Origin of the sequence: Vibrio sp. V31_P5A7T61 (assembly GCF_009904895.1) — a bacterium.
GTDB lineage: Bacteria > Pseudomonadota > Gammaproteobacteria > Enterobacterales > Vibrionaceae > Vibrio > Vibrio metschnikovii.
Window position 1 is genome coordinate 1 of sequence record NZ_WXWI01000065.1, and the last position, 57,671, is coordinate 57,671.

Annotated in this window: 50 protein-coding genes and 4 tRNA genes (1 of these 54 running past the window's edge); 31 read left to right on the plus strand and 23 right to left on the minus strand. The window is 43.8% G+C overall.

Features of this window, described 5'->3' with window-relative positions; genetic code table 11:
• Window positions 1-174: 174 nt before the first annotated feature.
• Window positions 175-2,562, minus strand: a complete 2,388-nt coding sequence (gene pheT, locus CAG58_RS14540) for a phenylalanine--tRNA ligase subunit beta (RefSeq protein WP_161426525.1) — start codon at window positions 2,560-2,562, stop codon at window positions 175-177.
• A 17-nt stretch (window positions 2,563-2,579) separates the two neighbouring features.
• Complete coding sequence (pheS, locus tag CAG58_RS14545) at window positions 2,580-3,563, minus strand: phenylalanine--tRNA ligase subunit alpha (RefSeq protein ID WP_154168385.1); 984 nt, start codon at window positions 3,561-3,563, stop codon at window positions 2,580-2,582.
• A 283-nt stretch (window positions 3,564-3,846) separates the two neighbouring features.
• On the opposite strand from pheS, the gene CAG58_RS14550 reads away from it, so the two are divergent.
• Both CAG58_RS14550 and CAG58_RS14555 read left to right on the plus strand, forming a co-directional pair.
• Entirely contained in the window at window positions 3,847-4,329 is a 483-nt protein-coding gene (locus CAG58_RS14550; RefSeq protein ID WP_154168387.1) for a GNAT family N-acetyltransferase, read from the plus strand.
• Window positions 4,330-4,339: 10 nt separating this feature from the next.
• Window positions 4,340-5,269 (plus strand): LysR family transcriptional regulator, encoded by a 930-nt coding sequence (locus CAG58_RS14555; protein WP_154168389.1) that lies wholly within the window; start codon window positions 4,340-4,342, stop codon window positions 5,267-5,269.
• 168 nt (window positions 5,270-5,437) lie between these two features.
• Here CAG58_RS14555 and CAG58_RS14560 read toward each other — a convergent pair.
• The 7 genes from CAG58_RS14560 to uvrY all read right to left on the minus strand — a co-directional run bounded on the left by CAG58_RS14560 (window position 5,438) and on the right by uvrY (window position 9,266).
• Window positions 5,438-5,513 (minus strand) — tRNA-Gly (locus CAG58_RS14560).
• Between the two features lie 37 nt (window positions 5,514-5,550).
• Window positions 5,551-5,637 (minus strand) — tRNA-Leu (locus CAG58_RS14565).
• Window positions 5,638-5,685: 48 nt separating this feature from the next.
• A tRNA-Gly gene (locus tag CAG58_RS14570) sits at window positions 5,686-5,761 on the minus strand.
• Window positions 5,762-5,763: 2 nt separating this feature from the next.
• Window positions 5,764-5,837: transfer RNA gene (locus tag CAG58_RS14575), tRNA-Cys, on the minus strand.
• A gap of 351 nt (window positions 5,838-6,188) precedes the next feature.
• Window positions 6,189-6,746, minus strand: coding sequence for a CDP-diacylglycerol--glycerol-3-phosphate 3-phosphatidyltransferase (gene pgsA / locus CAG58_RS14580; protein ID WP_072669232.1), 558 nt, complete (start codon window positions 6,744-6,746; stop codon window positions 6,189-6,191).
• A gap of 46 nt (window positions 6,747-6,792) precedes the next feature.
• Window positions 6,793-8,622 (minus strand): excinuclease ABC subunit UvrC, encoded by a 1,830-nt coding sequence (uvrC, locus tag CAG58_RS14585; RefSeq protein ID WP_161425074.1) that lies wholly within the window; start codon window positions 8,620-8,622, stop codon window positions 6,793-6,795.
• Window positions 8,622-9,266 (minus strand): UvrY/SirA/GacA family response regulator transcription factor, encoded by a 645-nt coding sequence (uvrY, locus tag CAG58_RS14590; RefSeq protein ID WP_154168391.1) that lies wholly within the window; start codon window positions 9,264-9,266, stop codon window positions 8,622-8,624. Before uvrY ends, uvrC begins: the two co-directional genes overlap by 1 nt.
• A gap of 582 nt (window positions 9,267-9,848) precedes the next feature.
• Between uvrY and CAG58_RS14595 the strand changes: the two genes are divergently transcribed.
• From CAG58_RS14595 to CAG58_RS14610, 4 genes are all read left to right on the plus strand, one after another.
• Window positions 9,849-10,331, plus strand: a complete 483-nt coding sequence (locus tag CAG58_RS14595; RefSeq protein WP_004395424.1) for a DUF3015 family protein — start codon at window positions 9,849-9,851, stop codon at window positions 10,329-10,331.
• Window positions 10,332-10,456: 125 nt separating this feature from the next.
• Complete coding sequence (locus CAG58_RS14600) at window positions 10,457-12,322, plus strand: Lnb N-terminal periplasmic domain-containing protein (RefSeq protein WP_161425364.1); 1,866 nt, start codon at window positions 10,457-10,459, stop codon at window positions 12,320-12,322.
• A 255-nt stretch (window positions 12,323-12,577) separates the two neighbouring features.
• Window positions 12,578-14,941, plus strand: coding sequence for a DNA polymerase II (locus tag CAG58_RS14605; protein ID WP_161425365.1), 2,364 nt, complete (start codon window positions 12,578-12,580; stop codon window positions 14,939-14,941).
• A gap of 245 nt (window positions 14,942-15,186) precedes the next feature.
• On the plus strand, window positions 15,187-16,473 hold the full coding sequence (locus tag CAG58_RS14610; RefSeq protein WP_161425366.1) for an aromatic amino acid transport family protein: 1,287 nt from the start codon (window positions 15,187-15,189) through the stop codon (window positions 16,471-16,473).
• Window positions 16,474-16,562: 89 nt separating this feature from the next.
• On the opposite strand, the gene CAG58_RS14615 is transcribed toward CAG58_RS14610, so the two are convergent.
• Entirely contained in the window at window positions 16,563-17,330 is a 768-nt protein-coding gene (locus CAG58_RS14615; protein WP_158138354.1) for a nucleotidyltransferase domain-containing protein, read from the minus strand.
• Between the two features lie 206 nt (window positions 17,331-17,536).
• On the opposite strand from CAG58_RS14615, the gene yeiP reads away from it, so the two are divergent.
• A complete protein-coding gene (yeiP, locus tag CAG58_RS14620) occupies window positions 17,537-18,103 on the plus strand; it encodes an elongation factor P-like protein YeiP (protein ID WP_161425367.1) in 567 nt (188 codons plus the stop codon).
• A 2-nt stretch (window positions 18,104-18,105) separates the two neighbouring features.
• Entirely contained in the window at window positions 18,106-18,426 is a 321-nt protein-coding gene (locus CAG58_RS14625; protein ID WP_004395430.1) for an HI1450 family dsDNA-mimic protein, read from the plus strand.
• Between the two features lie 142 nt (window positions 18,427-18,568).
• On the opposite strand, the gene yqfB is transcribed toward CAG58_RS14625, so the two are convergent.
• Complete coding sequence (yqfB, locus tag CAG58_RS14630) at window positions 18,569-18,868, minus strand: N(4)-acetylcytidine aminohydrolase (RefSeq protein WP_217517909.1); 300 nt, start codon at window positions 18,866-18,868, stop codon at window positions 18,569-18,571.
• 207 nt (window positions 18,869-19,075) lie between these two features.
• Here yqfB and hutC point away from each other — a divergent pair, with 207 nt between their 5' ends.
• The 5 genes from hutC (at window position 19,076) to hutH (ending at window position 25,675) form a co-directional block, all read left to right on the plus strand.
• On the plus strand, window positions 19,076-19,795 hold the full coding sequence (hutC, locus tag CAG58_RS14635) for a histidine utilization repressor (RefSeq protein ID WP_158143971.1): 720 nt from the start codon (window positions 19,076-19,078) through the stop codon (window positions 19,793-19,795).
• Window positions 19,796-20,031: 236 nt separating this feature from the next.
• A complete protein-coding gene (gene hutI / locus CAG58_RS14640; RefSeq protein WP_161425369.1) occupies window positions 20,032-21,234 on the plus strand; it encodes an imidazolonepropionase in 1,203 nt (400 codons plus the stop codon).
• Complete coding sequence (gene hutG, locus CAG58_RS14645; RefSeq protein WP_161425370.1) at window positions 21,227-22,294, plus strand: formimidoylglutamase; 1,068 nt, start codon at window positions 21,227-21,229, stop codon at window positions 22,292-22,294. Before hutI ends, hutG begins: the two co-directional genes overlap by 8 nt.
• 120 nt (window positions 22,295-22,414) lie before the next feature.
• Complete coding sequence (gene hutU, locus CAG58_RS14650; RefSeq protein ID WP_161425371.1) at window positions 22,415-24,112, plus strand: urocanate hydratase; 1,698 nt, start codon at window positions 22,415-22,417, stop codon at window positions 24,110-24,112.
• Between the two features lie 12 nt (window positions 24,113-24,124).
• Entirely contained in the window at window positions 24,125-25,675 is a 1,551-nt protein-coding gene (gene hutH, locus CAG58_RS14655) for a histidine ammonia-lyase (protein ID WP_161425372.1), read from the plus strand.
• 111 nt (window positions 25,676-25,786) lie between these two features.
• On the opposite strand, the gene CAG58_RS14660 is transcribed toward hutH, so the two are convergent.
• The 6 genes from CAG58_RS14660 to CAG58_RS14685 all read right to left on the minus strand — a co-directional run bounded on the left by CAG58_RS14660 (window position 25,787) and on the right by CAG58_RS14685 (window position 31,226).
• Window positions 25,787-26,365, minus strand: a complete 579-nt coding sequence (locus CAG58_RS14660) for a YagU family protein (protein ID WP_233268471.1) — start codon at window positions 26,363-26,365, stop codon at window positions 25,787-25,789.
• A gap of 433 nt (window positions 26,366-26,798) precedes the next feature.
• Entirely contained in the window at window positions 26,799-27,773 is a 975-nt protein-coding gene (locus tag CAG58_RS14665; RefSeq protein ID WP_161429665.1) for a transposase, read from the minus strand.
• Between the two features lie 158 nt (window positions 27,774-27,931).
• Complete coding sequence (locus CAG58_RS14670; protein WP_161429664.1) at window positions 27,932-29,410, minus strand: FAD-binding domain-containing protein; 1,479 nt, start codon at window positions 29,408-29,410, stop codon at window positions 27,932-27,934.
• The gene (locus tag CAG58_RS14675; protein ID WP_161429666.1) at window positions 29,407-29,553 is read right to left on the minus strand and encodes a DUF2256 domain-containing protein; all 147 of its coding nucleotides are present in this window, start codon (window positions 29,551-29,553) and stop codon (window positions 29,407-29,409) included. Before CAG58_RS14675 ends, CAG58_RS14670 begins: the two co-directional genes overlap by 4 nt.
• Window positions 29,554-29,821: 268 nt before the next feature.
• The gene (locus CAG58_RS14680; protein WP_161429663.1) at window positions 29,822-30,445 is read right to left on the minus strand and encodes a LysE family translocator; all 624 of its coding nucleotides are present in this window, start codon (window positions 30,443-30,445) and stop codon (window positions 29,822-29,824) included.
• Between the two features lie 13 nt (window positions 30,446-30,458).
• A complete protein-coding gene (locus CAG58_RS14685) occupies window positions 30,459-31,226 on the minus strand; it encodes a 2OG-Fe dioxygenase family protein (protein WP_161439750.1) in 768 nt (255 codons plus the stop codon).
• Between the two features lie 233 nt (window positions 31,227-31,459).
• Here CAG58_RS14685 and CAG58_RS14690 point away from each other — a divergent pair, with 233 nt between their 5' ends.
• Window positions 31,460-32,185, plus strand: a complete 726-nt coding sequence (locus tag CAG58_RS14690) for a DUF3581 domain-containing protein (protein ID WP_161426160.1) — start codon at window positions 31,460-31,462, stop codon at window positions 32,183-32,185.
• Window positions 32,186-32,344: 159 nt separating this feature from the next.
• Here CAG58_RS14690 and CAG58_RS14695 read toward each other — a convergent pair whose 3' ends face one another.
• Window positions 32,345-32,806 (minus strand): methyltransferase family protein, encoded by a 462-nt coding sequence (locus tag CAG58_RS14695; protein WP_161426161.1) that lies wholly within the window; start codon window positions 32,804-32,806, stop codon window positions 32,345-32,347.
• 50 nt (window positions 32,807-32,856) lie between these two features.
• Complete coding sequence (gene ydiJ, locus CAG58_RS14700) at window positions 32,857-35,925, minus strand: D-2-hydroxyglutarate dehydrogenase YdiJ (RefSeq protein WP_161426162.1); 3,069 nt, start codon at window positions 35,923-35,925, stop codon at window positions 32,857-32,859.
• Between the two features lie 275 nt (window positions 35,926-36,200).
• Here ydiJ and CAG58_RS14705 point away from each other — a divergent pair, with 275 nt between their 5' ends.
• The 7 genes from CAG58_RS14705 to CAG58_RS14735 all read left to right on the plus strand — a co-directional run bounded on the left by CAG58_RS14705 (window position 36,201) and on the right by CAG58_RS14735 (window position 42,105).
• Window positions 36,201-36,890 (plus strand): DUF3334 family protein, encoded by a 690-nt coding sequence (locus tag CAG58_RS14705; RefSeq protein ID WP_004395442.1) that lies wholly within the window; start codon window positions 36,201-36,203, stop codon window positions 36,888-36,890.
• Window positions 36,891-37,089: 199 nt separating this feature from the next.
• The gene (locus tag CAG58_RS14710) at window positions 37,090-37,773 is read left to right on the plus strand and encodes a DUF2786 domain-containing protein (protein ID WP_004395443.1); all 684 of its coding nucleotides are present in this window, start codon (window positions 37,090-37,092) and stop codon (window positions 37,771-37,773) included.
• A 246-nt stretch (window positions 37,774-38,019) separates the two neighbouring features.
• On the plus strand, window positions 38,020-38,688 hold the full coding sequence (locus CAG58_RS14715; RefSeq protein ID WP_004395444.1) for an OmpA family protein: 669 nt from the start codon (window positions 38,020-38,022) through the stop codon (window positions 38,686-38,688).
• Between the two features lie 120 nt (window positions 38,689-38,808).
• The gene (locus CAG58_RS14720; RefSeq protein ID WP_161426163.1) at window positions 38,809-39,819 is read left to right on the plus strand and encodes a J domain-containing protein; all 1,011 of its coding nucleotides are present in this window, start codon (window positions 38,809-38,811) and stop codon (window positions 39,817-39,819) included.
• A 154-nt stretch (window positions 39,820-39,973) separates the two neighbouring features.
• Entirely contained in the window at window positions 39,974-40,159 is a 186-nt protein-coding gene (locus CAG58_RS14725) for a hypothetical protein (protein WP_083797756.1), read from the plus strand.
• A 266-nt stretch (window positions 40,160-40,425) separates the two neighbouring features.
• Window positions 40,426-40,821, plus strand: coding sequence for a SulA-like leucine-rich domain-containing protein (locus CAG58_RS14730; protein ID WP_161426642.1), 396 nt, complete (start codon window positions 40,426-40,428; stop codon window positions 40,819-40,821).
• 180 nt (window positions 40,822-41,001) lie between these two features.
• The gene (locus CAG58_RS14735) at window positions 41,002-42,105 is read left to right on the plus strand and encodes a phosphoribosylaminoimidazolesuccinocarboxamide synthase (protein ID WP_161426643.1); all 1,104 of its coding nucleotides are present in this window, start codon (window positions 41,002-41,004) and stop codon (window positions 42,103-42,105) included.
• Window positions 42,106-42,163: 58 nt separating this feature from the next.
• Here the strand turns inward: CAG58_RS14735 and CAG58_RS14740 are convergent, their stop codons facing one another.
• Entirely contained in the window at window positions 42,164-42,562 is a 399-nt protein-coding gene (locus CAG58_RS14740) for a transporter (protein ID WP_154168420.1), read from the minus strand.
• Window positions 42,563-42,910: 348 nt separating this feature from the next.
• Between CAG58_RS14740 and CAG58_RS14745 the strand changes: the two genes are divergently transcribed.
• The 4 genes from CAG58_RS14745 (at window position 42,911) to CAG58_RS14760 (ending at window position 46,735) form a co-directional block, all read left to right on the plus strand.
• Entirely contained in the window at window positions 42,911-44,599 is a 1,689-nt protein-coding gene (locus CAG58_RS14745) for an NAD-dependent malic enzyme (RefSeq protein ID WP_004395448.1), read from the plus strand.
• 101 nt (window positions 44,600-44,700) lie between these two features.
• Window positions 44,701-45,024, plus strand: a complete 324-nt coding sequence (locus tag CAG58_RS14750; RefSeq protein WP_161425622.1) for a DUF3392 domain-containing protein — start codon at window positions 44,701-44,703, stop codon at window positions 45,022-45,024.
• Complete coding sequence (locus CAG58_RS14755) at window positions 44,997-45,755, plus strand: SanA/YdcF family protein (protein WP_161425621.1); 759 nt, start codon at window positions 44,997-44,999, stop codon at window positions 45,753-45,755. Before CAG58_RS14750 ends, CAG58_RS14755 begins: the two co-directional genes overlap by 28 nt.
• Before the next feature lie 149 nt (window positions 45,756-45,904).
• Window positions 45,905-46,735, plus strand: coding sequence for a DUF2797 domain-containing protein (locus tag CAG58_RS14760; RefSeq protein ID WP_158138328.1), 831 nt, complete (start codon window positions 45,905-45,907; stop codon window positions 46,733-46,735).
• Window positions 46,736-46,796: 61 nt separating this feature from the next.
• Here the strand turns inward: CAG58_RS14760 and CAG58_RS14765 are convergent, their stop codons facing one another.
• Together CAG58_RS14765 and CAG58_RS14770 are read right to left on the minus strand one after the other, a co-directional pair.
• On the minus strand, window positions 46,797-48,056 hold the full coding sequence (locus tag CAG58_RS14765) for a cysteine desulfurase-like protein (RefSeq protein ID WP_395188400.1): 1,260 nt from the start codon (window positions 48,054-48,056) through the stop codon (window positions 46,797-46,799).
• Window positions 48,031-48,687, minus strand: coding sequence for a 2OG-Fe dioxygenase family protein (locus tag CAG58_RS14770; protein WP_154168426.1), 657 nt, complete (start codon window positions 48,685-48,687; stop codon window positions 48,031-48,033). Before CAG58_RS14770 ends, CAG58_RS14765 begins: the two co-directional genes overlap by 26 nt.
• A 399-nt stretch (window positions 48,688-49,086) precedes the next feature.
• On the opposite strand from CAG58_RS14770, the gene CAG58_RS14775 reads away from it, so the two are divergent.
• The 6 genes from CAG58_RS14775 (at window position 49,087) to CAG58_RS14800 (ending at window position 57,516) form a co-directional block, all read left to right on the plus strand.
• Window positions 49,087-49,551 carry a MarR family winged helix-turn-helix transcriptional regulator gene (locus CAG58_RS14775; RefSeq protein ID WP_161429769.1) on the plus strand — a complete coding sequence of 155 codons (465 nt, stop codon included), beginning with the start codon at window positions 49,087-49,089 and terminating at the stop codon, window positions 49,549-49,551.
• A gap of 12 nt (window positions 49,552-49,563) precedes the next feature.
• The gene (locus tag CAG58_RS14780) at window positions 49,564-50,916 is read left to right on the plus strand and encodes an MATE family efflux transporter (protein ID WP_161425413.1); all 1,353 of its coding nucleotides are present in this window, start codon (window positions 49,564-49,566) and stop codon (window positions 50,914-50,916) included.
• 141 nt (window positions 50,917-51,057) lie between these two features.
• Window positions 51,058-52,017: a thioredoxin-disulfide reductase gene (trxB, locus tag CAG58_RS14785; RefSeq protein WP_161425412.1), complete on the plus strand. Its 960-nt coding sequence runs from the start codon at window positions 51,058-51,060 to the stop codon at window positions 52,015-52,017.
• 118 nt (window positions 52,018-52,135) lie between these two features.
• Window positions 52,136-53,923, plus strand: a complete 1,788-nt coding sequence (gene cydD / locus CAG58_RS14790; protein ID WP_161429770.1) for a heme ABC transporter permease/ATP-binding protein CydD — start codon at window positions 52,136-52,138, stop codon at window positions 53,921-53,923.
• Window positions 53,916-55,637 carry a heme ABC transporter ATP-binding protein/permease CydC gene (gene cydC / locus CAG58_RS14795; RefSeq protein ID WP_158138322.1) on the plus strand — a complete coding sequence of 574 codons (1,722 nt, stop codon included), beginning with the start codon at window positions 53,916-53,918 and terminating at the stop codon, window positions 55,635-55,637. The genes cydD and cydC overlap by 8 nt, the downstream gene beginning before the upstream one ends.
• A 160-nt stretch (window positions 55,638-55,797) precedes the next feature.
• Complete coding sequence (locus CAG58_RS14800) at window positions 55,798-57,516, plus strand: hypothetical protein (protein ID WP_161426713.1); 1,719 nt, start codon at window positions 55,798-55,800, stop codon at window positions 57,514-57,516.
• Window positions 57,517-57,631: 115 nt separating this feature from the next.
• On the opposite strand, the gene rluB is transcribed toward CAG58_RS14800, so the two are convergent.
• Window positions 57,632-57,671, minus strand: the 3' end of a protein-coding gene (gene rluB / locus CAG58_RS14805) for a 23S rRNA pseudouridine(2605) synthase RluB (RefSeq protein ID WP_004395460.1). The gene runs 1,001 nt beyond the window's last position; 40 of the gene's 1,041 nt are visible here — the last part of the coding sequence; its start codon lies beyond the right edge, outside the window; it ends in the stop codon at window positions 57,632-57,634.

Sequence of the window (57,671 nt, forward strand, 5' to 3'; positions counted from 1 at the left end):
CTATTAGAGACTATAACACTAAAAAAACAAACCTTATCTTTATTGATCTCGATCTGAAATTTTTGTAAATAATCTTAAAAATCATACTGTTGTTTTTATAATTCTAAAAATTAGACCTAAAAAAAGCAGATCGACTTGATCTGCTTTTTGGTTTACTGAATGTATCTTATCTATTTAGTCTCGCAGTGTTGCAGAGTACTGTTCAGCCACCGCTTGAACAATATTGTTCACTGCAGCAGTGATATCCACATCTTCTAGCGTTCGCTCTGCCGATTGTAAGATAAGCGCAATAGCTAAGCTCTTCTTACCCTCCTCAACACCTTTACCAACGTAAACATCGAACAGTTTAGCATCGCGTAATAACGAGCCACCCGCCGATTGACAAGTAGCAACGATGTCACCAGAAGCAACATTTTGATCGACAACCAGAGCAATATCACGGCGATTTGCAGGGAACTTAGATAGAGCGACGGCTTCAGGGATCACTTTGGTATTAATCGCTGACCATTCGATTTCAAATACGATTGTACGACCATTTAAACCAAATTTACGCTCAAGTTCTGGATGAACGGTACCAATCACGCCGATCTCTTTACCATCCAGCACAATCGCAGCCGCCTGACCAGGATGCAATGCCGGATGCTGCGTTGCCGTAAACTGATAAGCTCGGCCATTCGCAGTTAAATCGAGGATTGCTTCTACATCGCCTTTTAAATCAAAGAAATCAACGCTAGCCGTTTCCATGTTCCAATGTTCATCACCACGAGTACCAGCGATCACACCAGCCAGCATAGGCTCTTGACGCATACCATTTTCAGCAGCTTGATCGGGAATAAAACGCAAACCTTGCTCAAACAAGCGTACGCGCGGCTGTTGACGTTTCTGGTTGTGCACCACCGTATTCAGCAAGCCTTGGATTAAGCTAAGGCGCATCGCTGACATATCGGCAGAAATTGGGTTTGGTAAAATGAGGGGTTCTATATTCGGAACCACTAGTTTTTGCTGTTCCGGTTCAACAAAGCTATAAGTAATAGCTTCGTGATAACCACGATCCACTAACAAATCACGCACACGCTTGAGCGGTAAACGCGCTTCTTTGTGGGCATTCATATTCAATGCCGCTTGAGGAGCTTGATTAGGAATATTGTCATAGCCATAAATACGGCCGATTTCTTCAACTAAATCTTGCTCGATAGAGATATCAAAACGCCAAGTTGGTGCAGTCGCTTGCCAACCTTGTGACGTGGTTTCTACTTGCATGCCAAGACGTTGTAGAATTTCGACCACATCGGCATCGGCAATAGTATGGCCAAGTAAATTATCCAATGTCGTCCGACGTAGAGTCACTTGATTCGCACTTGGGAGATGCTGATCAGATTGTGCAGCAACAATAGGAGCCGCTTGACCACCACAAATATCAATCAATAGTTGGGTAGCACGCTCAAGAGCCGCTTGCTGTAACTCGTAGTCTACACCACGTTCAAAGCGCATCGACGAATCAGTATGTAATCCATAACGACGAGCACGACCGCGGATATGATCTGGCGCGAAGAAAGCCGACTCTAATAACACATCTTGCGTGCTTGAACTTACCCCAGAATGCTCACCACCAAATACACCGGCAATCGCCAGTGGTTTGTTATGGTCAGCAATCAATAAGGTATCAGGATTGAGCGTCGCTTCTGTGCCATCGAGAAGAGTTAGCTTTTCATCTTGCTCAGCAAGACGTACCACAATACCGCCCTCAATCTTTGCCAAATCAAACGCATGCATTGGCTGGCCTTGCTCTAGCATCACATAGTTAGTGATGTCGACAATCGGATCGATCGAACGAATACCGCAACGGCGTAACTTTTCCTGCATCCATAATGGAGTGGCGGCGTTCACATTAACGTTTTTGACAATTCGCCCAAGATAACGCGGACAAGCCGCAGGTGCTTGGATATCAATCGTTAGGCTATCGTTAATTGACGCCGCTACAGGAGCAACCGATGGCTCAATAATATCCAGACGGTTAAGTACGCCAACTTCACGCGCTAATCCACGCAAGCTGAAACAATCAGCACGGTTAGCCGTAAGGTCGACATCGATAGTGACATCATTAAGACCTAAAAACTCACGAAAATCACAGCCAATCGGCGCATCTTGCGCTAATTCCATAATCCCGTCTGATTCAATGTCAATCCCTAACTCTGAGAATGAACACAACATGCCGTGAGAAGGCTGGCCACGTAATTTGGCTTTCTTAATTTTGAAATCGCCAGGCAGTACAGCACCAACGGTAGCAACCGCGACTTTCAAGCCTTGACGGCAGTTGGCTGCGCCACAAACGATATCGAGTAATTCGTCTTCACCGACATCGACTTTAGTGATACGCAGTTTATCAGCGTCAGGATGTTGACCACATTCAATCACTTGGCCAACTTTAACGCCGTTAAACACGCCAGCAACAGGGAGAACGTCATCGACTTCTAACCCTGCCATAGTAATTTGATGAGTCAATTCGTCAGTGCTAACCGCAGGGTTTACCCACTCACGAAGCCAAGATTCGCTAAATTTCATAGTGATAAGCCTCTGGATTACTTGAATTGTTTAAGGAAACGCAGGTCGTTTTCGAAAAACGAACGTAGATCGTTCACGCCATAACGCAACATCGTTAAACGCTCTACTCCCATACCAAAGGCAAAACCTGAGTACTGCTCAGGGTCAATACCGACACTGCGCAATACATTAGGATGAACCATACCGCAACCCAGGACTTCTAACCATTTACCGTTCTTACCTTTCACATCCACTTCAGCGGAGGGCTCGGTAAAAGGAAAATAAGATGGACGGAAACGCACCTCAACTTCTTCTTCAAAGAAGTTGCATAGAAAATCGTGTAAAATGCCTTTAAGTTGAGCAAAGTTAACCTTTTCATCGACCAACATGCCTTCGACTTGATGGAACATTGGCGTATGAGTCTGATCATAATCATTACGATACACACGACCTGGAGCAATAAAGCGGAACGGTGGTTTACCGTTTTCCATCGTGCGGATCTGTACGCCAGAAGTGTGAGTACGCAGCATCAAATCAGGATTAAAAAAGAAGGTATCGTGATCGGTACGCGCCGGATGATCGGCAGCAATATTTAACGCATCAAAGTTATGGAAGGCATCTTCAACCTCAGGGCCAGACTCAACGCTAAAGCCTAATTCACCAAAAAAGTTTTCGATGCGTTCAATCGTGCGAGTGACTGGGTGTAAACCACCATTATCAATACGGCGACCAGGTAAAGTCACGTCAATCGTTTCAGCCGCCAACTTCGCTTCTAATTCGGCGCGTTGTAAAGCATCTTTACGCAGTGAAATCGCTTTTTGTACGGTTTCTTTGGCAACGTTGATCTCTTGACCTGCGGTACGACGCTCTTCTGGTGGTAATTTACCTAGGCTTTGCAGTTGAGCCGTTAGCTCACCCTTTTTGCCCAGATAATGAACACGCACTTCATCCAGTGCAACTAACGACTCCGCAGCATTAATAGCTGCTGTCGCGTTAGCAATAATCTGTTGTAGATGTTGCATTGTTTCCTCGTCTGCTGATGCGCAGTTTCCTTAAGGCACCCGTGAGGGAATTAAGGGATTCTTGGGGTTTTTAGTAAGCTGTACATAGTAACGAAAGCCGCTGTCAAAGCCAAATTGAAATCACATTTCCTTCATTTTTTGCGTGTTTATTCATCGCTAACTCATCAAGTTAGGCAGTTGCAAAATAACTTTTAGTTATAGTGATTTTGTCATAAATTGATTTTGTTCAAATGACGCTGCCCGTTATGGTTAGACCCACAAAGATTATAACCAGAGGTTGATAATGCCATTAACAATTTTACCCATTGAAGCAGAACACGATGCCTCAATTTGCCAAATTATTAAACAAGTCGGTGCTGAATTTGGTGCGGTCGGCGAAGGTTTTGGACCTGCTGATGAAGAAGTTTTAACTATGAGTAAGTACTACACTCAGGATAGACATAGTCTATATCTTGTTGCCCTGTTGGATAATGATATTGTTGGAGGGGGTGGAATAGCACCATTTCAAGATAGTAGGAGTGTTTGCGAATTAAAAAAGTTGTTCTTACTAGCCAAAAGCCGGGGTCACGGCGGCGGAAGAATCATCGCCGAACGCTGTCTAGAATTTGCTAAATCTCAAGGGTTTCAGTACTGTTATCTTGATACCCTTTCTAGTATGTCTTCAGCTATCGCATTGTATGAACGATTAGGTTTTGAGCACCTATCAAAACCTCTCGAAGGTACTGAACATGGTGGCTGTGATGTTTGGATGATGAAAAAGTTATAATCAGGATACTATGCATAACTACAAATTGCTGCCGACCCTATATGCCCTATTAGAGACCAAAAATCTCACTGATGCAGCTAAAAAACTGAACGTTACTCAACCCGCTATCAGCAAAACGCTTAAACAACTGCGCGAAGAGTTTCAGGATCCGTTACTTATCAGGCAAGGACAGCAATTTATATTAACCAAACGGGGAGAATCATTACTGGCACTTCTCCCCTCCGTATTTACACAACTGGAACAACTTTATCAACCTGCCGATTGTGAAGTGCATAAAATTCAGCGGCCATTTAATCTCGCGCTCAATCATTTTATTTCACCAGATATTCTGCCCCAACTTTGCCGAGAATTTCATCAGCAAGCCCCCAGAGCTAGACTCAATACAACACTATGGCAAGATCGTGCACTCAGCGAGTTAGCGGAAAGCCAAGTAGATTTACTCGCCACATTATCTGTTATTGTTCCTGAAAACTTACATGGTAAAAAATTAGCCAGTGATCAGTATGTCGTCTGTCGTTGGTCACAGCGTATCGAGCAGAATACAACACTCACACTTGATGACTACTTTCGAGCAAGGCATATTTTAGTCAGTGGACTTCATACGGAAAGCTTACAAGTTGATACGTTATTTCAACGCTATCGAAAAAAACGTCGGATCTTTGCCACGTTACCTTCAATTCGTCTTGCCATTGAAACCATGATTGGTACCGACTGCTTGGTTACGTTACCATTACATATCGCCGCTCAATATGCCCAAGGGCACCCAGTGACCCTTTTTCCTACGCCTTATGAGCTGCCTCAGCACGATTATTACTTACTTTGGCATGCAAAACACCATCACTCACTTGAACATCGCTGGTTTCGTGAATTCTGCTATCAGTTTTTTAAACAAGATATCAAAGACAAACAAGATATTGGCTACTCACTACTGGTCTCTTAGTCACTGCTTGTGTACTCCAGTATTGAATAGGTTTCCTAGGCTATAGTTCAATCAATCGGACATCAGCAAATCTGGATATGATGCTATCTATTAAAACGTAAGTCTTTTTCAACAGAAAACAGTTAACATAAAAAAAGCCCAACCATTTTTGGCTGGGCTTTTTTATTTTGGAGCGACACACGAGGTTCGAACTCGTGACCTCAACCTTGGCAAGGTTGCGCTCTACCAACTGAGCTAGTGTCGCATTAAGCAAGTGACGTTATCACGTTGCTCTTTATAAATGGTGCCCCGGGCCGGACTTGAACCGGCACGACTCGAAAGTCGAGGGATTTTAAATCCCTTGTGTCTACCAATTTCACCACCAGGGCACACTAATTTTTTAATCTCAGCACCGCTTTCGCCATACTGATATAATCTGGAGCGACACACGAGGTTCGAACTCGTGACCTCAACCTTGGCAAGGTTGCGCTCTACCAACTGAGCTAGTGTCGCAATGGAGGCGCGTCCCGGAGTCGAACCGAGGTTCACGGATTTGCAATCCGCTGCATGGCCACTCTGCCAACGCGCCTTCGAAACTCAAACCGCTTGCTTCTTTATCGCGTTGCTCTTGAGTACGGGATGCATTCTACGGATTCGATGCGATCAGTCAATAGAATTTTTTTGCTTTTTGAATCGTTTGATTACTTTGCATTCAAAAATGGTTTTTTTGTTTGTTTTTTTAGCAAAAAGTCTCTATTTATCCAGAACATAACGAGCAAAAATCCATTTTTACTCGGCTTTTGATTACTCTTTATCGAACAATAAGCGACGATCATTAATCAACAAGAAACGCGTTATTAAAAAATAATCGCAGCCAAGCCCAATCGACATCCAGATCGGCGGTGTTTAAAAATAGAAAAACGGGCCGATGCCCGCTTTTCTAATGATGTTCTTCATTTAGCAAATCATTTTTCGCCGCTGCTAAGTATTGTGCCATAGACCAATACGTTAAAATAGTCGCGACATACAGAGCTATAAATCCTAACCAAACCATCCATTGATCGTAACGCCAGATCAAAATCCACAATGCAAACATTTGGCTAACGGTCTTTACTTTACCAATCCAAGAAACAGCCACACTAGCGCGCTTACCGATTTCAGCCATCCATTCTCTTAATGCTGAAATAATAATTTCTCGACCAATCATGGTCACGGCGGGGATGGTTATCCATATTGAATGATAATACTCGGTGATCAAAATCAGCGCAGTAGCGACAAGAACCTTGTCAGCAACCGGATCAATAAACGCACCAAAACGCGACGTTTGGCCAAGCTTTCTCGCCAACATGCCATCTAGCCAATCGGTAAAACCAGCCACAAAAAAAATCATGGCAGCCGCAAAGGGTGACCAACTATAAGGCAAATAAAAAACAACGATGAAGACAGGGATGAGAAAAAGTCGCAACAACGACAAGATGTTAGGAATATTTAAACGCATAATAGTAGGCTCTGATCAATGGCGCGTTAATGGTGCTGCATTTTGACTATGGTTTCAATGCTTGATAAATAATTTCTGCTAAAGAGTGACTAATACCCGGCACCTTGGCGATTTCTTCAACAGTCGCACGCTTAATTTCTTGCAAGCCCCCCATGTATTTTAATAAAGCTTGCCGACGTTTAGGCCCCACGCCTTCAATCCCTTCTAACGTACTAGTGCGTCGAGTTTTACCTCGTTTAGCACGATGTCCGGTAATAGCGTGATTATGGCTTTCGTCACGAATATGTTGGATAAGGTGCAATGCAGGCGCATCGCTAGGTAAATGAAACTCGTCGCCCTCGGTGGTGATTAATGTTTCAAGGCCAGGTTTACGACTAATTCCTTTCGCGATACCAATCAATTGTGGTCGCTTCGGCCAATCTTGCCAACATTGAGTAATGATCTGTAGCGCGCGATTGAGTTGACCTTTACCACCATCAATAAATATTACATCTGGTATTTTATCCACATCCAATTGTTTGGCATATCGACGCTCTAAAACTTGAGCCATGGCTGCATAATCATCGCCACCAGTAATTCCAGTGATATTATAACGACGATATTCCGCTTTGAGTGGTCCTTCTTGATTAAACACCACACAAGAGGCAACGGTACTTTCTCCCATGGTGTGAGAAATATCAAAACATTCCATACGAGTTACATTATCTATACCTAATACACGCTGAAGTTCATTAACACGCTGCTGAATGGTCATCTTGTGATTAAGCTTACTGGTCATCGCGCTCAATGCATTGGTATTTGATAACTTCAAGTATTGGCCACGTGTCCCTGTCGGACTGACATGAAAATGAACGTTATGCCCAGCTAATTCACGCAACGCCAATTGTAATGGTTTAGTCTCTTTTAATAACCCCTGATTAAGAATGATTCGACTCGGAACCACTCGGCTATCAGTATGATTAAGATAGTATTGACTTAAAAAACTTTCGAAGACTTCTTGCGACTCGGTATTGGCTGGGATTTTTGGAAAAAAGCTCCGACTCCCCAAAACTTTACCTTGGCGGATCATCAAAATATGGATACAGGCCAACCCTTTCTCTTGCGCAAAACCAAGCACGTCCAGATCATCTTGTGAATCTTCTGCTACAAACTGCTGCTCCTGCACACGGCGAATCGCTTGAATTTGGTCACGAAACTTTGCTGCATCTTCAAAACGTAACGCCTGACTAGCCGTCTCCATTTTTCGAACCAACACTTCCAAAACTTGCTTATCTTTTCCTTGCAAGAACAGCCGTACACAGTTCACTAACTCGGCATAATCTGCATCAGAAATAAGGCTACTCACACAAGGAGCCGCACAACGACCGATTTGATACATTAAGCAAGGGCGAACACGATTGCTGTACACGGTATCTTCACATTGCCGCACTGGGAATATTTTTTGAATCAGGTGCAACGTTTCTCGCACCGCACCAGAATCTGGATAAGGGCCAAAATACTCACCTTTGCGTTTTTTTGCACCGCGATGCGCAGAGAGACGAGGATGCTTGTGCGCACTGATGAAGATATAAGGATAAGATTTATCATCCCGCAGCAACACATTATATTTGGGTAAATACTGTTTGATGTAGTTATGTTCGAGGATCAACGCTTCGGTTTCAGTATGAGTAACCGTGACGTCAATTTTATTGATATGACTGACTAAAGCTCGGGTCTTTTCACTATCAACTTTACTACGAAAATAGCTAGACAGTCGCTTTTTAAGATCTTTGGCTTTACCAACATAAATCACCTCAGCCTCAGTGTTATACATACGGTACACACCGGGCTGATGGGTGACATTTTTTAAAAAGGAAACAGAATCAAAATCAGCCACTACAACTTCTCTGTATCGAGCATCCCATGTCGAATGGCTAAATGAGTTAACTCAACATCTCCGTTAATATCTAGCTTGGCAAACAAACGATAACGATAGCTATTGACTGTCTTTGGACTAAGATTGAGTTGCTCAGAAATATCGGTTACTTTTTGGCCTTTGGTGATCATCATCATGATTTGTAGCTCACGTTCTGATAGACCAGCAAACGGATTTTCAGAGGCGGGTGAAAACTGGCTTAATGCCATTTGCTGAGCGATTTCAGGAGAAATATATCGCTGGCCACTATTCACAATACGAATAGCGTTCACCATTTCATCGGGCGCTGCACCTTTGGTCAAATAACCAGCAGCACCAGCTTGCATCACTTTGGTTGGGAACGGATTCTCAGTATGAATAGTGAGCACAATGATTTTTACGTCTGGATTAAAACGTAAAATCTTCTTAGTGGCTTCCAATCCACCAATACCGGGCATATTCATATCCATTAATACAATATCAGTGTTATTACTACGACACCATTTTACTGCATCTTCACCGCTATCCGCTTCCCCTACTACGTTCATTCCACGGACGTCTTCAATAATACGTCGTATCCCTGTGCGAACCAGCTCGTGATCATCTACAAGGAAAACATTGATCAAACTTGTATCTCCACACTTATCTATTCGCTCTGCACTTTATCATATTAAAGATGCAGCATGGCTGCTTAGTCTAACCTAAATGGCTAGCTCGCTGCCAATGAATATGTGCCGAAAGCACACGTTTGGCAAGTATTTCTTTTACAAACTGTGCAGTTTAATAGGCAATTAGGCTCTCATTAAAACGTTTCTACTCAACACCATAAATCGCTAACATTAAATTTAGCAAACAATCATTGACAACCATAACCAAATCCAATTAGGCAGAGCAATAATGATGAGATTGAAGAATCTATGACGTTATTCTCAAACACTATAAAGGTCATTAAAAAATAGACATTCTCATTTTATAAATAGGCTTAATACTGAACAAAGATCACACAAAATACCCACTTTTTGAAAGTCATTCGTAACTTTCGATTGAAAATGCAGTCAATTTCATATATTTATAAGTCCCGTCAATCAATCCCATAATACACACCGTTTATTATCAGCTCACTGAGTCACCACTCATGCTCGATTTAAATAGGTAAAGCGCTTTGGGATATTTTGATATTAAAACGATAATCTTAAGGATATAAAAACATGAAAAAACTATTCGCAGTGGCCGCTCTTGTAGCACTCCCTTTTTCTAACGCAGTAATGGCAGACTCTGATATTGGTTGTGGTGTCGGCACCATGATCTTTGATGGTAAGGAAGGTAAAGTGTTTAAAGTACTTGGTGCAACCACCAACGGTACTTCTGGTAACCAAACCTTCGGTATCACTTTTGGTACACTAGGGTGTGATGGCACTGGCACCATTAATTCTGCCCAAAAACTTGCGCTATTTATCGATGGTAACCTTGATAACCTTGCACGTGATATCGCACGTGGCGAAGGCGAAACACTAGCAACACTTTCTGAAGTTTGGGGAATTCAAGCCTCTGATAAAGCAGCGTTTAATCAACTAGCAAAAGAAAATTTTGCCAACGTTTTCCAATCTGAAAACGTGACTTCACAAGAAGTATTTACTAATCTAAATACCTTAGTTGCTCAAGATCAAGCCCTTGCTGCTTACACTATCTAATCGCTGATTCCTGACCAAAGCAAAAGCCTAATGGCAGAGTTTTAGGTTGATGAATAAGCTACCTCTAGAGTGCCCGATAAGGGCACTCTTTATTTATTTTCGTCCCCCCAAAGAACACGATAAGTATGAGACATTCTGCTAGACATTACTGCCATTGGCGCTCCTTAGGGTTCTTTTTACTCAGCGTAGTATTAACTCGCCCCGCCTTCGCCAGTTCAGAACTGAATACGATGGATCTCGCCACACACCCTTATTGGCTAAAATTAGGTCACTATCTGCCTCGATGGGGAGGATATCGCAGTACCATCGATTCAACGCCATTTTTCCTTGCTCAAGACGGTAAAATTAATCCGCAAGCCGAATTACAGGCGACATTAGATACACTTTATCATTCCGATCCGGCCATAGCAGAGCAAGCTCGCTGCACTTATCCAGCACGTTATACATGGATAGAATCACAATTAGGCCGTACAGCTCAGCTTAATTGTCCAGAATTAGACAATTGGCGCACCGTGATCGATCCGGCAGGGATGACTTTGGTCTTTCCTACTGCGTTTATGAATAATCCCTCTTCGATGTTTGGTCATACTCTGCTCCGGATTGATGCAAAAGATCAAACTCGTCATCAAGAGCTGGTCGCGTTTGCGATCAATTTTGCCGCCGAACCCGAAGGCAATGACAACCCTGCATTATATGCGATGAAAGGTTTATTTGGTTTTTATCCGGGTAGATTCACTGTGATGCCTTATTATCGTAAAGTGCGTGAATACAATGACATTGAGTCACGTGATATTTGGGAATATCCCTTGAATTTAACTGAGCAAGAAGTCGAACGAGTGCTGCTGCATTTATGGGAAATGCAATTAGCCGAGTTTGATTACTATTTCTTGGATGAAAACTGCTCTTATCAACTGCTCGCTTTATTAGAATTGGCTCGCGATGATCTTTTTTTAGTGGAAGATTTTCCTTTTCAAGCCATTCCATCAGATACCGTCAACGCCTTAGCCAAACGCGGCTTGATTGATACCCCGCGTTATCGGGAATCATTCGGTACGCGTTTAATCCATCAGTCACAGCAAGTCTCTCCAGAGCTTTTTCAAGCAGCAAAACTGGCGACACAAGGTCAGTTTCCTGACCCTAACCAGTTTAACGATCAGGAATTAGCCACGATTTATGAATTTGCTTATGAATGGCTCAATTTTCAATTGTATGATCAAGGCTTAGAACGCGATCCGACGGCGCAGCGGCTGACGCAATTATTACGACTGCGTAGCCAAATCAACGCCCCATCACCTTTTGAGCCCGTACCGATACCGACCTTTTCTCCTGAACAAGGGCATGGTTCGGCACGACTCGGCATCGGTGGGCAGTATTGGCATCATACACCATCAGCGTTAAATCTTGAGTGGCGCGCCGCCTATCACGACTTATTAGATGCTCAGCAAGGCTTTATTCCTGGCGCACAAATTAGCTTTTTGGATCTACAATTAAGTCAAGATCAACATAACACCACACGTTTAGAAAAGTTGTATCTGCTTGATGCCATGACAGTAGCGCCAAATCACAATCTATTCTCTAGTGCATCATGGAATATGCGACTTGGTTTTGATCGCCAGCCAAGCCAGCAACAACGTCAAGGACGGTGGTTTGTGCAAGGTGGTTATGGTCAGGCATGGGGTGACCCCAATAACTTACACAGCTATGGATTAGCCTCACTGGCATTCAATCATGGTTCACTGACCGATTATCGTTTCACCACCGGTGTGGGGATGGAAGCAGGCGTCCTCTGGCAAGTGGCAGACAAGCACCGTTTAGGGCTACAAGGGCAATACTTAGCTTTATTGAATAGCGCTGCCGATCATCATAGCCAGATTAATTTAACGTGGAACTGGAGTCTTGCTCGTCATTGGGCACTGCGCAGTGAAATTCGCTATCAGCATTGGCAACAAGAAGAAATGAGTGCAAAAGTCACTGGTTATTTTTATTACTAAGCGCGACAAGTAAATCGCAGTGGCCCATTATAATAATGTTCACTTTAGTTTAGAAATATCATGAACTTGATAAGGTCCACTATCGGCAAAACCTCAAATTACACCGACCTCAACGCGTCCTGACGCGAATAGCAGAAGATGGTATTATCTTCTGCTATTTTTTAGGTATCCCCAAACGACTTGATGTTACAGATAGACGACAAGTAGCAAAGAAAGATATCTTCTGCCTAAATACTGCCATCAATAAGGTTGACTGTGACTCTCGAATCAGGTTTTGTCCTCACCCGCCAAGCAAAAGATATCAACGGTAAAAGTCACATTGAGTTGTGGCTGGCGACAGATCAAGGGCCAACACAGTTGATTATCGAGGGCGAACAAGCGGTGTTCTTTATCGAACAAACGCAGATTCAAGCCTGCCAAGCCATCGCCAAACAACAGCAAATAACCGTTGATGTTCGGCCTCTTGAGCTTAAAGACTTTAACCAACAGTCACTGGCAGGTTGTTATTTTGCGAGCCATTATCAAGCATCCAAACTGGCTCAAGCGCTCCACCAAGCAAATATCATCACTTTAGAAGCCGATATTAAACTGGCGGATCGCTATTTAATGGAGCGATTTATTCAAGGCAGCCTTGAGTTTACCGGCGCCATAACCCACTACGGCGACTATCGCCAAGTCCGTCAAGCAAAATGCCGACAAGCGAACTATTTACCACAACTCCATGTGGTTTCATTAGACATTGAATGCTCAGAGAAAGGCTTACTTTACTCCATCGGCTTGCATAGCCCCATCGATAGTCGTGTGATCATGGTCGGCCAGCCACAGTCCGCTGAAACCACTATCGAATGGGTCAGCGATGAATATCACTTACTCAATGCTTTAGTCGATTGGTTTCAACGCTTTGATCCGGACGTGATCATTGGCTGGAATGTGATTGATTTTGACTTTCGCTTACTGCACAAGCGGGCCGAATGGCATAAATTAAAGCTCAAACTTGGCCGAGCTAAGCAGGCCAGTTATTTTCGATCAGCTGCGCAAACGAACCAAGGTTTTATTACCATTCCCGGACGCGTGGTACTGGATGGAATCGATACCTTAAAAACAGCCACCTATCAGTTTCGCTCTTGGTCTTTAGAGGCCGTGTCCCGTCAACTGTTAGGAGAAGGTAAAGCCATTACTCAGCCGCACGATAGAATGGAAGAAATCAATCGCCTTTACCGACAAGATAAACCTCAGCTCGCCCATTACAATCTGCAAGATTGCATTTTAGTCGAGAAGATTTTCCAACATACCCATTTATTGGACTTTGTTATTCAGCGCTCTCGATTAACCGGATTAGAGTTAGATAGAATTGGCGGCTCAGTAGCCGCGTTTACAAACCTCTATCTGCCTCAACTACACCGTGCTGGGTATGTCGCGCCCAACCTGCACTCCGAAAACTGGATTGCCAGTCCAGGTGGTTATGTCATGGACTCTCGCCCTGGCTTGTATGACTCAGTCCTACTACTTGATTTTAAAAGCCTTTATCCCTCAATTATCCGCTCGTTTTTAATTGACCCTTTAGGGCTGATTGAAGGTCTACCACTTGAGATCGGCAATAAACCACATCAAGCGGTCGCTGGATTTCGTGGCGGCCAGTTTCATCGTCAACGCCATTTTTTGCCGGCAATGATCGAAGCACTGTGGGCCGCTCGGGATATTGCTAAGCAAAACAACGAGCCCGCCTTTTCGCAAGCGATCAAAATTATTATGAACTCCTTTTATGGCGTACTTGGATCATCTGGCTGCCGGTTTTTTGATACTCGTCTGGCTTCAAGTATTACCATGCGCGGCCACGAAATCATGAAGCAGACCAAAACCTTAATTGAGGCGCAAGGTTATCAGGTCATTTATGGTGATACCGATTCAACCTTTGTTTCATTAGGTGGCGCATTTAGCCAAACACAAGCTGACAAAATCGGACGTGACTTGGTCTGGCACATTAACCAGTGGTGGGCAACCCATCTTCAGCAAGCCTACGGATTAAGTTCTTTTTTAGAGCTGGAGTATGAAACTCACTACCGCAAGTTTTTAATGCCGACCATCCGCGGCTCAGAAACGGGGTCGAAAAAGCGCTACGCTGGCCTGATTGGTGAGCCCGGTGCGGAAAAAATGGTGTTTAAAGGCTTAGAGAGCGCCCGCAGTGATTGGACGCCTCTTGCCCAACGTTTTCAGTCTGAACTGTATTGGATGATATTTCACGATCAGCAGCCAGATGAGTATATTCGCACGACCGTTGAGCAAACGTTAGCTGGAGAGTTTGATCAGCAGCTAACCTACCAAAAGCGCCTGCGACGCAAGCTGCACGAGTACCAAAAAAACGTGCCTCCTCAAGTACGCGCCGCTCGCCTAGCAGATGAAATCAATGCGCGTTTAGGTAGAGCTTTACAATATCAAAATAAAGGCACGATTGAATACTGTATGACACTTAATGGCCCTGAACCTAAGCAGTACTTATCCAGCCCTATCGATTACCAACATTACATTGATAAACAACTCAAACCCGTTGCCGATGCGATTTTGCCTTTTATTAACCGTCAGTTTGAGCAAATCACCGCCGCGCAACTCGGGTTATTTTAATAACCCGAGTTCATATAATAGCCCCAAAAATTAACGCATTTCCCATCTCATTATTCTGAATAAGAAAATAATTAACATTACCCTTTGTAAGGGAATAAAGCTTTTATATAGAAAAAACGAAAGCCTATTAAGATCACAGTTTCTCTCCCTCAGCGCATTTATGGTAAGCCTCGTCGTTCTTAATTTCAGAGTTATCAATAATTCATAACTATAAAAATAAATACAGCGCAAACTTGGAGAAAACTATGCTATCGACACAACAGGATGTCACGATAACCACCGTATCACCTTCAACATGGCGAAAATCTGATACCGTTTGGATGCTCGGACTTTATGGTACTGCAATTGGGGCTGGTGTACTCTTTCTTCCTATTAATGCAGGCATTGGCGGACTGATCCCTCTGATATTAATGGGCTTACTGGCTTTTCCGATGACCTTTTATGCTCACCGTGGTTTAGCTCGTTTAGTTCTATCATCGACCAATCCTGCTGCAGATATCACCCAAGTGATGTCTGAACATTTCGGAAAAAAAGCAGGTCGTATTTTTACTTTACTGTACTTTGTTTCCATTTTTCCTATTTTGCTGGTCTACGGCGTTTCCATCACCAATACTGTCGAAAGCTTTATGCTGCATCAATTAAGAATAATCCCACCGCCACGCTTTATTCTGTCATTTTGCCTTTTGATGTCACTGATTGGGATTGTTCGTTATGGCGAGGAACTGATAGTAAAAACCATGAGTATTCTGGTCTATCCTTTCGTTTCAGTATTGATGCTCCTTGCTTTATATCTTATCCCGCATTGGAATGGCGCAATATTTAACCAAGATCTTATCCTTCACTCCGTGACCAGCGGCGATATGTGGCGAACGCTCTTACTCACCATTCCAGTGATGGTTTTCTCCTTTAGCCACACTCCCATTATTTCCACATTTGCTAAATCAAAACGCAAAGAATATAGTGACACACTCGCAGAAAAAAAGTGTTCTCAAATTCTCGGTTACGCACACATGATGATGGTCGCGAGCGTAATGTTCTTTGTACTTAGTTGCGTACTCACGCTTTCGCCACAGCAACTTGCCGAGGCCAAAGCACAAAATATCACTATTCTCTCTTACTTAGCCAACTATCTGGATACGCCCGTCATTGAAATCATGGCCCCGATGATCGCTTTTATCGCCATTTCTAAATCATTTTTAGGGACTTATATTGGCGCACAAGAAGGATGTTCTCGTTTAATCAGTGAAGGTTTTGAGCATCGAGGCTATAACATTAAACCCAGTACAATAAATACGTTGACCGTTATCGTCATGCTGATGACCACTTGGCTTGTCGCGACACTAAATCCATCGGTACTGGGAATGATAGAAGTGCTCTGTGGTCCAATCATTGCTCTTATCTTGTATATAATTCCAATATACGCGATTCAAAAAATACCCGCGTTAGAAAAGTATCGAGGACTGACCAGCAATACCTTTGTAGTCATCATGGGGATTATTGCGATCTCAGCAACCGTATACGGCTTATTATAAGAAAGAGACGTTGACTCTGTTGGTAAGTTGTTAGTAAAAGTATTGATAACTTACCGTTCTATAACGTAATAGAATGAATGCGCAGACTATCAACCAATCTTAAATTCAGTTTTTTTATACTGTTTGACTAACCACGGACCAAAGCTATCTAATAAACCAATCACCGAACGCTTGGGGATCACTCGCCCTTTCAGCAAAATTTTTAAGCGATCAACCTCAGTTTGTTTCTCTGGGTAATAACGTAAAAACTGCTCGCCGCACTGACGCGGGTCATCAAACCAATTTTTGTCCTGATACATGACCAATGAATAACTCGCGCGCAGCAGTTTTTTAGCAATCATCTGCTGAGCGTTCGCCTGTTGAGCGGCATCATGGGTTTTGGCTATTTTATCACGATAAAACAGCAGCCAATCTTCGACATCCATATTCCAATACTTGGCGATTTCCCAACTTGGTTCATAATCACCAAAACATTCTGCGAGGTTATCGCCATAGACACAAACACTACAGTGGCGCAGTAAAAAACCCCAAGAAAATAAACTGTCTAACGTCGCGACTTCTTTCACTTCAGCGGTTTTAAAACTGACATCAGTAATAAACGCAAAGCGTTTTTGAAAACGCCAACGAATGGTATTGATTAACGTCGTACGAGTATTCTCGATTGAACCATAAGTCACCACAATCACATCCAGATTTGAAAAGTTGGGACGCGCAGTTTTGCGTGCCACACTGCCATACAGATATACGCTATGTAGCTGCTCTCCTAATCCGGCACGCAAAAAAGAGACCAACTCCTTAATCGCAGGTTGATAATCAATTTGAAAAGGCTGCTTGGCATCAATAGGCGACAAGGTCATGTCGTAAAGTAACTCAACAAGTGAAACATAAAGTTATGTTCTCCTATGCGCGCGTTCGAATCAATAGCCAAATCATGACCAACCGTGTCTTGCAAGACAATTTCCACTGCACAACAACTTTTTCTTTTCAGGAGCGCAGGAAGCATTTCTTTTCTGAGAAAGCATTCGTTATAATGCGCCGAAATCAAGCACAAAGGGTATTTTCCATGCCAAAGGCAAGTGAACTAAAAAAAGGTTTTGCGATTATTTCTAACGGCAAAACATTGTTAATCAAAGATATCGAAGTCACCACTCCAGGTGGCCGTGGCGGTTCTAAAATTTACAAATTACGTTGTACTGACCTAACTACAGGTGCTCGCGTCGACGAACGTTATAAATCTGACGATTTTCTTGATACGGTAGAGATGAACAAACGCAACGTTTCTTTCTCTTATGTCGACGGTGATGATTATATCTTCATGGATAATGCAGATTACTCACAATTCACCTTCAAAAAAGCCGATATCGAAGATGAACTGCTGTTTATCACCGAAGAAATTCAAGGTCTACAAGTGGTACTGGTTGATGGTAAACCCGTTGCCGTTGAGTTGCCTTCTTCTGTAGAGATGGTGATTGAAGAAACTGATCCATCGATCAAAGGGGCTTCTGCTTCTTCTCGTACTAAACCAGCGCGTTTTGCCACGGGTCTAGTGGTGCAAGTGCCTGAATACATCGCTAACGGTGATCGCATTGTGATCAATACCGCTGAGCGTAAATACATGAACCGAGCGTGAGCATGACAGACTTACTCTCTTACGATGAAGCCATCGATACCGCTTACGACATTTTCTTAGAAATGGCGGAAGATAACCTTGAACCAGCAGATGTCCTGCTCTTTGTTGCCCAGTTCGATGAGCGCGGCGCAGCTGAAGTGGTTGATATTAGTGATGATTGGGATGCGGAAGTTGGCTTTAGCGTCGATAAAGAGCGCTATGCAGAAATTTGCATAGGATTGGTCAATGAGAGTAACGACGTACTGGATGACGTTTTTGCACGTTTATTGCTAAGCCGAGATCCTGAACAAAAGTTTTGTCATATTCGTTGGAAACGTGACTAATATTCGTTTCGTTAACGGACGATACCCAGAAAACTTTAAGTAAGAAGGGTATCAGCGACAATGCCAACTCAGTACGAGTTGGCATTGTTTTTTTCCTAAAAGAAAAATCAACTTAGCACGGCAGTTAAATAACCAAAGATCGTTATTCGACTAGTTGGTAATGAATCACATACAACTCTTCTATCCCTGGATAGATATCGCTGATCACCTGTTTTAATTCAGTTAAGGTCATATTTTCTTGCTGAGCATGAAACTCATTTAAGTCATCAAACTGGATCGGCTCAACATTGATGATTTTTAAACGGCAAAACCAACGCCCTTCTTCTAAGGTACTCACGTCAACCATAGAACCCGGTTGATAATCCTTCTCGCTTTGATCACGAATAGTGATGACTTTTTTTCCGGTTAAAATATCGCTTTCAAATCGTGAAAAGAAAGTCATTTCTGTAGGAATGCTGGTCGAGGATGCGAGCATATTTTTCTCTCTTATTAGCCTGGAAATAGCTGACACTATAGCGAATAAGCCTAAGGCTTTAAATCGCAAAAAACATTATCTGTATAGCCCTGCGCTAAATACGAACAAATAGACTTGCTTTTTTTAGCTCGCTCATCAATCATTTGTATAGATAAATAAATGTAATGGATTTGTATGCCTACTTCACCCCTGTACCAACAAATTAAACAGCACATTATTCACCAGATCGAATCCGGCCAATGGCCAGTTGGTGAACGGATCAGCACCGAATTGGAATTAACTGAGCAATTTTCTGTCAGTCGCATGACGGTCAATAAAGCGATTCGAGATTTAGTGTCTGAAGGCCGCTTGCAACGTCGCCCACGGTTAGGCACCTTTGTCTGCGCCGCACCAGAAAAAGCCGAATCTCCACTGTTAGATATACGCAATATTGCCGAGGAAATCGTCAGTCGAGGTCAGCGTTATCATAATAAAGTTCGCGCTCATCACTCTTTAATTGCCGATGAAACTCTTGCTACTCAATTGGGGGTAATGCTCTCTACTCCATTGTTTTATAGTGAAATATTACATTACGCGAACGATCAACCATTACAACTTGAAGTTCGTTGGGTTAACCCTAGGCATGCCCCTGACTACCTTCAACAAGACTTTACTCATATTACGCCTAACCAATACCTTTCCGAGGCCTGCCCACTCAGTGCGATTGAGCATACGGTCGAAGCTTTGATCGCTGACAAACCAATCAGTGAAGCGTTGCTACTCAAAGCTAACGAACCTTGCTTGCTGCTTAATCGTCGTACTTGGAGTGGTGAGCATTTAGTGAGCTTCGCTCAGCTCTATCATCCGGCCAGTAAGTACAAATTAAGTTCGAAAATTGTCTATCCACAACCATAGAGCTGATCACATTTTTGTAACATAACCATTGCATTCATCATCCGTTAATCCTATTAATTGTATATACATTAAATCATCCTTAACGACCTAATGTTACCTGTTTGGAAAAATCGTCCTCAAACAGTCGAAAACTCAGCGATTGAATTGAGATGATCGAACGTAGCCAATGTCGCTGCAGCGTCAAGTAGCAAGGAAGTCGGTATCATCGCGAACCTCTGGCTCGCTAAGTAGGGGAAATGGAACACGTCTTAACCAATGCGCGTATAGTGAGTATGCAAGCTGGTGATATCGGCTATCAGCCCAGTGAGCCGCTTTCAATTGTCATCCGTGACGAAAAAATTGCCGACATCACCACAAACACCTTCGCCGACCATCCACAGCGAACCAATTGCCAAGGCCAGTTAGTCACTCCGGGACTGATTGATTGCCATACGCACCTTATTTATGCAGGTCAACGAGCCAATGAGTTCGAACAACGCTTAAATGGCGTCTCTTATCAGACGATTGCCGCTCAAGGGGGCGGAATCATGTCAACGGTGCAAGCGACCCGCCAAGCCTCACAAGAGCAATTAACCGAGTTAGCACTGCCTCGTTTAGATGGTTTATTACGCAGCGGGATCACCAGTGTAGAGATCAAATCTGGCTATGGGCTGACGCTTGATGATGAAATTAAAATGCTCAAAGCCGCGAAAGCGTTGGAAGCCCACCGCCGAGTGAAAATCACCACCACCCTACTTGCCGCCCACGCCGTGCCACCTGAGTTTGCCGGTAAAGCCGATAGTTATGTTGATTTCATCTGCCAAACTATCATTCCACAAGTGGCAGAGCAGCAATTGGCAAGCAGTGTGGATGTGTTTTGTGAATCGGTAGGCTTTAATCTTAAGCAAACTGAGCAAGTGTTTCAGTGTGCCATTGAGCATGGTTTAGCGATTAAAGGCCATACAGAACAGCTGTCCAATCTCGGTGGCAGCGCTTTAACGGCGCGCTATAACGGACTATCGGTCGATCACATTGAGTATCTCGATGAAGTTGGAGTGCAAGCATTAGCACAATCAACGACCGTCGCGACTTTGCTGCCCGGCGCGTTTTATTTTTTACGCGAAACACGTAAGCCCCCCATTGAATGGTTACGCCGCTATCAAGTACCCATGGCGATTGCTACCGATATCAATCCTGGCACTTCACCATTTGCCGACCTGACCTTAATGATGAACATGGCTTGCACCTTGTTTGGCTTAACCCCGCAAGAAGCGCTGCGTGGGGTTACCACTCATGCAGCACAAGCACTTGGTGTCGCGGCAAGCCGTGGCCAAATTGCTGTCGGCTATGATGCCGATTTGGCCTTCTGGTCACTTAATCATCCTGCCGAATTGAGTTATCAAGTTGGTATCCCTTCTTTACAAGCCCGTATGGTTGATGGAGAGCTCTGTCATGACTAATTCCGTTTCCCCTTCCCATCTTTATCAGTGGCAAGGTCGTGATGATGTTGAAGATGGTGAACTTGGTCAGCGAGTCCACCATGTTATGCAAATAAAACACCTTGATGAATTAACCCAAGCCTCCCATAGCGTTGCATTGGTTGGCTTTGAGTGTGATGCCGGTGTTGAGCGCAATAAAGGGCGGATCGGCGCAAAACATGCACCGAATTTAATTAAACAAGCATTAGCCAATTTAGCGTGGCGCCATACCAGCTCGTTATGCGATTTGGGCAATATTCACTGCCATGATGATGATTTAGAGCAATCCCAACTCCGTTGTGCGCAGTTAATTGCTGACGGTTTAGAACACTCACCAGTGATTGTGCTTGGCGGTGGTCACGAAGTGGCATGGGCGAGCTTTCAAGGACTGGGCAAACATTTACTCAAACAAGGCATGAAGACTCCAAAGATCGCGATCATCAATTTTGATGCTCACTTTGATCTCAGATCCTTTAGCAGTGATAAGGTATCCATCAAGCCCAGCTCTGGCACTCCGTTTATGCAAATCGCTGATCACTGTCAACAAATCGGCTGGGATTTTCATTACGCCTGCTTAGGTGTAAGCCGTGCTAACAATACGACCGCTCTATTCCAGCGTGCCGATGAGCTTGGTGTTTGGTATGTCGATGATAAAACCCTCAACGAGCGCAATCACGCTGCGTTAATCGAGAAAATGGATGCATTTATCGCCGATTGTGATTATCTCTACTTAACCATCGATCTCGATGTCTTTCCAGCGGCGACCGCCCCCGGTGTCAGCGCCCCTGCTGCCCAAGGCGTAAGTTTAGATAATTTCTATCTCTACTTCGATCATCTACTGCAACACCATATCAATAAACTGCTGATTGCCGATCTGGCTGAATATAACCCTAGCCATGATATCGATAATCAAACGGCGCGACTTGCTGCTCGTCTGTGTTGGGAAATCGCCAGTGCTATGACTGAGTACCAAGATCAGCAACACGCTACCCCATCATCGGTTGAAGTTCAGAGTGCTGACTCTCCTTCTGATGATATTTAAAGTTCAATCAAACGACTCACTCATTATCGGCCCCAACACAGGCTGAGTGGGTCATTCATCTATCCTCGATGATAAAAAGGGTTTGACCCGTAAACGGAACGACTAATAAGGAGCAACACCATGTCACAACCACCCAATAACGATACTCGTTTAGATACCACTCGTACAATTCGTGCTCCGCACGGCACGACTTTGCGCGCGAAATCTTGGTTGACCGAAGCACCACTGCGCATGTTAATGAATAACTTAGATCCGGAGGTTGCCGAACATCCTCATGCATTAGTGGTATACGGTGGTATTGGCCGCGCGGCGCGCAACTGGCAATGTTTCGATAAAATCGTCGAGGTATTAGAGCGCCTTGAAGAAGATCAAACGCTGTTAATTCAATCGGGCAAACCAGTGGCGGTGTTCCCAACCCATAAAAACGCACCACGAGTGTTGATTGCTAATTCAAACTTAGTTCCTCATTGGGCGAATTGGGAGCATTTTAATCAGCTCGATAAACAAGGACTGATGATGTATGGGCAAATGACCGCTGGCTCATGGATTTATATTGGTTCACAAGGCATTGTCCAAGGCACTTACGAAACCTTTGTCTCGGTTGCTAAACAACATTTTGATGGTCAAGCCAAAGGGCGCTGGATCTTAACCGGTGGGCTCGGTGGTATGGGCGGCGCTCAACCACTCGCGGCAACCATGGCAGGATTTTCAATGATTGCCGTTGAATGCGATGAATCGCGCATTGATTATCGTCTACGCACTGGCTATGTCGATAAAAAAGCCACTAGCTTAGGTGAAGCGTTAGCGATTATTTATGAATCAGAGACGCCGGTTTCGGTCGGTTTATTAGGTAATGCCGCGGATATTTTCCCACAGTTAGTTGAGCGTAATATTACGCCTGATGTGGTGACCGATCAAACTTCAGCTCATGATCCACTCAATGGCTATTTACCGCAAGGCTGGAGCATGGAGCAAGCCGCGCAGCGCCGTTTAGAAGATGAAGCTAAAGTCACGGCAGCCGCTAAAGCCTCGATGGCCACTCAAGTACGAGCCATGCTCACCTTGCAACAACGCGGCGCGGCGACCTTAGATTATGGGAATAACATTCGGCAAATGGCTTTAGAAGAGGGTGTTGCTAACGCGTTCGACTTCCCCGGTTTCGTTCCCGCTTATATTCGTCCCTTATTTTGTGAAGGCATCGGACCCTTTCGCTGGGCGGCTTTATCAGGCGATCCGGAAGATATTTATAAAACCGATCAAAAAGTTAAAGAACTCATCCCTGACAATCCTCACTTACATAATTGGCTTGATATGGCTCGTGAACGCATTCAGTTTCAAGGCCTACCAGCGCGTATCTGCTGGGTGGGTTTAAAAGACCGTCAACGGCTGGGACTCGCGTTTAATGAAATGGTCAAAAATGGCGAGCTAAAAGCGCCCATCGTTATTGGCCGTGATCATTTAGATTCTGGTTCGGTGGCAAGCCCTAATCGAGAAACCGAAGCGATGCTTGATGGCTCTGATGCCGTCTCTGATTGGCCATTATTGAATGCACTACTCAATACGGCCAGCGGCGCGACTTGGGTTTCTCTTCATCATGGTGGCGGCGTTGGTATGGGCTTTTCACAACACTCCGGAATGGTGATCTGCTGTGATGGTAGTGACGATGCAGCCGAGCGGATTGCCCGAGTGCTGCATAACGATCCTGCTACCGGGGTAATGCGTCATGCTGATGCTGGCTACGACATCGCCAAGCGCTGCGCAGCGGAACAAAAACTCGATTTACCTATGCTTAACGCAGAGTTGGCTCAATTAAAATAATAAGGATAACCCATGCATCACTTAACCATTACTCCCGGCGAGATGACGCTGAGCCAACTGCGCCACATTAACTCATCCCCTGTCTGCTTGAGTTTAGATCCAAGCGCGATTCCAGCGATTGAACAAAGCACCAAAGTGGTCGAGCAAGTGATCACAGAAGGCCGAACCGTGTATGGGATTAACACTGGTTTTGGCTTATTGGCTAACACCAAAATCGCCCCTGAAGATTTAGAAACGCTGCAAAAAAGTATTGTCCTTTCCCACGCTGCTGGCATTGGCGCATGGATGGATGATGACACTGTGCGCTTAATGATGGTGTTAAAAATTAACAGCCTAGCGCGCGGCTTCTCAGGCATACGTTTATCGGTCATTGAGGCTTTAATCACTTTAGTCAATCATCAAGTCTACCCCTGCGTACCGCAAAAAGGCTCAGTAGGGGCATCAGGTGACTTAGCGCCTCTCGCCCACATGAGCACCGTATTGCTCGGTGAGGGACAGGCACGTTATCAAGGGGAGATCATTGACGGTGCTCAGGCACTGCGCATTGCTGGTCTATCACCCATTACTTTGGCGCCTAAAGAAGGACTGGCGCTACTCAATGGCACTCAAGCCTCAACCGCATTCGCGCTGCAAGGCTTATTTATGGCCGAAGATCTGTTTGCTTCGGCAATCGTCTGCGGCGCAATGTCCGTTGAAGCGGCGTTAGGTAGCCGTAAACCATTCGACCCGCGCATACACCGTGTGCGTGGTCATCGTACCCAAATGGATGCGGCAGCCGCCTATCGTCATTTACTTGATAGTCGTAGTGAAATCGGCGATTCACATTCAGGTTGCGAAAAGGTGCAAGACCCGTATTCGCTACGCTGCCAACCACAAGTGATGGGGGCCTGTTTGCAGCAAATTCGCCAAACTGCGGAAGTGCTTTGCGTTGAAGCGAATGCGGTATCTGATAATCCTCTGGTGTTTGCTGATGATGGCGATATTATCTCTGGCGGTAACTTTCATGCCGAGCCTGTGGCAATGGCTGCCGATAATCTCGCCTTAGCGATAGCCGAAATTGGTAGCTTGTCAGAAAGACGTATGGCGCTGTTAATTGATAGTGCGCTGAGTAAACTACCACCCTTTTTGGTTGATAATGGCGGTGTCAACTCAGGGTTTATGATTGCCCAAGTCACCGCGGCTGCACTAGCGAGTGAAAATAAAACCTATGCCCATCCAGCCTCGATTGACAGTTTACCCACTTCAGCGAATCAAGAAGATCACGTCTCCATGGCAACCTTTGCCGCCAGAAGACTGCGCGATATGGCAGAAAATACACGTGGGATTTTGGCGGTTGAATATCTCTCAGCCGCGCAAGGATTAGATTTTCGTGCGCCGCATCGCTCTTCTGAACGCATTGAACTGGCCAAGCAAATGTTACGCGCCAAAGTATCGTTTTATGATAAAGACCGCTACTTTGCACCAGACATACAACAAGCGAACGAGTTGCTTAAACAAGCGGTGCATAATGCTTTAATGCCTGAAGGCTTGCTGCCAAGTATTACTCATCATGTAACCATGTGATAATAACAGGTAATCCACTAACACAGGGATTGATCGGCAGATTAATCCCTGTGTTATATCAGCGCAGCTTGCATTCGATTAGCTTATAAAATCTCCGCTATTATAGACAACCTACTTAGCCCAATTACCTATGATCGGTTTTCCAAGCAGTGCTAAAACAGCAATAAGGCTGACCTCAATCGAAACGGACCAACAAATATGGCCGATCATCTCACTCCAAAACTCATAACCATTAAGATTCCATAACCATCCTACTTGTCCATCAAGATACGCTGGATGTCGAAAACCTAATGCGGGGATCAATAGACCATGCATGACTAATGTAATTATAATTCCGTACACTGCCCCATACCAAAGTCTTATCTTGGGTGCTATTGCTGAGATGAAAATATAAACAAAGGCAAAAGCAAAACTAAATAGCCAGTGATAAAGCATAACCGCACCAGGGATAGTAATGCCTTGATACACATAATCCAGCGAATGAGAGTTTACTCCTAGCCATCCTAACCAAGCATCAATATTCGCGGCAGGCGGCGATATTTCACCCGCTATACGTGGCGGCATATTAGCCTCAGTACCTGATTTTACGAGAGAACTAATAAAGCCCCCAATAAAGGTAGCAAGCACCAAAACCATGGCATTTTTTTTGTCTAAAATAAAATCAAATCTATTCATGTTTTGAGAGGACATTCTCGAGATCCTTTTTGGCTCGCGCAATTTCTTGCACTGTCAGTAAAAACACGACCATCCACTGTTGATTTCGAAGATAGCTGTGCAGTAAACATCATATGCTCATGTGATTTCAGTGTAGCTGTAGTTATCAGCATACTCCAAGATATCTTCATCTCTCTCGTATATCTTTTACTATATCTTTTACAGGATATCTTTTACAGGACACACACCAAATAACTCCATTTCTAAGGATTAGTACTAAAAACTTATCAAATGATAGTAAAACTAACTCTGTCTCCAAGCGTTTAAGGTCTATTTAAACTAAATTAATTAAAAACGAGGTTATAACAAGTAGGTAGATATCGTATATTGATTGAATTAAAAGAATGCATAATTCCAGCAAAGGTTCTGGTCTAGTTTTTATGCTGAGTTTTTATAGTAAAGCTAACACTTACTCCAAAAGATACAGGTGCATCTTTTGTTTTTTAAAAACTACCTTCGCTATTGCTGCCTGAGGCCGAGTACCAATAGCGGTCGCGCGCGACTTCTCTAGACCAATGCAGATTTTTAGCCAATCCCTTGAATTGAAACTTAATCGCGACAAAATATTTGGCATTTTATTGCTCATGGATGCTTTGCCGTCTCGATACTGGCGAGCGGTCCAGTCAACCAACTCTAAATAATCCATCAGACGAAAAGGGATCCCCTCTCGCAGCTCATTAGTTGGGTTACCAATAAATGGATGCAAACAAGGCGCTGTCACTAAATTTTTGCTTAGCGCATTAATTCTGGCTTTTATCGAGGTAAATTCACTGGTTTCTGGGGTATCAGCTATCCCCGCTCGTATCGGGTTTAAATCAACATAAGCCATTGCCGCAACCAGTGCTTTTTCATCCAGTAACGCTTGGCTTTTGAAGCGGCTCTCCCAAAAGTGCCCGGTGCAGTTATCTTCCCTGTTAGCTTTACAAGCAATGTCGTAATTAAGCTCTTTCATAAACCAGCTCAAGTTCGATAACCTTGCCCGCCAAACTTCAATTAGTTCAATGCAGCGTGTTTGTTCAGCGAGGCTAGTGAGTTGTTTATTTTGCCAACGTTGGATGAGTACTGGGAGTTTATGAACTTGGCCCCAGCGATCAACGACTTGATGATGTGTGAGGTTTAACGCTCTGTCTTGATTAATATTTACCACTAAGTGATAGTGATTACTCATAATCGCGTATGCACAAATATCAATGCAATAGACGTTAGTTAACGAATAGATTTTTTGTTCTATCCATTCTCTGCGATGTTCATAACAGCGATTAGTGAAAGTGTCTTTTCCGCATAAAAAGCTGCGCCTAACACAGCGAGAAATGCAGTGATAATAAGATGTTACATCCGTAGAAACCAGTTGTTGTCGAGCGGTGGTCAAAGTAGTGTCCTCCATTAAACGTGAAGGAACCTTAGCAATAAATGATGATTAAATGTGCTATCGAATCACCAGAAGACTAAAAATCATACTTTTTCCATACTTTTGGTGTGTGTCCCATAACATCCCCAATAAATGTAGCTAACCCAGCCCCCGTCTTTGTACAAAAATCCCCATTACCTCATATTCACCCGCGCGTGAATGGCAAGAATACGCTGAGCTTCACGATTAACATCCTCTCGTTTGCGCCAAGCCCATAACCTATCTCGCGCTTGCTTAGCGCAAGCTGCCACATCAATCACTGGGTTTAAATAGCGACTATCGGCGGGCAATTGATACATCATGGCTTCCATAGGGCTCATTTGCCACGGTTCAAACAGCAAAGATAGTGGTACTTCTGCCAATTCAGGCACCCACTGACGAATAAACACACCTTGCGCGTCATGCTCTTGAGCTTGTTTGATTGGGTTGTAAATTCGAATGGTATTGATCCCAGTCACCCCAGCCTGCATCTGAAATTGAGCATAATGAATGCCTGGTTCAAAATCTAAAAATAGCTGTGCTAAGTGCCCGACCCCAGCACGCCAATCTTGATTCATATGATGAGTCAACACACTCACTAACATTGCGCGCATACGAAAGTTTAAATAACCGGTATGATACAAACAACGCATACAAGCATCGACTAATGGAATGCCAGTTTGGCCGCTTTTCCAAGCTTCCAATAGTTCTGTATCCGGCTGACACGCTTGCGCCAGAAGCGGCTCATAAGCACGGTTTACGCAGCGAAACTCCATCTCACATTCTGATTCAAATTTCTGTATGAAATGGCAATGCCAGTGTAACCGTGAAGCTAACGCAATTAGGCTCCGCCTTAACCCAGTCGTATTCCAATAACTGAGTAGCGTTTGATACATCTCGCGCAATGAGATATTCCCCCATGCAAGATAAGGGGACATACGCGAACAAGATACTCGGGCGAGCGACGGGCTGGATATCTGAAAGTAGTAATTTTTTGCTCGGCGCTGAAAGAAATCGTCTAAAGTCTGTTTAGCCAGTATCTCACCGCCCGTTTGGAATCCTTTCTCTTTACGTCGCCAAGCTGATGGTACACTGTTATCCAAGCCTAAATCGGTAGCACAAACAGAAATTAACCTCTGTGCGGTTAAATTCGGCATTGCCAATGGTGCTCGCATAATTGCTTGCCAGTGCTTATCCCAACCTTGACGGTGAGTTGCCGCGCGGCGAACGGCGCCATAAGCACTTTGATGCCAACTTATCCCCTGCTCCGTACACCAATGCTGAAGGGCAACATCACGCTTGAAGGTATTAGCAAGACCCACTTCCTGATGAGAATAAAGACCTTGAATAGAAAAGTGTGTCGCTAGTGTCGCCAAACCTTGCTCAGCTGAGACGTTAGCAATCAGTATCTGATGACCAAATCGAGCGAGCCGTTGATTGATATCTTGCAGTGATTGCCAGACAAAACGCCAATGGCGCTCGGAATAATGGCGATCATTGAGCAGCATGGGCTCAAAGAAATACACCAACAGCGTCGGTATTCCGCTATCTAATGCAGCGCACAAGGGGGGATGATCACTTAAACGTAAATCACGCTTGAACCAAACAATGTTGATGGATGTAGTGCTCATCATACTTTACCTCGCTGACGACGACACCGTTCTGAGCAATAGTTCACTTCATCCCAACAACGTTGCCACTTTTTCCGCCAACGAAAAGGGCGCTTACACACTAAGCAAAGTTTTTCAGGTAAAAAAGCTTTTTGATGACTTGTCATGGCCATTGATTGATTCGTGATCGTGATCTTAATCTTAATTACGTCAAGTTTACCAACCACGATCACGGTTATAGCTAAATCGTACTGTTTTATAAGCTAAAAATTCTTTTTCCTAAAAGGTATATATTATGAAAAATTTTACTTTTGGTACGAGTCCTGCAATTGACAACGTTTCGTAATAACTGTAAATAAATGAGGATTGATGACGCACCAGAAGTCCTGAGTATTGAAAATCGTCACCTCAACTGAGGGACGATTTTTCTAAAATTTACATTAATATTATTTTTCCAGCTAAAGCGCAAAGGATTACTCCCATGGTGCGCTCAATCCACAATTTAAAACTATCTATCTGAGAAGTGACTAGTTTAGATGATAGAACAACGGCAACAATAACAAACCAAATCAAATGTGCAAAACTAATAATGGCGCCATATATTAACTGGATGTAAATAGGTGTTTCAGGTGTCACTACTTGTGTAAAAATACTTAAAAAGAAAAGTGTTGTTTTTGGGTTTAAAGCGTTAGAAATAAACCCTGCTTGAAATGCTTTAAAATCAGATATACTTTGTTCTTTACTCACCTGCTCTTGATTATTAGTTGAGGTTCTTTTATGAGTAAGACCTTTAATACCTAAATAAAGCAAATACAGAGCCCCAGCATATTTTATACCTGTATAAAGCGTATCACTTTGTGCTATAATTAATGCAATCCCAGCGAGTGAATAGGTAACATGCAGCCAGATTGCTAAACTAATACCAAATGCACCAATAATTCCCGCCCGACGAGAATAGATTAAAGAGTTCCTAGTAATCATTGCAAAGTCCTGCCCAGGGCTAATTACCATGACAATAGCAATTGAAATAACTGCAATTAACGAGCTTAAATATTCCATGATTATTTTCCGATTAATTAACTTTCTTAAACGTAATGACTAACATATCTCTAACAGACTCTTCATCTTTATTAATCGGCTTTATTTCAGAGACGCCATGATAAACTTTTGAGTCATCTATATAGGCTAAATCACCTACAGACATATCTATACTACTTAGAGGAGTTAAATTATTATTATAAATTGTTGAGATTCCTCCAGCTATATTTTTTTTACATATAGGCAGCATAAAAATATATGAGACCCCATCCTTATGAATTCCTTCCGGTGTTGGTTTTCCCTCCATATTATCATTAGCAATAATACGAAATTGATGAACTTCTATGTACCATGATAGCCAGTTATCTAATAAGTGATTTATTTCGCATAAATTGAATATTTTCATCGCATGATCAATAAGCAACCCAAATGTGTTTGATCCAACTATTTTGTTTTCTATCGGTTTATACCAACGCTCTATATCTCCATTTAAAGCATTGTATTGGCTGCTTTGATAATGGGGAACGTTATGTAATTGTATAATGTCTTTGGTATATTTTTTACAGGTGAAGACAGCATGTCTTCTGTATCTGTATGTACCTCGATCACTCATATAATTATCTAAATCAAGATCATTCCATGAATCAGAAAAAGTATCCCATTCAAATGATGAAATGGTATTTATTAAACTCATTACTTCATTGTTCTTTGCTACAAAATAACCATCTTTCAATACAATATCCGTTATTTGGTTATTTGTAAGAGGCTTAATCTCTAGACTAACTGCATGTTCTAACTTCACTTTCAATACTCATTATGAAAACATTATGCATATAGTATCAGTCAAGAAAACGAAAAGTAAAGAAAATGTTTCTAAATGTGAATTTATAGGTTTTATAGGGAAGACTTAAGCGAACAGCGAATCCATTCTCTTGGACATAAAGAACGAATTGTGAACAATTTAACACTGATTGGACCATTAAAACTTTTCTTGGGGCTATAATCGGCAACAGTTTTTATGAACAAGTGTTGATTATGCTGCTTAAACCTTATTTTTCATCTGCTGAACATCAATTTCAATTTACTCGCCAACAAGCGAGCCATTTTGCTAAAAAAGTGGCGGGTGATTTCAATCCGATCCACGACGAAGACAGTAAGCGGTTTTGCGTACCCGGCGATCTGCTGTTTGCAGTGCTCTTGAAAAAAAACGGTATTAGCCAAAAAATGCGCTTTACCTTCTCCGGCATGGTCAGTGATGGCGTTGCGCTGCATGTTGAAAATCAATGCAGCCAAATGAGTGCGCTGGTCGATCAATCGGGTAAAGAATATTTATTAATGCAACGCGAGGGAGAAGTTTCCCACGATGCGGTGTTTATTGAGCATGTGATTAAAAGTTATGTCCAATTTTCAGGCATGAACTTTCCACACATTATGGTGCCACTGATGGAGCAGCAACAAGTGATGATCAACTGCCAGCGTCCATTGGTGATTTATGAAAGTATGGAAGTGGAATTTGAGCGCTTGGATCTTAGCCATCCAGAAGTTGAGTTTAGCGGTGCCTCCTTCGATGTCGATGGTAAACGAGGCGTCGTGACCTTGAATTTTACCTTTAAAGATCAAGGCCAATTAGTCGGCAAAGGCATCAAACGTATGGTTGCCAGTGGATTAAAGCCTTATAACCAAGCCGATATTGATGATTTAGTGCAGCGATTTAACGATCGTAAAGTGCGTTTTCTGGCTGAGTTATCACAAGCGGCCTGATCATCTCAGCTCCGCCATATAGGTGGAGCTATATCCAAACGACTTGGAGTTGCAGCTAGGCGGCAAGTGAGTGAATCCCGATGAGCATAGGCAAACTATGTGATTGGGGTGAACGAACGTAGCCAACACCGCTGCAGCTCCAAGTAGGAAGGCTATAAATCATATCCAACGTCTAACTCGCGCTTTATAATCGGTATAACGCTCACCAAACACCCGCTCTAATACTCGCTCTTCTGGCTGTATCTGAAACCGATTCATGTACGCTACGAACCCTATCACCACTAATAAACTAACTATATTTTGCTGCCAATATGCCACGCCAAATAACAATAGTAATAACGCTAAATACATAGGATTACGGCTGTAGTTAAAAATTCCAGAATCGACAACAGTAGAAGCTTGATCCGGTTTAGTGGGGTTAACTGTGGTATTCGCCCTGCGAAATTGGACAACAGCGGAAATTCCAACCATCCCTGATAGCATGACGCACAATGCAAAGATCAGCTTGGTATACGGAAGAGTAAGAGCGGCAAAGCTAAATAGATACGCTAACCGATTAGACATCACCAGTGCCACTAAAAACAGAGCCACGGGTGGAATTTTCAGTTCTAAATAACGCATAACTCCCCTCCTGATTAGTTAAAACGGCCATCCGAAGATGGCCGCTAGGGTCATAGGATCTCTAACAAGGCTTGGATAGGATGCCTTGGTTGTATCTCCTCAAAGCGTTTCACTTGGCTACGACAAGAGTAACCGGTCATCAAACAACGTTCTTTAGGCAGTTTATCCAAACTTGGCTGCCAGCTTAAGGCATAAATGTCTTTCGACATCTGTAGCTTATCGACTTCATGACCAAAGGTACCTGCCATACCACAGCACCCTACAGGTACGGTGTGCAACTCAGCCCCAAAGTGGCTGAAGATCTGCCCCCACTCTTTTTCAGCATTAGGTAACTTAGTTTTTTCGGTGCAGTGAGCCAATAAATACCAAGGCGCTTGTGGTGCCTGTCCTTGATCAATATTCGATTGAGTAACATTGGCTTGCGATGGCATCTCAGCCAATCGTGGTAATAACCATTCATGTGCGGTAAGCACTTCAAACTCGCCCCGTTGCTGACCTAAAATCTCCACGTATTCATCGCGATAACAAAGCACCAGAGCCGGGTCAACCCCAACCATAGCAATATTAAGATCCGCGACTTGAGATAGAAAGCCAGCCGTACTGGTTGCTGTACTCTTAAAGCGCTGTAAAAAGCCCTTAATATGTTGCGCTTTACCATTGGGCTTAAACGGCAGCAAAATCGGTTTTTTACCCAGCTTAATCACCAGGGCGATAAAATCTTCCACCACTTGCGCATCATAATAACTGGTGAAAGGGTCTTGTACGATAATCACATGTTCAGAGCGCTGCTGCTGAGAAAGCGCCATCAATTGTTGGCGATCAAACGGCACAATATTATGACGACGAGCTCGCGCCGCTAAGGTCGGGATAGATAACCGAGGGGTATCGACATAGCCGACTGTCGCCGCCGTTAAGCGTTCAATCCATGGCTGATCAATAACCGCATTGACCACTTGTGGCGCTTTCGCCATCAGCGGTAACATGATTTCGATATTAGCCACTAAATAATCTTTAACCGGACGCGGATAGCGAGTGTGATAAAGATTTAAGAAACGTGAACGAAAACTCGGCACATCCACTTTAATTGGGCATTGGCTAGCGCAGGCCTTACAGGCTAAACAGCCATTCATCGCTTCATACACTTCATGAGAGAAATCATACTCATGAGAGGGACGAATACGCTGCCGAACGCGATCCAGTAGGCTTTTGATACTGGCTGTTTTCTGCAAGGCTTGTTGCTCTAAATCGAGGATATCAATCCCTTGCTCCGTCAGTTGACGCAACCATTCACGCACTAAACCCGCTCGACCTTTTGGCGAGTGACGACGGTCGGCGGTAACCTTCATCGATGGACACATCGGGGAGCTAGTGTCGTAGTTAAAACATAGCCCATTGCCGTTACATTCCATCGCTTGCTTAAAGCTGTCACGAACTTTTACGTCAATCTGCCGATCAAAATAGCCACGCTTGGTATCCGATACTTTAACCAGCTCAAAACTGCTATTAAGGGGCGTACAAATCTTACCGGGATTCATCTTATTGTGAGGGTCAAAAGCCGCTTTGACGCGGCGTAATTCGGTAAATAGCTCCGCTCCAAAAAACTCAGGGCCGTACTCAGAGCGATAACCCTTACCATGCTCCCCCCACATTAAACCGCCGTATTTCGCCACCAGCTTAACGACTTGATCGGAAATCTCATGCATCATTAACTCTTGCTTGGGATCGCATAAATCAAGTGCGGGACGCACGTGCAATACGCCAGCATCCACATGACCAAACATACCGTAACTGAGGCCTTTGTCGTCAAGCAGCGCGCGAAATTCACTAATAAAATCCGCCAAGTGCTCCGGTGGCACACAAGTATCTTCGGTAAATGGCACCGGTTTAGCTCGTCCTTTGGCCGCGCCCAATAAACCTACCGCTTTTTTACGCATAGTATAAATACGGTTAATACTGGCTAAATCATCACACACTTGATAACCAATAATCCCGGCTTGCTGCTGACTGATCATCACATCTAAACGCTGGGTCAATTGCGTGACTAATTGTTTTACCTGCTCTGGGTCTTGGTCTGCATATTCAACCATATTGATGCCGAGCAATTCCTTGCCAGGCACATCGGTTAACAAATCACTGACGCTATGCCAAACAATATCTTGTTTCGCTAAATTGAGTACGTTTGAATCTAGCGTCTCAACCGATAGTGCATTGGCTTCAATCATTAGCGGCGCATTACGTAATGCCGAGTCAAAACTGTCATATTTGATGTTAACTAAGGTTCGCGCTTTAGGAATTGGGGTGAGATTGAGTTTGGCTTCGGTAATAAAAGCCAATGAACCTTCAGCGCCGCACAGTACGCGGGTGATATTAAATTCGTCAGTGTGTTCATCAAGAGCATTTTTTAAATCATAGCCAGTTAAAAAACGATTTAAAGGCGGAAACTTGGCGACTATCTGCTCTCGCTGGCCACGGCAGACGGCTTCGGTAACCTGCATGGCCTTTTCAGCATAGCTATTGACTTGCGGGTCGCCCCGTGAACCGTCGGTTTCTAAGATTGACCCATCAGCAAATACCGCTTGTAGCGAGAGCACATGATCGGAGGTTTTACCGTATTTGAGTGAGCCTTGACCTGAAGCATCGGTATTAATCATCCCACCCAGTGTAGCGCGGTTACTGGTAGAGAGATCGGGCGAGAAAAAATAGCCATAAGGGCGCACCGCATCATTCAGTTGATCTTTAATCACACCAGCCTGAACCCTTACCCAACCTTGCTCTGGATTGATTTCAAGGATTTGATTCATATGGCGAGACAAGTCAACCACAATCCCTTTGGTTAAGGCTTGACCATTGGTGCCTGTCCCGCCTCCACGCGGAGAAAACGTGACACGTTCGAATTCTGGCCTAATACTTAATTGACCGATAAGCGAAACATCATGGCTAGTTTTAGGATGAACAACCGCTTGTGGAAGTTGCTGATAAACGCTGTTATCAGTAGACACGGCTAAACGACTGGCATACTGTGTTTCGATATCGCCCGTAAACCCAGCTGTTTTTAACTCATGTAAAAAGGTTAAAACAACCGGATCAACATCAGATTGGAGGTGAAGTCTTGGTAACATTTGCTTCCTGCCCGAACGCCGCTGATCCAATCAGCGCTATGTAATGGGTGAGTTTTAATTTATTTTTTTGAGTCCGGTCACTTTACAACATTTAAATCAGTGATCAAATCAGAATCTTAACAACAATAGAGTTAAGCCATTTTTTAGATAACGGAAGAGTTGAAGGTCAGCTAAATCCAGCTATCGTTAAGTAAACACAGATACATTTTCGTCGCCTACTTTCCTAAGCGGTCACTGATTAACCACTTAGCCCTGACACACTCATGGACCTAGATATGAAAAAAAATAAAGTCGTCACCACAGAAGATATTCTATTGAAACTTTGTCAATCGGTTTCAACCGTACTCTCCTCAGCCACGGGATCGAACATCACCTACTCGGCAATGGTACAAAAAATCACCAAAACGTCACTCAAACCAGACTTTGGCTGCTTCGTTTTGTTTGATGGCGGATTTTCTGGTTTAGTGGTAATTAACTTCACTTCTAAAGCCGCTTTAGAAGTGTATACCCAATATATGCGCAATATGGGCATGCCAGAAGATGAACTTGCGGTATTACACACCTCCGACGAAGTTGGCGATGTACTCGGTGAACTGATGAACCAACTGGTCGGTGATTTCACCAACAAAGTACGCAAAGAGTTACAAACCAACATCACTCAAAACCAGCCGAAAATGTTGTCACTCAACAAACAAGTTAACTTATCGGTTGATACTAACTTAGATCGACCACAAGCCCGCCGCGTAACCTTCTCGACCGAAAATAATAATATTTTCTATCTAGAATTGGCCATGGATCGTACTGAGTTTATTCAATTGGAAGACTTTGAAATTCAGGAAGATGAAAGTCCAGACTCTATTTTAGCTGATACACAACAAAAGATGGCCGACAAAGCGGCCAATAAAGCGGCAAGCCAAGCAAATAGTGACCTCTCCGCCGATTTACTCGATGAACTAGGTATCTAACCGAGTATCTATCTTTACCCTACTTGAAGTTGTCGCTTACCAACCGAGCCGCAACTTCAAGTTACCATCAAGATAACATCGAATTACCGGTTAATTCGTCCCGCCGGTAGGCGAATATCCAGCATCCCTTTCACTCCTTAGATAAAAACGGTAAAATAGCTGACTTTTCTTAGCGCTGCGGAACCGATTTTATAATTCGATGGATAAACAAAAAGCCTTAAAAAAAATAGCCAAATGCCTAGAGTTAGGTAACTCCGCTAATGTCAATGAAGCGGCCAACGCGATCAAAATGGCCCACCGGCTGATGCTCAAATATGGGTTGGATAAAGACGATATTGAGTTTATTAAAATGGGCAAAACCCAATCAACTCATCTTCTGCCTGCCTCCATCAGTTCCGGAATTTTACGTATTATCCGAGGCATTAATACCAAATTTGGTGTTGAAGCCGTTTTGATCAATCATAAAGGTTTAAAACGCGTCGAATTTATCGGTGAGGCAGACAGAGCGATTTTTGCCGCCTTTGCTTTTGATATTGTTTATCGTGAAATGAATGAGCAGACTGGGCAGTTTCGCAACAGTTTTGCAGGCAGTGGCACACCAACGACAGAAGTCTCGCGGCGCGTAAATTCGTTTTTATCCGGTTGGGTAGAAGGCGCACTGGAAAAATTGCCAACCATTACGCCTGACGAAAACTCAATGAATAAAATCAACAGTTACATTGATAAAGAGTTCGAAAACATTGATCGGGAAACCTTTAAGCAACAACTACGTGATGCGATGAAGAACATCACCGCAGATTATGAAGTCGGGCTCAAAAAAGGCCGTAAAGTTTCCGTTAATAGACCGATTGATGGTGCACAAGCACCAAAACGACTTAAATAACCTTGCGTCTATAACGCTCAATTAAGTGATGCGAATGTAAAATTTAGATCAATGGATTGACTTTATTCGATAAGTTTTGTTTATTTCAGGCTAATTCCAGTGGACTCAAGGCGTTTTCCCTATCGCCCCTACCGCTGGATGACCAACAACTTCCAACCAAAGCTTAAAAAGTTTAAGGCTGTAAAACACATATAGCGTAGCCAATAAGCGGAAATGAACACATATTGCCAACACGGAGAGAATACATTGAAAAAAATCACGCTGGCGATGGCACTGGTCATCACATTGTCTGGCTGTGCTGCCACACAAAGGCAAAATGCCACAACAGGCGAATCAGAAACGAATGCCGCCACTCGCGGAGCATTAATTGGCGCGGTAGCTGGTGCAGCCGCGGGTTTAGCCACTGGTGATAATGCGAAACAGCGCCGTCAACGCGCTTTAATTGGTGCGACTGGCGGCGCGGCTGTAGGTGGTGGTGTCGGTTACTATTTTGACCAACAAGAAGCGGCTTTGCGTGAAGAATTGCTTCATTCAGGCGTACAAGTTCAACGTGTCGGCGACAATCAACTTTTATTGCGTATGGAAAACGGCATCGGTTTCCAAACCAACTCTTATCAACTCGACTCAAGCATTCACCGTACACTACGCGGCGTAGCCAAAATTCTTGTCCAATACCCAGACACCAGTTTAGTGATTGATGGGCATACCGACAGTACTGGTGGTGATACCACTAACCAAGTGCTATCGGAACGTCGTGCTGAATCAGTACGTAGCTTCTTATTGTCACAAGGAGTCGCTCCAGGACGAGCTATCGCGCGAGGTAATGGCTCTCGCTTCCCAATTTGTACCAATAGTACTGTGGAAGGACGAGCTTGTAACCGCAGAGTAGACATTCAAATTTTGCCGCTAAAATAAGCCCTCCAGCAAGGCAAGTTTAGTGAACAAGAGTATACTTAGAAGGCCCTTAATTGGGCCTTTTTCTCATTAGCACCGATACGGTGATCACAACCATCAACTCATTAGGACACGCTGAGCATGCACGTTTTATCACCCTGGTTACTGCTGTTTTTCACCTTGGTGTGTTCATGGCCTATTGCCGCGCAAACCGATCAAGTTCGCCAACAAGCTCGCTTAGGTAATCCGGAAGCACAATTTCAATTAGCAGTGAGCTATCAACAAGCGCAGCAATCAGACCAAGCCTATTACTGGTTTTTACAAGCAGCAGAGCGCGGCTATCAACCCGCAATGACACCACTAGCCAATGCTTATTTACAGGGTCTAGGCACGCCTACTGATGTAACCCAAGCTCTACTTTGGTATACCAAATCAGCCACCTTAGGTGATGTTGAGGCAGCCTTAGCAATGGGACGTTTATATCAACAAGGAGAATATCTCCCTCAATCATTGCTCATGGCAGAAATTTGGTATCACAGTATTGCGGATCGCCATCCGCTAGGTGAACAACGCTACAGTGAACTATTACAACAACGTTTTAATCAACGTCGAGCCAATCAATTAATTGCCTTACAAAATCTCGAAATACAAGCGCAACAGGACGGTTTAAGGAACGAGGACGAAGATAAGGCGTTACAAGAACGCCAAACTCAAGATCATACTATGTCGTTGATGAGCGATTTTTTGTTCGTTTTAATTGGCCTATTGTTAATTATGGGCATCTTGTCTCTGTATCGTTCAATCAAAAACAAACAACAGCATCAAGCCGAGCAATTAAATATGGAACAAAAAGAGCAGATCCAACAGCAAGCGGCGATTATAAAACAACAAAAACGTCAACTTGATAAGCTCTATCAAGAGTTTAAAAAACAACAACACCAACAGGCACATCACCAACATGACCAGACTTTTTCTTTGGCCTGCGCCCTACTCGGTTTTCACCCTCATCGATTACCCGATGAAAAAATCATCAAACAACGCTATAAACAACTGAGTAAAATCTATCATCCCGATCTGCAAGGCAGCGAAGAAGAGATGAAACGTCTCAACGGCGCGATGAAAATCATCAACCAAAGGTTAACTAAGCGTTAATAATTATAATAAACATATCGCAACCTCTTCTAAATAAATTAGAAAGCAAACGATTAGCATCGCAAAGCCAGTAACAGATACTTAACTTAATTACTGAGCATGTGCGATAATCTGCACAGATTAAACACCAAACAGAATAAGGTGGGGAGAAGTAATGTTTACTGTGATCGGAGTGTGCGATTGGTGCAAACTGTCAAACCAATTAACTAAGCATGAATATATTGACGGTAAAGCGCATTATTCTTGTCCAAATTGCCATGATCTGGCAAGAATGGACGTCAGGTTATTCAATCTTGATGAACTCGCCTCCCGTGAACGACAAATGCACCAAGCATCCTAACCTCGATAGAAGCGCCGCCAAGGCGCTTTATTGTTAAATAAATTCCCTTTTCATCTCTCATCTCAACAAACTGTAAATTTGATCACAAATTCACATCTTTCATCTACTCTCTCGTTCAAAAAACAACCGCTTATTTATCAATCATCTAGGATAAAAATGACGACTAAATGTCAGAAATGAACTAAAAACGAACACACTTACCACTTGATCATCATCCACGCCTCGACTACTGTATATATATACAGCATGTATATGAGGACAGTATTATGCTTAACACTACCTTCCATTATTCAGACACGATTTACGAGACTTGCACAGTCAATCACCACAGCGTACCACTGCTCAATTATCCTATGTTGTCTCGATTAGCTCAGCTATCCGAGCAACACCAATGGATTCTCTATACTGCACAATGCCCGCGTCCTCACTATCAACAATTAAGCATACACCGGATCCAGTGCCATAAAATTATTCATATGAAGGCTTCACGTTCAGGTTCTGAAATAGACATTGTGCTCAAAGCGATTCAATCAGGCAATGCCAGTGCTATTGTTGCTTCGGCAGGTATCGATAAAGCAAATCAACGCCGTTTACAACACATGGCGAAACAGCACCAATGTGAAGTTTTTTTCCTGAACAAAACCTCGCCGGTCTTTCATTAACGACAGTACCCCGAGCAGAGACTGAATCCATCAATAACCCACCAAGGCAAACGTTTGCTTTTTATATGGCGACAGAAAATAGTTCTGGTATGATGCGTGCCATAAACAAGACCCAATGGTCGGTTGACAAACCAGAGGGTCTTTCTTGTCAACGCTGTTTAATCCAGATAGGAATGTTTCATGAGTCTTGCTGATCAAGTTCTTGCCGTCAATGACGACCTCCCCATTCGTACCCACTTGCCTGTACATAGCGGTAAAGTCCGCTCGGTTTACTGGCTTACCGAACAAGACAGTCAGCGATTGATCCAAGAAAAAGGTTATCCGATTGCCAAAGATGCACCACTGGCAATTATGGTGATCAGCGATCGTATCTCTGCTTTTGATTGTATTTGGCATGCAGAAGGTGGATTAAAAGGCGTTCCCGGTAAAGGCGCGGCGCTCAATGCTATTTCTAACCATTGGTTTAGCCTTTTCAAACAACAAGGGTTAGCCGATAGTCACATCGTCGACATTCCTCACCCTTTAGTGTGGATAGTCCAAAAAGCCAAACCGATTAAAATCGAAGCGATCTGCCGCCAATACATCACTGGATCGATGTGGCGTGCTTACGCTAAAGGTGAACGCGAATTTTGTGGTATTGCTCTGCCTGATGGATTGGAAAAAGATAGCCTACTCCCTGAGCTACTGATCACGCCATCAACCAAAGGTATTTTAACTGGGATCCCTGGTATTCCTGAAGCCGATGATGTGAATATCACTCGACACGATATCGAACAGAATTTCGCTGCATTTAACTTTACTCATCCTGCTGATATTGATCATTACGAAACGCTCCTTAAACAGGGTTTTAGCGTGATTAGTGAAGCATTAAAAGCCATCGGGCAACAGTTTGTTGATACCAAATTTGAGTTTGGTTATGTTACCGATGCCAATGGACAAGAAAAACTGATTTATATGGATGAAGTTGGTACGCCCGACTCTTCGCGCATTTGGGACGCCGAATATTATCAAAAAGGCCAAATCGTCGAAAATTCAAAAGAAGGCTTCCGCCAATTCTTGCTTAGTTACTTCCCCGACCCAGATATTTTACTCAATAAAGAACGGATGACAGAGCGCGAAGCATTGGCACAAAATAATGCGCTTCCGGTAGAAGCGCTGATGGACATTTCACGCACCTATTTAGGCATTGCAGAAAAAATTGTCGGCCACCCCATCAAGCTGAGCAGCAACCCAAAACAAGAGATCATCGCTATATTACGTGAGCAATACGATTTGATTGTTTAACGCTGTTTTTTACCCGCACTCATCATCTGATCGATGGGTGCGGATGATAATGAAAGAGCTAACTCACGGGCAAAGCGGGGTTAACGATCACCAAAAACTCATCCCCCTGAGCGGGCTGTAATTTAACCTCGGCGCTTTGCTCGATCAACAGAACCTGCGCAGGCTCTAATCCATAAGGCATGATCAGTGTTAGCTCTTCTATCCCTTCGGCTTTAGCCAGTTTGAGCAATGCGATGAGATTGGCTTCGTCACTTCGACGGCTAGATAACGTGCTTAAGGCCAAATCCCATAGTCGCTCTTCATGGGTTTTACTCTGTTTAACGGTATCTTGCCAGACGGTACCGAAAATCGGAGCAAAGGAGGCTAATACATCAGAAAAATTCCATCGCTTGGTACACGATGCTCCTAAAAAGCTCGCATAATCAAACACGACAGAAACTCGTTGTGATTGTTGCATGTTTACCTCAATGTAAAAATCTATCCTAGCGGGCTTACTATTATGCAGGAACACTTATATAGCAATACGATATGTAAAAACAATCTTTTATGGGAAGTATTCTCTTCTAACTGGAATATAAAAAATCAAACTTGTAACACTATATACCGACTATGTTTCTGATTGGTACTCTTCTCGTCAACAGAAGGTTATCCATCAAAAAGTCCGCGAGAGTGACCGATTTAACCTTTAATTAAGTCTATAATGAAAATAATCACTTAAACTGAAAGGCTTATCTATTTACAACTTAGCGGATAAGCCGCTATCATTTTTAACCATCTGTTCCCACCTACCCTACATAGGCACCAAATGAATAACGATAAACGTCCGCTTTATATTCCTTATGCTGGCCCTGCGCTACTCAGCACCCCTTTACTGAATAAAGGCAGTGCCTTTAGCGCCGAAGAGCGTGCATCTTTTAACTTGGAAGGCTTACTTCCGGAATCGACAGAAACGATTCAAGAACAAGTGGTCCGTGCTTACCAACAATATTGCAGCTTTGAAAGTGATATGGATAAGCATATTTACCTACGTAATATTCAAGACACCAACGAGACTCTCTTCTATCGTTTAGTACAAAACCATATCTCTGAAATGATGCCGATCATTTACACCCCGACGGTTGGCGCTGCGTGTGAGAATTTCTCTAATATTTACCGTCGTGGTCGTGGGCTATTTATCTCCTACGCTAACCGAGATCGTATCGACGATCTGCTTAATAACGCCGCAAACCATAACGTTAAAGTGATTGTGGTGACTGATGGTGAACGTATTCTCGGCCTTGGCGACCAAGGGATTGGAGGTATGGGCATTCCAATCGGTAAATTATCACTTTACACGGCTTGTGGCGGAATCAGTCCGGCCTATACCTTACCTATCGTATTGGATGTCGGTACCAATAACCCGCAACGCTTAGCAGACCCAATGTACATGGGCTGGCGTCATCCTCGGATCACCGGAGCCGAATACGATAACTTTGTCGAAGATTTTATCCAAGCGGTACAACATCGTTGGCCAGATGCGTTAATTCAATTTGAAGATTTTGCGCAAAAAAATGCCATGCCACTGTTGGAACGCTACAAAAATCGCATTTGCTGCTTTAATGATGACATTCAAGGTACAGCGGCGGTCACCGTTGGCTCACTACTGGCGGCTTGTAAAGCGGCAGGTAGCCAATTATCACAACAGCGGATCACCTTCTTAGGTGCAGGCTCTGCTGGCTGTGGCATTGCTGAAGCGATTATTGCCCAGATGGTCTCCGAAGGGATCTCCGATGCTCAAGCTCGTTCACAAGTCTATATGGTCGATCGCTGGGGTCTATTAGAAGAAGGGATGCCGAATCTGCTTGATTTCCAACAGCGTCTGGTGCAGAAAAAAGACAATACTCAAGATTGGACTTCTGAAGGTAATGGTTACTCATTGGTCGATGTAGTCCGTCATGCCAAACCAACCGTGTTGGTGGGTGTTTCAGGCGCTCCAGGCCTATTCAGTGAGGAAGTGATCAAAGAGATGCATGCACATTGCCCTCGACCGATTATTTTTCCTCTCTCTAACCCGACGAGTCGAGTTGAAGCGACGCCTGCCGACATTATTCACTGGACCAATGGTGAAGCGTTAGTCGCCACTGGTAGTCCGTTTGCTCCCGTCATCCATGATGGTAAGACGTACGCCATTGCCCAGTGTAATAACAGCTACATCTTCCCTGGGATTGGCTTAGGCGTACTCGCCGTAGGAGCGAAACGAGTCACTGATGAGATGTTAATGGAATCGAGCCGAGCTTTATCACTCTGCTCACCACTAGCGATTAATGGTCACGGTCCACTTCTGCCACCGCTAGAATCGATTCATTCTGTCTCGAAGAAAATTGCCTTTGCTGTCGCTAAAAAAGCCATAGAACAAGGTGTTGCGTTAGAAATTACGGATGAAGCTTTGGACGTTGCCATTGAACAGCATTTCTGGCAACCTGCTTATCGTCGTTACAAGCGTACCGCTTTTTAATTCGTCCCGTTGAACAAAGCGTTAATAGGAGCTGTTAATTTTTGCACTGTTTTGTCGTGCAACGTTAGCAGCTCCGAGGCTTTAATCACTAGAGCACCGATATGATGAGTTTTTTTGCCCCAGCCGGTCAGTATCTGGCCCCCTATCTTGCTGAGATCTCGATGGCATTGATTGCCTGTTGGTTGGTGATGTTAGGCGGAGAGGTGAATGCGTTACTGCGTCGTCTGATGCATAACCAGCATTTTATTGTCCGCACTTTAGTCTTTATTATCGTCAATGCGTTTGGTTATGGCTTACTGATTGTCAAAGCCAGCCCTTACTTAACTCGCACACTGGCCAACTTAGAGCGAGGCATGATGTTTAGTATCATCATGATCAGTTTTATTGTGATAGGTTTATGGGCACAAAAAAACCGACAAATTTAATGATTGGCCGACTGAAAACGCTTTTACGTTGGTTTCTCCGCGGCGTAGCCTTGCTGATGCTGCTTTTCCTGATAGCCGTAGCCGTCATTTTTTCTATCGACCGCTGGGTAAGCTGGCAAACTCAACCGCATATTATTAGCGATATCAATAAATTACCCAAATTTGATGTCGCGGTGGTGCTAGGAACCAGTAAGTACCTTGGGCGCACCTTAAACGATTATTATCTACACCGTATTGAAGCGGCGATTGAGCTTTATCAACTCAATAAAACCGATTATTTTCTTCTGAGCGGCGATAATGCTCATCGTTCTTATAACGAACCTTGGACGATGAAACGCGATTTACTCAAAGCGGGCGTGCCCGATGGGCAGATCTATCTCGACTATGCTGGCTTTCGTACTTTAGATTCGATTGTCAGGGCGAAACGCATTTTTGATACCGATGATTTCTTGATCGTCACTCAACGTTTTCATTGCGAGCGTGCGCTCTTTATCGCTCAACATCACGAGATTAACGCCACTTGTCTAGCCGTTCCCGGTCCTAAAAATCATCTAGGATACAAAGTACGTTTACGTGAAGTCTTCGCAAGAAGCAAAGCGGTTTTAGATCTTTACTTCCTCGATACGCAACCAAGGTTCTTAGGTCCCAAAGAACCTATCCTGTCTGAATCTCGTGATAATGGTACACTAAGCGAGAACACTGTCGATGAGTCTGATTGGACTCAAAAGTAATCACATAATTCTAAACCCAAACGACCGAAAACACGCCGTTAATAACCTATGCTCTGGCTTACGGGTCTCAATAATCCGTTGATTAACTAGGTCATAAGCAACGTAAGTTTCGGTCAGTAAGGGATAACACTACAAAAAAGAGCGATGTCATGTCTTTAACTATTCGCGGCGTATTACAAAAAATGCGCGCTCAACATCATCAAACGGTTCATTACCAACTTCCCGTTGGCGAGCACCTGATCGACCTTAATCCATTGATCGGCAAAACGCTGACACTTCATCATACAGGTAATATTTTTTGCCATTCATGCGGCAAAAAGACCAAAAAAAGCTACTCTCAAGGTCATTGCTTTGTATGCATGAAGAAACTTGCTAGTTGCGATATGTGCATCATGAAACCAGAGACCTGCCATTTTGAACAAGGCACCTGCCGTGAACCTGAATGGGCACAAAGTCACTGTATGGTCGATCATTACGTTTATCTCTCCAACACCTCGAGCTTAAAAGTCGGTATCACTCGCCATAATCAAATTCCGACGCGCTGGATAGATCAAGGAGCCACTCAAGGATTACCGCTGTACAAAGTCAAAACTCGACATATTTCAGGCTTACTCGAAGTCGAACTGGCTAAACACATCGCTGATAAAACCAATTGGCGAACGCTACTGAAAGGGGATGGTGAACCTCTGCCATTAGCCGAACACGCTGCAAAGTTAACACCATTATTAGCAGAAAAAATTACCGAATTAAAACAACAATTTGGAGATGATGCGGTAATTGAGTTGAATGAGAGCGGTACCGAGATCAGTTATCCGGTTGAACAACATCCGATTAAAATCACTTCCCATAATTTTGATAAACAGCCATTAGTTAGTGGTGTGTTACAAGGTATTAAAGGTCAATATCTGATTTTTGATAGCGGCGTGATCAATATTCGCAAATACACCGCCTACGAAGTAGAAGTGAGTTACAACGAATAATATCGGAAATAACCCAGAGAGCCATCGAGCAAACAAGTTTGCCCGATGGCGACTGGCGGCGTTACTCGACGAGCGATACCGGCTTAACCAATGGCGCCAATACGTTAAAAAGCTGATCGATTTCTTCAACGGTGTTGTAGTGCATTAAACCAATTCGCACCACTCCACCTTTCGCTTCTAACCCTAGTTGACGAATCAAACCTAGCGCATAAAAATGGCCATTCCAGACACAAATATTTTGTTCACCTAACGTCTTGGCTATCCATTCTGGTGAATGATCAGCGATACGAATCGCGAACGTCGGTGTACGCTTATCGCTGTCCGCTTCCCATCGACCATACAGTTGAGCTTGCGGTAATTGTTGTAATTTACGCAGAAAATAACCACTCAGCTGCTGCTCATGTTGATTAAATTGTGCAAAACTCTGCGCCAAACGTTGACGTAAAGGCGCACCGCTTTCTCCCCATTGAGCCAAATAATCAATCGCAGCCACTAAGCCTGCTAAGCTTTCAAAACTCTGGGTTCCCGTTTCAAATCGGCCGGGACCAATATTGGTTGCGGGCTCCACTTTATAAGGTTGCAAACTGTGTAGCCATTGAGAGTGGATATAGGCAATACCGATGTGGGGCCCGAAAAATTTATACGCCGAACAGACTAAGAAATCACACTCCAAATCTTGGACATCAATCAAATGGTGCGGCGCATAATGCACAGCATCAATGAACACTTGAGCCCCTACCGCGTGAGCTGCCTCGATAACCCTTTTGACATCGACGATTGAACCCGTCGTATTAGACGCATAAGTCAACGCGACCAAAGTTGTTTGAGCATTAATTAGGCTTAAAAGGTGATCAATATCCAGCGTACCGTTTTCAGGATTGATCCTTGCTTGATGAACAAGCGCCCCTTTATCTTGTGCGGCCTGTTCCCAGCTCGATACATTAGAATAATGATCCAAGGCCGTAACAACCACTTCATCACCCGTTTGCCACTCTCGACTGATGCTGCGACTGAGTTGAAACGTCAAGGAGGTCATATTCGCACCGAAGACAATGTTACCCGACGATTCAGCATTGAGTAGCGCTTGAGCCGATTCTCTTGCTTGTAACATGAGATCCGTTGTCCGCTGGCTCGAAAAAAAGTGACCACCAAGATTAGAATTAAAGTGACCCAGATAATCCGTCATCGCTTGTAGCACTGAGCGAGGCACCTGAGAACCACCGGGTCCATCAAAGAAATACACTGGCCGATCATGGTGAGTCTGGGCTAAAGCAGAAAACTGCACCCGTGCTTGCTCAGGAGTGAAACTCATGGCGACCATCCTTAGCGGTTAGAACAAAAACATCCATGTGCCCTTCTTGAGTGTGATCCACCGAGCGAATGGGACTCGCGTTGTGCCATAACTTACTGTCTGCGAGTATCGCCACCTCACCATTATCAAGCACTTTACGGAAAAATGGCGCTTCATGGCAGTCGTTGTAAAGCATAATGTCACCACCAACGATGTTATAGCGGTCAATACTGACTAAGGCGATATGATCAAACCCATCTTGATGAACGCCTTCTGGAGCGACTTGAGTTTCATCATAAATCGCCGTCACTCGAATTTGATGAATCTCTATCTCTTGCCCATTCGGTAACTCATTAGCCTGCATAAATAACTCGCATACCTCACGCATTCCCTCACTATTGAGTGTCTCGGCAAGAATCGGCTCAAACTGACGAACAATATCCCCTTGAAAATGGTTAATATCCTCACTTTGCACAAACTCATTTTTTCCAAGAGAAACCACTTGACCATCTCGATACTGAATCACCGAATAACGACGCAAGCGGTATTTACCATCAGCATGTTCGGTATGGGGCAGCGTGGCAAACGATGGCGCTAATTGGCGTGTTGCCTCTGGACTTAAATGAGTAATTTGTAGGGTTGTTTCATGTGCAGATAACATTATTGACTCCTTAATGAAAACACATGCCAGACACTTTTGATTAACATTATATTTACATAAAGAATACGCAGAAATACGCTTTATTCAAGCCAAGCAGACAATAAACCCTAAGAGACAGCAACAATAAGAAATAAAAAACTAATTAAAACACTAAAATTAGACTAATAAACCAAAAATTAACATTGCATAGCCCAAATTTTAGACTCACACACCAAGAAAAATAAAATTTAAATTAAAACAAATAGTTATACACAAACCACCGCCTTAGAATATTGAAGCGTAATCTAACCATTCATTCCATTCGACTCGCCTGTCGTTACATGGATTGAATAATGATTTTCTTGTTACCATAGAAATTGTTAGTTAGACTAACTAAAAAGGTAAACGCAAGAGTAAATTATGGACTTAAGGCATAGCCTACAGCGCTTAGAGTGGCACTTATGGCATCATTGGCGTGAACAAGCAAAACATAATGGTCATTTAGAGTTAACCAATAGTGAATTGCAGTATATCTATACCTTACTTGCCTATGCGGAACAGGGCATTCGTTTAACCGAATTGGCTGACCAGATGAAGGTGAGCAAAGCTTCAGCGAGTGCCATGGTCAATAAGCTGCAAAAACAAGGTTATATCATTCGTGAACCTTGCCTGGAGGATGCGCGAGCACAGCGTCTGTTGCCGAGTAAAAAAATGTTGGCCATGCAAGAATATGAAGCAGAGGTGTATCACTCCGCCATTGTGCACTTTCAACAGACATTAACCAGCGATGAGTTGAGACAATTAGAACAGTTGTTAATGAAAGCTTGTCGTGATTTAGATCTTGGGGGCATGGAGCCGCCTCAGCTCACCTCTCGTCCTTATTAATTGAGAAACAACATGATAAATTTACAGCGTACTTCCGTCGGTAAAGCGTTTTGGCACTACACCTTGCCATCGATTGCCGCATTGATGGTCAGTGGTACCTATCAAATTGTCGATGGTATTTTTGTTGGCCACTTTATCGGTGCCGATGGATTAGCCGCAATTAGCTTAGCGTGGCCATTTGTCGGCGTATTACTCGCCTTTGGTATGATGATCGGCATGGGTGCAGGGGCTCATACATCGTTAAAAATGGGCGCAGGTGAAACCTCGTCTGCAATTAATTATTTGATCCACGGCCTACTATTACTGGTCGCTGTCGGCTTGCCGCTAGGCATTGCACTGCACTTTCTAAGTCCAATGTTTTTGCATTTTCAAGGTGCAACAGATGGAGCTTACTTACAAGGAGCAGATTATCTGTATTGGATGATGGCTGGCGCTCCGATTGTTCTCGGCAGTATTGCCTTACCACTGTTAGTACGTAACGCCGGAGCACCACGTTTAGCAACACTCGCGATGGGAATTGGTGCGATCAGTAATATTGCCTTGGACGCCCTATTTATTGGTTATTTCCGTTTTGGATTGCAAGGGGCAGCGATTGCTACTCTACTGGGGGAGCTGATCTCCGTCGCCATCTGTTTAAACTATTTACTGAGCCGTCGCAGCCAACTACCTATCTCAAAACAAGCTTTTCACTGGCAAAGCAAAGCCGTGTTCGACATTCTAAAAACCGGCTTGTCGAGTATGCTGATGTACCTATATATCAGTTTTTCTATTGTGCTGCACAACATGCTGCTGCTCAAACATGGTCAAGCCATCCATGTTGCTGCTTATAGTATTGCTGGTTATTTACTGACTTTTTACTATCTGATGGCCGAAGGCACCGCAGGAGGGATGCAGCCTCTGACCAGTTTTTACTACGGTGCGAATCTTAAACAACGCGTCAAAGCAACGTTCAAAATCGCCAGCGCATTTACCCTAGGCAGTGGTGTTTTCCTAGTTCTGGCGATTCAATGGTCACCCAGTTTCTTTGCACAATTTTTTATTGCTCAAGGCGATGAGGCACTGCTCTCCACCACCACATGGGCAATGCGGTTGTTTTTATGTGCCATGTTTTTAGACGGTTTTCTTATTTTAACCGCAACGTGGTTTCAATCCTTAGGATTAGGCAATAAAGCGACGTTTATTACCATGAGTAATATGATGATTCAGATTCCTTTTTTGTTGGTTTTACCCCATTTCTTTGGTTTAAATGGCGTATGGCTCGCGGTTCCGCTGTCCAATATCTGTTTATCCTTACTGGTGGGTTTTATGTTGTATCGCCAATGGAAAAAACTCGGTCATCAACCCGATTCATTAGTCATCCCCTAGCGAGCCTCTAATAACTTGATGTGGCCAGTGGTGGAGGCAGCTCACACCACGGCTTCAAGTAGCAAGGGGATATATGGCTTTTCATCCCGAACATTATTCCTTACAATCGATTAACTTTTTAGAACTCACAGCGGAGTCATCATGAGCGATGTAAAGCATTGTAAACTACTTATTTTAGGCTCAGGCCCAGCTGGCTACACCGCTGCCGTTTACGCAGCGCGTGCGAACCTAAATCCAGTGTTAGTCACTGGGATGCAACAAGGTGGTCAGCTTACGACCACCACGGAAGTTGAAAACTGGCCAGGCGATCCAGAAGGATTAACCGGACCCAATTTAATGGAGCGGATGAAGCAACACGCAGAGCGCTTTGAAACTGAAATTGTATTTGACCATATTAATCAGGTCGATTTTTCAACGCGCCCTTTCCGCTTGAAAGGTGATAGCCAAGAGTACACTTGCGATGCGTTGATTATTTCAACCGGTGCTTCCGCAAAATACTTAGGCCTACCTTCTGAAGAAGCGTTTAAAGGCCGAGGGGTTTCTGCTTGTGCAACTTGCGATGGTTTTTTCTATCGTAACCAAAAAGTCGCGGTGGTCGGTGGCGGTAACACCGCTGTCGAAGAAGCCTTGTATCTTGCCAATATCGCCTCTGAAGTTCACTTAATTCATCGCAGAGATACCTTTCGCTCAGAGAAAATTCTTATTGACCGTTTAATGGATAAAGTTCACAACGGTAATATTGTTCTACATACCAACCGCACGTTAGATGAAGTGCTTGGCGATGAGATGGGCGTGACCGGCGTTCGTTTAAAAGACACACAATCTGATCAAACCGAACAACTCGATGTCATGGGAGTTTTCATTGCTATCGGTCATCAACCCAATACCGACATCTTCCAAGGTCAACTTGATATGAAAGATGGCTATATTTGGGTTCAATCTGGCTTAGAAGGGAATGCCACTCAAACGAGCGTAGCTGGAGTTTTCGCTGCGGGAGATGTGATGGATCATAATTACCGTCAAGCCATCACTTCGGCTGGTACAGGTTGTATGGCCGCACTCGATGCTGAGCGCTACCTTGATAGCCTCAATAACAAATAAAAAACCATCGATTGTGCCTCCTGTGTGACAACTGACTAACCCAGCGGTATATCCGTTGGGTTTTCTTTTGTATACTAGCCGACTTACCTTTCATAATAATGATCAATAAGCCTTTAAAATGGATAAGAAAAAGCAACGCAGCCTCAATCTTTGGCTCAAACAGCAAAGCAAACTTGCCAAACGTTGGTTAATGCTTGCTATTGGGTTAGGCGTTATTTCGAGCTTGCTCTTGCTCGGGCAAGCCGCCTTGATCGCCAGTATTCTTCACCAGCTAATCATCGAGCAGGTAGATAAACAAGCCTTAGTCACGCATTTCGGTTTATTGGCCATGACCATTGCACTGCGCGCTGGCTGTTCATGGGCGAGAGAAATGGCTGGATTTCGTGCTGGTCAAGAGATCAGAACCTACATTCGGCAACTGATTTTTAATAAACTTCGTGATTTAGGACCAGCCTACATTAAAGGTAAACCTGCCGGAGCATGGGCAACCTTAACGCTTGAACAAGTCGAAGAAATGCATGACTTTTTTGCTCGTTATTTACCACAAATGGCGCTGGCAGTATTGATCCCTTTTATCATTTTAGTGGTGGTATTCCCGGTCAACTGGGCGGCAGGATTAATTTTCTTGATCACCGCTCCGCTTATTCCGCTATTTATGGCTTTAGTGGGCATGAAAGCCGCTGATGCAGGCAAGAAAAACTTTAAAGCGCTGCAACGTTTATCCGGTCATTTTTATGATCGTTTACAGGCCATGACGACGATCCGTTTATTTGATCGAACCCAAGCAGAAACCGATCAAATGCTAGGGGCTTCGGAAGTGTTTCGTAAACGAACCATGGATATCTTACGCATTGCTTTCTTATCCTCCGCAGTATTAGAGTTCTTTGCCTCGGTATCGATTGCCATCACCGCGGTGTACTTTGGTTTTAGCTTTATCGGTGAACTCAATTTTGGATATTACGGTACTGGCGTGACCTTATTTGCAGGATTATTTATTTTGATCCTCGCTCCAGAGTTTTATCAGCCTTTACGTGATTTAGGCACCTTTTATCATGCCAAACAACAAGCGATTGCTGCCGCTGAAAGTATGGTGGATTTCTTAAGTATCGATGTTGAACAAGTCCAATCAGGCCATCACTCTATGGCCAATGCCCCTTCTATCGAGATTATTGCCAAAGATTTATCCGTGTTAAGCCTAGAAGGAAAAACGCTCGTTGGTCCGATCTCTTTTCAATTAACCCATGGTCAAACCACGGCGTTAGTCGGACCAAGTGGCGCAGGCAAAACCAGCCTAGTCAATGCCCTGCTTGGTTTTATGCCTTATCAAGGCAGTTTAACCATTAATAGTACGGAATTAAGTCAAATCGACCATGCTTCTTGGCGAGCGTTAATCAGTTGGATTGGACAAAACCCGCTTTTAGTCCACGGAACCATTCGTGACAATGTCACTTTAGGTAAAGAAAGTATCGACGATAAACAGCTACAAAAAGTATTAGATGAGGCTTTTGCTAGCGAATTTGTTCACTCGCATGGATTAGATTACCCAATCAGTGATCGATCTGGTGGCTTATCCGTCGGTCAGGCTCAACGCCTAGCACTGGCGAGAGCGATGTTACAGAACGGCAAATTTTGGCTCTTGGATGAGCCAACTGCCAGCTTAGACGCACAAAGTGAGCAACTGGTTATGCGCAGTTTAACACAACAAATTAGTGATAAAACGGCGCTATTTGTGACTCATCAACTTGAACCTTTACGTTCCGTCGATCAAATCTTAGTGATGCAAGAGGGACAGATCGTTCAACAAGGTAATTTTCATCAACTTAGTCAGCAACCAGGACTCTTTTCTCGCATGCTCAGTGCAAACCAAACTAGAAAAGAAGCCGATAAGGGGAATTTAGATGCGTGAATTATTGCCTTATCTCAAGCTGTATAAAAAACATTGGTTTGGCTTATCACTGGGTATGTTACTGGCCTTTTTTACGGTTTGTGCCTCAATCGGTTTATTAACACTGTCAGGATGGTTTTTATCGGCTGCAGCGGTAGCAGGCTTAACCATTGCCCGAGAAACGTTTAATTATATGCTACCTGGGGCTTTTGTCCGCGGCTTTGCTATGCAGCGTACAGCAGGCCGCTGGGGTGAGCGAGTGGTTAGCCATAATGCCACCTTTAAACTGCTGACCGATCTGCGAGTATTCTTTTTTACTAAATTAGCACCCTTGATTCCCGGACGAATCAATAATCTGCGTGATGCGGATTTGCTCAATCGCTTAGTCGCTGATATCAATGCGATGGATCATGTCTATCTAAGACTCATTAATCCTGTAACCGTGGGTATTTTTGGGATTGGCGCATTAACCGCCCTACTCTGTTGGTTTGATATGAGTTTGGGGTTAACGTTAGGGGCTATCTTACTGACGTTACTGCTCGTCTGGCCGCCTTTGTTTTACCTGCTAGGTAAACGTAATGGTCAAGCGTTAACGGAACATAAAGCGCAGATGCGTATTGCAACGCTAGACTGGCTGCAAGGTTATAGTGAACTGGTTATTTTTAATGCTGAGCAGCGCTACCGCAATGCGATTTTTATTGCTCAAGATAAGCTCCTATACAATCAAAAGGTCAATACCCATTATACTGGCCTTGCACAAGCCCTCTTGCTTCTCGCTAACGGCTGGGCATTGCTACTCATGCTTTGGTTAGCGGCGGATGGCGTCAATGGTCAAGCACCCGATCCGATGATTGCCTTAATGGCCTTTGCGACCATGGCTAGCTTTGAATTATTAATGCCGATTGCCGGTGCATTTCAGTATTTAGGACAAACCTTAACCTCCGCTCGTCGCTTAAACGAAATCATTCTTAGTGAGCCCGACGTGGTTTTCCCCCTGTCACCCACTCAACATGCTGATCAATTGGATATCGAGTTTAATCAGGTTAGTTTCGCTTACCCTGACAGTACAAAAACCGTTGTTGATAAGGTTGATCTCACGATTCCTGCTGGTAAAAAAGTTGCCATTGTGGGTCAAACCGGATCGGGGAAATCAACACTCATTCAATTGCTGTGTCGTTATTGGGATCCATCACAAGGTTGCATTTCTATTGGTGGAACTCGTTTGCAAGAGTGGCAAGAGAGCGATTTACGCCGCGCAATCAGTGTCGTCAGTCAACGGGTTGATATTCTAAATGGCAGTTTGCGTGATAATCTTCTGATGGCTAAGCCTGATGTAACCGACCGTGAATTAGAACCATTACTTCATCAAGTCGGGCTAGAGAAATTGTTGGATGGCCCAGGATTAGATACTTGGCTTGGCGATGGTGGACGTCAACTTTCCGGAGGTGAAAAACGCCGGATTGGTATCGCAAGAGCACTGCTCCATAACGGAAAAATTTTGCTGCTTGATGAACCTACCGAAGGGTTAGATAAGCAAACTGAGCAACAAATTATGGCCTTACTGCAAACCCATTTTGTCGATAAGACGGTGGTGTTTATCACTCACCGTTTGGTTGCTCTAGAGTCGATGGATACGATTTGCCTGATTGATCAAGGGGAAATCGTCGAGCAAGGTCATCATGACCAACTACTCGCTCAACAAGGACGATACTTTCAACTGCAACAAACTTTATAAGCAATCAATAAACAACGTATTGAATAGCATAGTTATTACTATATGATATGGTTTTTATTCTCGCCCTACATAACGTAGGGCGACTTATTTCAATCATCACTATGCCCTCTTTAATCTCGGTTTATTGACGATTCATCGTAGGGACACAACGGAGTTGACCGTGAAAAAACTGATTCTTGCCGCTGCCATTGCTGCCACGGCAGCGGCGGGTGGCTACTTTTACCATCTTGATCCAAAAACCGATAGTGACATCGATCCTTTACTGACTCTGATCCCAGCAGAATCGGCTTTTGTCTCTTTCGCTACCGCAAACTACGATCATTATCAATATCTACATGCCTTCGGTAATGCTCAAGAGAGTTTGTACGACTATCTTGATGATAGAGATCTCACCGCAGAGCAAGCCTTTATTATTCAATATCTTGATGGTTATTTACAAAGTGCTGTTGATAAACAGACTCTGAAAACCTACCTCGGTACACCGGATAACATTAAGCCAGTGATGTATACCTTAGGCTTAGTTCCTGTGTATAAGCTTCAGCTCGAAAACAGCGACGCTTTTTGGCGAACCATCTCGCAAGTTGAACAAGAAACAGGGGCAACCTACCAAACTGGCCAATTCGGTGAAGTCACTTATCGCCGTTATCGACTCACTGAAGAAGAGGATGAAGATATTGGTCTGATCATTGCGGTAGGTAATCAAGTCGCGACCTTTACGCTTGATCTGCCAATGCTTGGTGAAGAAAACCCGCTTAAATTAGCTTTAGGTATTGAAAAACCACAACTCTCTTTTGCGCAAAGCGATCGTTTTAGCGAGCTGAAAACCAAATATGGTCAACAATACAGCAACTATGCTTACTTAGATCATCAAGCCATTATCCAAGGTCTCACCCAACCAGCCAGTAACCGTATTGCTCGTCAGCTGGAGGTATTACAACAACAGACCTCTGAACCATTTCTTGATGAAATTCGTCACCCCAATTGTCAAACAGAGTTAGCAGCCATTGCCCGTAACTGGCCACGCACCGTTGGGCTTGCTGAATATAGCATGCATAATGGACAAGCGGCGATCAAGGGTAAATTGGTCATTGAAAGCCATAACCAAGTGATCATTAATGCACTCAAAGCCATACGTGGCTTTTTACCTGAAGTGACCGATCCCACAGAGCGTATTTTTTCTATCGGTCTGGGTTTAGATGTTTCAAAATTAGCCACTTCTGTTGGTAGCATTTGGAATGACTTACGTCAACCAAGCTACTCTTGTGGTTTGTTGGCAGATTTTCAACAAAGTTTAGGCGATGAAAACCCGGCGACAATGCTCAGTCTAGGGGCAAGTATGCTAAGCAGTGTCAAAGGTATGCATTTTGCGCTGAATGACCTGACCTTGGATACAGAGCATCCTTTTGGACCACAATGGGATAAACTCGATTTTCTCTTCACTCTTTCAGCTAATCAACCAGAAAACCTCTTGCTCAGCGCTCAGATGTTCGTGCCAGAATTAGCGCAATTGACACTTGAGGCCAATGGAGAGCCGATTGATCTCTCGACACTAGTGAGTGCTGAAACAGGGATGCAAACACCACTATTTGCTCGGCTTAATGATAAACACCTTGCTCTTTATTCTGGTGCCCAATCAGCAACCTCCGCAGAAGCTATCTTAAAACAACCATTAACGACTAAAGGTCTGTTTCAGTTTGATGTTAATATGCCACGTTTTATGGAAGCCATGCGATTAGCCGCAGAGTTCAGTGGCGAAGAGTTACCTGAAGAGTTAATGCATGGTTCAACGAGTAATGTGATTACTCAGTTTGTCATCGATATTAACGATAGCGGTATCACGGTTGACTATCATCAACGTTCAGCCTCCTCGGTACAATAATCTTATTGTTTAACAAATAAAAATCCCGAGCATTGCTCGGGATTTTTCAATCATTAACCAAAGGTCAAGTGCTACTTTTGTTATGGATAAACCTATTCAATAACAAAAAATGCGCTTAGCCTTGGCGACGTGGCGCTTTAGCTTTACCGCTCGGA

What these genes read in the sequence shown, in the direction of transcription:
- pheT (WP_161426525.1), bottom strand. Translation starts at nt 2,562, where the DNA reads ATGAAATTTAGCGAATCTTGGCTTCGTGAGTGGGTAAACCCTGCGGTT.
- pheS (WP_154168385.1), bottom strand. Translation starts at nt 3,563, where the DNA reads ATGCAACATCTACAACAGATTATTGCTAACGCGACAGCAGCTATTAAT.
- CAG58_RS14550 (WP_154168387.1), top strand. Translation starts at nt 3,847, where the DNA reads ATGCCATTAACAATTTTACCCATTGAAGCAGAACACGATGCCTCAATT.
- CAG58_RS14555 (WP_154168389.1), top strand. Translation starts at nt 4,340, where the DNA reads ATGCATAACTACAAATTGCTGCCGACCCTATATGCCCTATTAGAGACC.
- pgsA (WP_072669232.1), bottom strand. Translation starts at nt 6,746, where the DNA reads ATGCGTTTAAATATTCCTAACATCTTGTCGTTGTTGCGACTTTTTCTC.
- CAG58_RS14595 (WP_004395424.1), top strand. Translation starts at nt 9,849, where the DNA reads ATGAAAAAACTATTCGCAGTGGCCGCTCTTGTAGCACTCCCTTTTTCT.
- CAG58_RS14600 (WP_161425364.1), top strand. Translation starts at nt 10,457, where the DNA reads ATGAGACATTCTGCTAGACATTACTGCCATTGGCGCTCCTTAGGGTTC.
- CAG58_RS14610 (WP_161425366.1), top strand. Translation starts at nt 15,187, where the DNA reads ATGCTATCGACACAACAGGATGTCACGATAACCACCGTATCACCTTCA.
- CAG58_RS14615 (WP_158138354.1), bottom strand. Translation starts at nt 17,330, where the DNA reads ATGACCTTGTCGCCTATTGATGCCAAGCAGCCTTTTCAAATTGATTAT.
- yeiP (WP_161425367.1), top strand. Translation starts at nt 17,537, where the DNA reads ATGCCAAAGGCAAGTGAACTAAAAAAAGGTTTTGCGATTATTTCTAAC.
- CAG58_RS14625 (WP_004395430.1), top strand. Translation starts at nt 18,106, where the DNA reads ATGACAGACTTACTCTCTTACGATGAAGCCATCGATACCGCTTACGAC.
- yqfB (WP_217517909.1), bottom strand. Translation starts at nt 18,868, where the DNA reads ATGACTTTCTTTTCACGATTTGAAAGCGATATTTTAACCGGAAAAAAA.
- hutC (WP_158143971.1), top strand. Translation starts at nt 19,076, where the DNA reads ATGCCTACTTCACCCCTGTACCAACAAATTAAACAGCACATTATTCAC.
- hutI (WP_161425369.1), top strand. Translation starts at nt 20,032, where the DNA reads ATGGAACACGTCTTAACCAATGCGCGTATAGTGAGTATGCAAGCTGGT.
- hutG (WP_161425370.1), top strand. Translation starts at nt 21,227, where the DNA reads ATGACTAATTCCGTTTCCCCTTCCCATCTTTATCAGTGGCAAGGTCGT.
- hutU (WP_161425371.1), top strand. Translation starts at nt 22,415, where the DNA reads ATGTCACAACCACCCAATAACGATACTCGTTTAGATACCACTCGTACA.
- hutH (WP_161425372.1), top strand. Translation starts at nt 24,125, where the DNA reads ATGCATCACTTAACCATTACTCCCGGCGAGATGACGCTGAGCCAACTG.
- CAG58_RS14660 (WP_233268471.1), bottom strand. Translation starts at nt 26,365, where the DNA reads ATGTCCTCTCAAAACATGAATAGATTTGATTTTATTTTAGACAAAAAA.
- CAG58_RS14665 (WP_161429665.1), bottom strand. Translation starts at nt 27,773, where the DNA reads ATGGAGGACACTACTTTGACCACCGCTCGACAACAACTGGTTTCTACG.
- CAG58_RS14670 (WP_161429664.1), bottom strand. Translation starts at nt 29,410, where the DNA reads ATGATGAGCACTACATCCATCAACATTGTTTGGTTCAAGCGTGATTTA.
- CAG58_RS14675 (WP_161429666.1), bottom strand. Translation starts at nt 29,553, where the DNA reads ATGACAAGTCATCAAAAAGCTTTTTTACCTGAAAAACTTTGCTTAGTG.
- CAG58_RS14680 (WP_161429663.1), bottom strand. Translation starts at nt 30,445, where the DNA reads ATGGAATATTTAAGCTCGTTAATTGCAGTTATTTCAATTGCTATTGTC.
- CAG58_RS14690 (WP_161426160.1), top strand. Translation starts at nt 31,460, where the DNA reads ATGCTGCTTAAACCTTATTTTTCATCTGCTGAACATCAATTTCAATTT.
- CAG58_RS14695 (WP_161426161.1), bottom strand. Translation starts at nt 32,806, where the DNA reads ATGCGTTATTTAGAACTGAAAATTCCACCCGTGGCTCTGTTTTTAGTG.
- ydiJ (WP_161426162.1), bottom strand. Translation starts at nt 35,925, where the DNA reads ATGTTACCAAGACTTCACCTCCAATCTGATGTTGATCCGGTTGTTTTA.
- CAG58_RS14705 (WP_004395442.1), top strand. Translation starts at nt 36,201, where the DNA reads ATGAAAAAAAATAAAGTCGTCACCACAGAAGATATTCTATTGAAACTT.
- CAG58_RS14710 (WP_004395443.1), top strand. Translation starts at nt 37,090, where the DNA reads ATGGATAAACAAAAAGCCTTAAAAAAAATAGCCAAATGCCTAGAGTTA.
- CAG58_RS14720 (WP_161426163.1), top strand. Translation starts at nt 38,809, where the DNA reads ATGCACGTTTTATCACCCTGGTTACTGCTGTTTTTCACCTTGGTGTGT.
- CAG58_RS14725 (WP_083797756.1), top strand. Translation starts at nt 39,974, where the DNA reads ATGTTTACTGTGATCGGAGTGTGCGATTGGTGCAAACTGTCAAACCAA.
- CAG58_RS14730 (WP_161426642.1), top strand. Translation starts at nt 40,426, where the DNA reads ATGCTTAACACTACCTTCCATTATTCAGACACGATTTACGAGACTTGC.
- CAG58_RS14735 (WP_161426643.1), top strand. Translation starts at nt 41,002, where the DNA reads ATGAGTCTTGCTGATCAAGTTCTTGCCGTCAATGACGACCTCCCCATT.
- CAG58_RS14740 (WP_154168420.1), bottom strand. Translation starts at nt 42,562, where the DNA reads ATGCAACAATCACAACGAGTTTCTGTCGTGTTTGATTATGCGAGCTTT.
- CAG58_RS14745 (WP_004395448.1), top strand. Translation starts at nt 42,911, where the DNA reads ATGAATAACGATAAACGTCCGCTTTATATTCCTTATGCTGGCCCTGCG.
- CAG58_RS14750 (WP_161425622.1), top strand. Translation starts at nt 44,701, where the DNA reads ATGATGAGTTTTTTTGCCCCAGCCGGTCAGTATCTGGCCCCCTATCTT.
- CAG58_RS14755 (WP_161425621.1), top strand. Translation starts at nt 44,997, where the DNA reads ATGGGCACAAAAAAACCGACAAATTTAATGATTGGCCGACTGAAAACG.
- CAG58_RS14760 (WP_158138328.1), top strand. Translation starts at nt 45,905, where the DNA reads ATGTCTTTAACTATTCGCGGCGTATTACAAAAAATGCGCGCTCAACAT.
- CAG58_RS14765 (WP_395188400.1), bottom strand. Translation starts at nt 48,056, where the DNA reads ATGGTCGCCATGAGTTTCACTCCTGAGCAAGCACGGGTGCAGTTTTCT.
- CAG58_RS14770 (WP_154168426.1), bottom strand. Translation starts at nt 48,687, where the DNA reads ATGTTATCTGCACATGAAACAACCCTACAAATTACTCATTTAAGTCCA.
- CAG58_RS14775 (WP_161429769.1), top strand. Translation starts at nt 49,087, where the DNA reads ATGGACTTAAGGCATAGCCTACAGCGCTTAGAGTGGCACTTATGGCAT.
- CAG58_RS14780 (WP_161425413.1), top strand. Translation starts at nt 49,564, where the DNA reads ATGATAAATTTACAGCGTACTTCCGTCGGTAAAGCGTTTTGGCACTAC.
- trxB (WP_161425412.1), top strand. Translation starts at nt 51,058, where the DNA reads ATGAGCGATGTAAAGCATTGTAAACTACTTATTTTAGGCTCAGGCCCA.
- cydD (WP_161429770.1), top strand. Translation starts at nt 52,136, where the DNA reads ATGGATAAGAAAAAGCAACGCAGCCTCAATCTTTGGCTCAAACAGCAA.
- cydC (WP_158138322.1), top strand. Translation starts at nt 53,916, where the DNA reads ATGCGTGAATTATTGCCTTATCTCAAGCTGTATAAAAAACATTGGTTT.